At 40.3% G+C, this 45635-nt stretch carries 44 protein-coding genes and 2 rRNA genes (1 of these 46 cut by a window edge); 18 read left to right on the top strand and 28 right to left on the bottom strand.

Annotation, left to right across the window (positions count from 1 at the left end; genetic code table 11):
- The 6 genes from HYG88_RS03970 to secF all read left to right on the top strand — a co-directional run.
- Positions 1 to 914 carry the 3' portion of a hypothetical protein gene (locus HYG88_RS03970; RefSeq protein WP_005162275.1) on the top strand. The gene continues 115 nt to the left of window position 1, outside the view, so only the last 914 of its 1029 coding nucleotides appear in the window; its start codon lies beyond the left edge, outside the window; the stop codon is at positions 912 to 914.
- A gap of 31 nt (positions 915 to 945) precedes the next feature.
- A complete protein-coding gene (locus HYG88_RS03975) occupies positions 946 to 1515 on the top strand; it encodes a LemA family protein (RefSeq protein ID WP_087535648.1) in 570 nt (189 codons plus the stop codon).
- 160 nt (positions 1516 to 1675) lie between these two features.
- On the top strand, positions 1676 to 2806 hold the full coding sequence (gene tgt, locus HYG88_RS03980) for a tRNA guanosine(34) transglycosylase Tgt (protein WP_005162280.1): 1131 nt from the start codon (positions 1676 to 1678) through the stop codon (positions 2804 to 2806).
- A gap of 109 nt (positions 2807 to 2915) precedes the next feature.
- On the top strand, positions 2916 to 3245 hold the full coding sequence (gene yajC / locus HYG88_RS03985) for a preprotein translocase subunit YajC (protein WP_004664873.1): 330 nt from the start codon (positions 2916 to 2918) through the stop codon (positions 3243 to 3245).
- Between the two features lie 51 nt (positions 3246 to 3296).
- Positions 3297 to 5198, top strand: coding sequence for a protein translocase subunit SecD (secD, locus tag HYG88_RS03990; protein ID WP_005162285.1), 1902 nt, complete (start codon positions 3297 to 3299; stop codon positions 5196 to 5198).
- A 10-nt stretch (positions 5199 to 5208) separates the two neighbouring features.
- Entirely contained in the window at positions 5209 to 6177 is a 969-nt protein-coding gene (gene secF / locus HYG88_RS03995; protein WP_004664877.1) for a protein translocase subunit SecF, read from the top strand.
- Between the two features lie 94 nt (positions 6178 to 6271).
- Here the strand turns inward: secF and HYG88_RS04000 are convergent, their stop codons facing one another.
- The 17 genes from HYG88_RS04000 to HYG88_RS04080 all read right to left on the bottom strand — a co-directional run bounded on the left by HYG88_RS04000 (position 6272) and on the right by HYG88_RS04080 (position 22469).
- Positions 6272 to 6925: a 4'-phosphopantetheinyl transferase superfamily protein gene (locus tag HYG88_RS04000; RefSeq protein WP_087544622.1), complete on the bottom strand. Its 654-nt coding sequence runs from the start codon at positions 6923 to 6925 to the stop codon at positions 6272 to 6274.
- A 195-nt stretch (positions 6926 to 7120) separates the two neighbouring features.
- Positions 7121 to 8530 (bottom strand): ribosome biogenesis GTPase Der, encoded by a 1410-nt coding sequence (gene der, locus HYG88_RS04005; RefSeq protein ID WP_005162290.1) that lies wholly within the window; start codon positions 8528 to 8530, stop codon positions 7121 to 7123.
- A 176-nt stretch (positions 8531 to 8706) separates the two neighbouring features.
- Positions 8707 to 9849, bottom strand: a complete 1143-nt coding sequence (gene bamB, locus HYG88_RS04010) for an outer membrane protein assembly factor BamB (protein ID WP_178882632.1) — start codon at positions 9847 to 9849, stop codon at positions 8707 to 8709.
- On the bottom strand, positions 9849 to 10547 hold the full coding sequence (locus HYG88_RS04015; RefSeq protein ID WP_178882633.1) for a tetratricopeptide repeat protein: 699 nt from the start codon (positions 10545 to 10547) through the stop codon (positions 9849 to 9851). Before HYG88_RS04015 ends, bamB begins: the two co-directional genes overlap by 1 nt.
- Positions 10548 to 10578: 31 nt before the next feature.
- Positions 10579 to 11871, bottom strand: a complete 1293-nt coding sequence (gene hisS, locus HYG88_RS04020) for a histidine--tRNA ligase (protein WP_004664886.1) — start codon at positions 11869 to 11871, stop codon at positions 10579 to 10581.
- Positions 11868 to 12983, bottom strand: coding sequence for a flavodoxin-dependent (E)-4-hydroxy-3-methylbut-2-enyl-diphosphate synthase (ispG, locus tag HYG88_RS04025; protein ID WP_004664888.1), 1116 nt, complete (start codon positions 12981 to 12983; stop codon positions 11868 to 11870). Before ispG ends, hisS begins: the two co-directional genes overlap by 4 nt.
- A 22-nt stretch (positions 12984 to 13005) precedes the next feature.
- A complete protein-coding gene (locus HYG88_RS04030) occupies positions 13006 to 13806 on the bottom strand; it encodes a RodZ domain-containing protein (RefSeq protein WP_178882634.1) in 801 nt (266 codons plus the stop codon).
- Positions 13797 to 14600: a type IV pilus biogenesis/stability protein PilW gene (pilW, locus tag HYG88_RS04035; RefSeq protein WP_034602770.1), complete on the bottom strand. Its 804-nt coding sequence runs from the start codon at positions 14598 to 14600 to the stop codon at positions 13797 to 13799. Before pilW ends, HYG88_RS04030 begins: the two co-directional genes overlap by 10 nt.
- A gap of 17 nt (positions 14601 to 14617) precedes the next feature.
- Positions 14618 to 15853 carry a 23S rRNA (adenine(2503)-C(2))-methyltransferase RlmN gene (gene rlmN, locus HYG88_RS04040; RefSeq protein ID WP_087544629.1) on the bottom strand — a complete coding sequence of 412 codons (1236 nt, stop codon included), beginning with the start codon at positions 15851 to 15853 and terminating at the stop codon, positions 14618 to 14620.
- 121 nt (positions 15854 to 15974) lie between these two features.
- Complete coding sequence (ndk, locus tag HYG88_RS04045; RefSeq protein ID WP_003654870.1) at positions 15975 to 16406, bottom strand: nucleoside-diphosphate kinase; 432 nt, start codon at positions 16404 to 16406, stop codon at positions 15975 to 15977.
- 108 nt (positions 16407 to 16514) lie between these two features.
- Complete coding sequence (iscX, locus tag HYG88_RS04050) at positions 16515 to 16715, bottom strand: Fe-S cluster assembly protein IscX (protein WP_004664895.1); 201 nt, start codon at positions 16713 to 16715, stop codon at positions 16515 to 16517.
- A gap of 94 nt (positions 16716 to 16809) precedes the next feature.
- Positions 16810 to 17361 (bottom strand): phosphatase PAP2 family protein, encoded by a 552-nt coding sequence (locus tag HYG88_RS04055; RefSeq protein WP_178882635.1) that lies wholly within the window; start codon positions 17359 to 17361, stop codon positions 16810 to 16812.
- Between the two features lie 24 nt (positions 17362 to 17385).
- Positions 17386 to 18702, bottom strand: a complete 1317-nt coding sequence (locus HYG88_RS04060; RefSeq protein ID WP_178882636.1) for a glycosyltransferase family 1 protein — start codon at positions 18700 to 18702, stop codon at positions 17386 to 17388.
- Between the two features lie 127 nt (positions 18703 to 18829).
- Positions 18830 to 19669, bottom strand: coding sequence for a symmetrical bis(5'-nucleosyl)-tetraphosphatase (locus HYG88_RS04065; protein WP_005162315.1), 840 nt, complete (start codon positions 19667 to 19669; stop codon positions 18830 to 18832).
- The gene (gene rsmA / locus HYG88_RS04070) at positions 19669 to 20481 is read right to left on the bottom strand and encodes a 16S rRNA (adenine(1518)-N(6)/adenine(1519)-N(6))-dimethyltransferase RsmA (RefSeq protein WP_005162316.1); all 813 of its coding nucleotides are present in this window, start codon (positions 20479 to 20481) and stop codon (positions 19669 to 19671) included. The genes HYG88_RS04065 and rsmA overlap by 1 nt, the downstream gene beginning before the upstream one ends.
- Positions 20482 to 20513: 32 nt before the next feature.
- Positions 20514 to 21482 (bottom strand): 4-hydroxythreonine-4-phosphate dehydrogenase PdxA, encoded by a 969-nt coding sequence (gene pdxA / locus HYG88_RS04075; protein ID WP_178882637.1) that lies wholly within the window; start codon positions 21480 to 21482, stop codon positions 20514 to 20516.
- Positions 21483 to 21839: 357 nt separating this feature from the next.
- On the bottom strand, positions 21840 to 22469 hold the full coding sequence (locus tag HYG88_RS04080; RefSeq protein WP_005162328.1) for a hypothetical protein: 630 nt from the start codon (positions 22467 to 22469) through the stop codon (positions 21840 to 21842).
- Between the two features lie 263 nt (positions 22470 to 22732).
- Between HYG88_RS04080 and rplM the strand changes: the two genes are divergently transcribed.
- From rplM to HYG88_RS04125, 9 genes are all read left to right on the top strand, one after another.
- Positions 22733 to 23161: a 50S ribosomal protein L13 gene (rplM, locus tag HYG88_RS04085; RefSeq protein ID WP_004664909.1), complete on the top strand. Its 429-nt coding sequence runs from the start codon at positions 22733 to 22735 to the stop codon at positions 23159 to 23161.
- A 12-nt stretch (positions 23162 to 23173) separates the two neighbouring features.
- Positions 23174 to 23560, top strand: a complete 387-nt coding sequence (gene rpsI, locus HYG88_RS04090) for a 30S ribosomal protein S9 (protein ID WP_004640839.1) — start codon at positions 23174 to 23176, stop codon at positions 23558 to 23560.
- A gap of 132 nt (positions 23561 to 23692) precedes the next feature.
- Positions 23693 to 24352 (top strand): glutathione S-transferase N-terminal domain-containing protein, encoded by a 660-nt coding sequence (locus HYG88_RS04095; RefSeq protein WP_087535633.1) that lies wholly within the window; start codon positions 23693 to 23695, stop codon positions 24350 to 24352.
- Between the two features lie 11 nt (positions 24353 to 24363).
- On the top strand, positions 24364 to 24789 hold the full coding sequence (locus tag HYG88_RS04100) for a ClpXP protease specificity-enhancing factor (protein WP_005162333.1): 426 nt from the start codon (positions 24364 to 24366) through the stop codon (positions 24787 to 24789).
- Between the two features lie 17 nt (positions 24790 to 24806).
- Positions 24807 to 25454 (top strand): hypothetical protein, encoded by a 648-nt coding sequence (locus tag HYG88_RS04105; RefSeq protein WP_005162335.1) that lies wholly within the window; start codon positions 24807 to 24809, stop codon positions 25452 to 25454.
- Between the two features lie 380 nt (positions 25455 to 25834).
- Positions 25835 to 26194, top strand: coding sequence for a hypothetical protein (locus HYG88_RS04110; RefSeq protein ID WP_087544648.1), 360 nt, complete (start codon positions 25835 to 25837; stop codon positions 26192 to 26194).
- 146 nt (positions 26195 to 26340) lie between these two features.
- Entirely contained in the window at positions 26341 to 27300 is a 960-nt protein-coding gene (locus tag HYG88_RS04115) for a hypothetical protein (protein ID WP_178882638.1), read from the top strand.
- 8 nt (positions 27301 to 27308) lie between these two features.
- Positions 27309 to 27851, top strand: coding sequence for an ATP/GTP-binding protein (locus HYG88_RS04120; protein ID WP_178882639.1), 543 nt, complete (start codon positions 27309 to 27311; stop codon positions 27849 to 27851).
- Between the two features lie 22 nt (positions 27852 to 27873).
- The gene (locus HYG88_RS04125) at positions 27874 to 28293 is read left to right on the top strand and encodes a roadblock/LC7 domain-containing protein (protein ID WP_178882640.1); all 420 of its coding nucleotides are present in this window, start codon (positions 27874 to 27876) and stop codon (positions 28291 to 28293) included.
- 108 nt (positions 28294 to 28401) lie between these two features.
- On the opposite strand, the gene HYG88_RS04130 is transcribed toward HYG88_RS04125, so the two are convergent.
- The 7 genes from HYG88_RS04130 to HYG88_RS04160 form a co-directional block, all read right to left on the bottom strand.
- Positions 28402 to 30360 (bottom strand): acetyl/propionyl/methylcrotonyl-CoA carboxylase subunit alpha, encoded by a 1959-nt coding sequence (locus HYG88_RS04130; RefSeq protein ID WP_178882645.1) that lies wholly within the window; start codon positions 30358 to 30360, stop codon positions 28402 to 28404.
- Entirely contained in the window at positions 30360 to 31184 is an 825-nt protein-coding gene (locus HYG88_RS04135) for an enoyl-CoA hydratase/isomerase family protein (protein ID WP_178882641.1), read from the bottom strand. Before HYG88_RS04135 ends, HYG88_RS04130 begins: the two co-directional genes overlap by 1 nt.
- Positions 31185 to 31417: 233 nt before the next feature.
- Positions 31418 to 34270, bottom strand: a complete 2853-nt coding sequence (locus HYG88_RS04140) for an HD domain-containing phosphohydrolase (RefSeq protein ID WP_178882642.1) — start codon at positions 34268 to 34270, stop codon at positions 31418 to 31420.
- Positions 34271 to 34672: 402 nt separating this feature from the next.
- Positions 34673 to 35833 carry an acyl-CoA dehydrogenase family protein gene (locus HYG88_RS04145; protein WP_005162362.1) on the bottom strand — a complete coding sequence of 387 codons (1161 nt, stop codon included), beginning with the start codon at positions 35831 to 35833 and terminating at the stop codon, positions 34673 to 34675.
- A gap of 69 nt (positions 35834 to 35902) precedes the next feature.
- Complete coding sequence (locus HYG88_RS04150; protein WP_005162364.1) at positions 35903 to 37516, bottom strand: acyl-CoA carboxylase subunit beta; 1614 nt, start codon at positions 37514 to 37516, stop codon at positions 35903 to 35905.
- 3 nt (positions 37517 to 37519) lie between these two features.
- Positions 37520 to 38440 carry an SDR family oxidoreductase gene (locus HYG88_RS04155; RefSeq protein ID WP_005162365.1) on the bottom strand — a complete coding sequence of 307 codons (921 nt, stop codon included), beginning with the start codon at positions 38438 to 38440 and terminating at the stop codon, positions 37520 to 37522.
- A gap of 17 nt (positions 38441 to 38457) precedes the next feature.
- A complete protein-coding gene (locus tag HYG88_RS04160; protein WP_005162368.1) occupies positions 38458 to 40263 on the bottom strand; it encodes an acyclic terpene utilization AtuA family protein in 1806 nt (601 codons plus the stop codon).
- Positions 40264 to 40457: 194 nt separating this feature from the next.
- Between HYG88_RS04160 and HYG88_RS04165 the strand changes: the two genes are divergently transcribed.
- From HYG88_RS04165 to HYG88_RS04175, 3 genes are all read left to right on the top strand, one after another.
- Positions 40458 to 41057 carry a TetR/AcrR family transcriptional regulator gene (locus tag HYG88_RS04165; protein WP_005162369.1) on the top strand — a complete coding sequence of 200 codons (600 nt, stop codon included), beginning with the start codon at positions 40458 to 40460 and terminating at the stop codon, positions 41055 to 41057.
- A 106-nt stretch (positions 41058 to 41163) separates the two neighbouring features.
- Positions 41164 to 41781 carry a hypothetical protein gene (locus tag HYG88_RS04170; RefSeq protein WP_005162370.1) on the top strand — a complete coding sequence of 206 codons (618 nt, stop codon included), beginning with the start codon at positions 41164 to 41166 and terminating at the stop codon, positions 41779 to 41781.
- Positions 41782 to 41799: 18 nt separating this feature from the next.
- Positions 41800 to 42537 carry a hypothetical protein gene (locus HYG88_RS04175; RefSeq protein ID WP_005162372.1) on the top strand — a complete coding sequence of 246 codons (738 nt, stop codon included), beginning with the start codon at positions 41800 to 41802 and terminating at the stop codon, positions 42535 to 42537.
- Between the two features lie 53 nt (positions 42538 to 42590).
- On the opposite strand, the gene HYG88_RS04180 is transcribed toward HYG88_RS04175, so the two are convergent.
- The 4 genes from HYG88_RS04180 to HYG88_RS04195 all read right to left on the bottom strand — a co-directional run.
- The gene (locus tag HYG88_RS04180; protein WP_178882643.1) at positions 42591 to 43763 is read right to left on the bottom strand and encodes an acyl-CoA dehydrogenase family protein; all 1173 of its coding nucleotides are present in this window, start codon (positions 43761 to 43763) and stop codon (positions 42591 to 42593) included.
- A 93-nt stretch (positions 43764 to 43856) separates the two neighbouring features.
- Positions 43857 to 45020: an acyl-CoA dehydrogenase family protein gene (locus tag HYG88_RS04185; RefSeq protein ID WP_005162374.1), complete on the bottom strand. Its 1164-nt coding sequence runs from the start codon at positions 45018 to 45020 to the stop codon at positions 43857 to 43859.
- 221 nt (positions 45021 to 45241) lie between these two features.
- Positions 45242 to 45356, bottom strand: a 5S ribosomal RNA gene (gene rrf / locus HYG88_RS04190).
- 195 nt (positions 45357 to 45551) lie between these two features.
- A 23S ribosomal RNA gene (locus HYG88_RS04195) occupies positions 45552 to 45635 on the bottom strand; the annotation flags it as partial.

The raw sequence follows: 45635 nt of genomic DNA on the forward strand, positions 1-45635 counted from the left end.
ATTTGCTGGATGCTTTACATCCGTGGCGTGATGATCATAGCTTATGCTTTTTTAATGTATTGCCTTTTATTTTAGGCATTGTGAGCGTCTGCACATTAGTATTTGGCTATTTTTTTCACCCACATATTCAGTATATCTTTAGCCTTCTCGCTGCCTTTTTGACTGGTTTTTTAGCGTATTTACTGTATGAGCCGAAAGAGCCACTCACACAGGTCATTACATATCTTGAACAACGCATGACCGTCTTACGTTATGGTCTGCAATTTCAACAGCTACCCGCTTATTTACCCATTCAAGCACAGCCATTATTGGTGATCAGTAGATTGAAGCAATTTTTCCCATTATTTAATCGTGGCACTGAATCTAACGAAATCACCCAATATGCTTCAACTACATGGCATGATGGTACGACTGAACATCAGGTTTTATTGTTTCAATATCACTATGTCAGTGAACTCCCCATTTTTCAGGAAGAAAATAGCAATCAGAAAATTGCCAAAGAAATTCACAAAGATCTATGGGGCGCTTTTATTTTTCAAATGCCTGTTTCAGGAATAGCGGTCAGCAATAAACGTTCTCGTTTTTTTGAACCATATACAAGTTCATGGCAAAGCAGCGATATTTTAATTAACCAAGAGCTAAATATTTTTGGGGTCGATCAACATCAATTAGCAAAAGAAATTAGTCCAAGTTTGACCTTAAAGCTACATGATTTTTTTCAACATTTTACTGGTGATTTAATTTATCATCATGAAGAGCAAATTTTGTGTTACCTCGGCGAACAAAACCTTTTCCAAACCGCCAGTAAACGTAGTGAAATCCATGATATTTCAGCATTACGTGGACATTTACGTACCATGACCATGCCGCAATATCAAAAGTTTCAACAGCTCATGCTGAATTTAATTAGCTAATCATTTAGCCATAACAATAAGGGGAATGACGATGACTGGTTTACTGATTTTTTTGGGGATTTTTGTGGTGCTGATCGTATGGGGCGTTTCTATTCGCAACAACATCGTACGGTATTTTAATGCCACCAAACGGGCATGGTCAGAAGTTGCCAACTTTGAGCGTCAAAAAGTAAAGACTTTAGAAGCATTGGAAGCAACATTAGATCGATATACTCAGTTTGAAAAATCAACTTTGGAAAAAGTGACTGAATTACGCCAACAAATTCTGAATCTGAATGTCAATGATACCGATATTTCTCAATTACAACAGATTGAGAAAATGAGTAAGGAACTGATTCGTAGTTTGAATGTGGTAGTGGAAAATTATCCTGAACTGAAAGCTGATGCACTTTATAGCAAGATGATGGATGACATTCAGGAACAAAACGAGAATGTAGGTGCGGCAATCACGATATTCAACCGTAACGTAGAGTTGTTTAATAACCAGATCGAGGTGTTCCCCAACAACCTGATCAATACTCTCACCTTATCCAAGAAAGCCATTCGCCCGTTTAAGGATAATCTTGCAACTGAAAATTTTGACTATAAACCAAATTTTTAAAATTTATTTTTACTTGAATACAAGTCAATCTAAGCTTTATCTTGATTGGCTTTTTTATTTTTTAACTTACGCTACATTTAGTAGTAGAACTACACGCCATAATCAAGGAAAATAGCCGCTTTTGATCAGCGAACTGTTTTTTCGCCTTGATGGATGTGTCATGAAATTTGAAAAATTAGGTCAGTCGGGACGTGCCCGTCGTGGTCGACTTACGTTAGAGCATGGTGTGGTTGAAACACCTGTATTTATGCCCGTGGGTACTTACGGTACAGTGAAAGGCATGTTACCTCGTGACATTGAAGAAATTCAGGCACAGATTATTTTAGGTAACACCTTCCATTTATATTTACGTCCAGGCTTGGAAGTGATTAAAGAGCACGGGGGTCTACATGAGTTTATCCAATGGGATAAACCAATTTTGACCGACTCAGGTGGTTTCCAAGTATTTAGCTTAGGCGCAATGCGCAAAATCAAAGAAGAAGGTGTAACTTTCCGTTCTCCTATTGACGGTTCAAAGGTGTTTTTGTCTCCAGAAATTTCAATGGAGATCCAACATGTACTGAATTCAGATATTGTGATGATCTTTGATGAATGTACTCCTTACCCTGCAACACATGAAGAAGCTCAAAAATCTTTGCAACTGTCTTTGCGTTGGGCTAAACGCTGTAAAACCCACCACCATGATGAGCTTAAGAATAAAAATGCCTTATTCGGTATTATTCAAGGCGGTATGTATGAAGATCTTCGTGATGAATCACTTAAAGGTTTATTAGAAGTTGGCTTTGATGGTTATGCAATTGGTGGTTTATCAGTTGGTGAACCAAAAGAAGAAATGATCAAGGTGCTTGATTATTTACCAAACAAAATGCCACAGGACAAACCACGTTATTTGATGGGTGTTGGTAAACCAGAAGACATCGTTGAAGCCGTTCGCCGTGGTGTCGATATGTTCGACTGCGTCATGCCAACCCGTAATGCACGTAATGGTCATTATTTTGTCACTGATGGTCTGGTAAGAATTCGTAATAGTAAATATCGTCATGATAAAGGACCTTTAGATCCGCATTGTGATTGTTACACTTGTAAAAACTTCACCCGTGCCTATTTATATCATTTAGAGAAATGCGGAGAAATGTTGGCATCTATGCTCGGCACCATTCATAACTTGCGTTATTACCAAAGACTGACACAAGGGATGCGTGATGCATTGGATAACGGCACATTTGACGAATATGTTCAGGACTTTTATGCACGTCGTGGTCTAGAAGTTCCCGCTTGTCCTGAAGACTAATGTGAATGAATTGCATCAAGATTTGCGCCTGACCGCAAGACAAGGTACATTGCAAAATGAATTGGAATTTTATTATTAATTTTTGACTTTTTAATTTTAGGAAATCGAAATGAGCTTTTTAATTTCTACTGCTCACGCTGCTCCAGCGGCTGCACAAGGCCCTAGCCTGATGGCAAACTTGTTGATGATTGCTGTATTTATTGGGATCTTCTACTTCCTGATTTGGAGACCTCAAGCAAAACGTGCTAAAGAGCATCGTTCTTTAATCGAAAGCTTAGGTGTGGGTAGTGAAATCGTATTTGCAGGCGGTTTGATGGGAAAAATCACCAAACTTGATGGTGACTTTGCAGTAGTTGAACTCAGCCGTGGTGTCGATGTAAAAATTCAACGTGCGAGTGTCATTTCAGTATTACCTGAAGGCACACTAAATAACCTTTAATCATAAGATAGTCGTGCCTCAGCACGACTTTTTCATTTAAGAAGAAAGCGAATGCGTTACCCTGCATGGAAATATTTACTGATCCTTGTGGTACTTGTGATCAGTACGTTATATGCACTTCCTAGTTTGTATCCAGATGAACCTGCTGTCCAAATTTCAGGCGCTAAAGCAGGCACAAAAATAGATCAAACCATTGTGCAAAAAGCGGAGCAGATTTTAAAAACTGCCAACATTAGCAGTCACGACAATAGCTTCACCAATAATGCGGCATTATTACGATTAAACTCTTCAGAAGCACAGTTAAAAGCCAAAGAAGTGTTGCGCCGTGATTTAGGTGATGACTATGTGGTTGCACTCAACCTTGCACCAACAACACCAGAATGGTTGCGAAAGATTGGGGCTAAACCGATGAAACTCGGTTTGGACTTACGTGGCGGTGTACATTTCTTGCTTGAAGTCGACATGGATAAAGCGATTGGTCAGCGTATGGAAACATCTGCGACTGATTTGCGTCGTCAATTTCGTGACAACAAAATTAAATTTAATAACCTTGCTTTAAGTAATAACACCATTACGATCCAATTTGCTGACAATACAGATCGTGATGCCGCAGCAGATTTTTTACGTCGTAACAGTAATGAGTTTACTCAACAAGCCATTGCAACGACATCTGGCGCGACTCTAAAACTGAATTATACAGATACTCGTCGTCAAGAAATTCAGTCTTATGCAGTCAACCAAAACTTAACTACATTACGTAATCGTATTAACGAACTTGGTGTAGCAGAAGCATTGGTACAAACACAAGGTAGTAACCGTATCGTGGTTGAGCTACCGGGTGTTCAAGATACTGCTGAAGCAAAACGTGTATTAGGTCGTACCGCGAACTTAGAATTCCGTTTAGTTGCTGACAGTAATGATCAATATATTGATCAATACACTGGCAAATATAATGGTCAACCACTTCCACCGGGTACTGAGGTTTTTGCTTATCAATCTCTGGACAGCGGTCGTCAACTTCTTTTACAACGTAATCGTATTTTGACTGGTGAGCGTGTTCAAAATGCAAGCTCTGGTTTTAGTCAAGATTCTGGCGGCGCTGAAGTAAATATCACCCTAGATACCGCTGGTGGTAAGCTCATGGCAGATGCAACACGTAATGCCGTGGGTAAACGTATGGCAGTATTGTTTATTGAAAATAAACAAAAGATCTCTTATGTTGCTGATCCTAAGACGGGTGCTCAAACTGAAGTACGCACACCATATACAGAATCTGTGGTCATCAATGCGGCAACCATTCAAGCGGTATTGGGCTCACAATTCCGTATCACTGGCTTAGATTCACCTCAAGAGGCGGCAGAACTTGCCTTGATGCTTCGAGCAGGTGCTTTAGCTGCACCAATGTACTTTGTAGAAGAGCGTGTTGTTGGTCCAAGTCTTGGTCAAGAGAATATTGATAAGGGTGTGTTATCGACTCAAATCGGTTTCTTATTGGTTGCAATTTGGATGGTTGTTTTCTTCCGCCTGTTTGGCTTAATTGCAAACTTTGCCTTGGTGTTCAACCTTGCCATGATTTTAACTTTTATGTCATGGATTGGTGCTTCCCTCACCTTACCAGGTATCGCGGGGATCGTCATTGGTATTGGTATGGCGGTTGATGCCAACGTACTGATCTGCGAACGTATACGAGAAGAAATGCTTTGGGGCGCCTCCCCTAAACAAGCCATTATCGCGGGTTATGATCGTGCCTATAACACCATTTTCGACTCGAACTTAACCACTTTCATCGTGGCATTTATCTTGTTCGCAATTGGTACAGGTCCAATCAAAGGCTTTGCGGTCACCTTGATGATCGGTATCGTATGTTCAATGTTTACGGCGATTACTGTGACCCGTGCTGTCGTCCAGCTCATTTATGGCAAACGCCGTAATTTGACTAAGTTGAGTATTTAAGGAGATTCACATGACTGATCTGACTCAACAAGACTCAAAACAATACGGTCGCCCAGATGATCTAAAAATCATTCCTTTCATGAAGATTGCTAAACCTGCTGCAATCTTCTCGATCTTGATTACCCTTGCGAGCGTTTTCTTTATCGTCACCAAGGGGCTGAATCTTGGTTTGGACTTCACTGGAGGTATCTCTGCTGAACTCAACTACAAAGAAGCTGTTCAACCCGCTCAAGTCGCTCAAGCACTCGATAAAGCAGGCTTTAAAGACGCCGTTGTACAAACATTAGGAAGTAATAAAGACCTGATTGTACGTATGCCAGTGCAAGAAGATCTTAAAGTTGAAGATCTAAACGATACCATCACTAAAGCAGTCCAATTGCCAAATAACCAAGCAGAAGTTCATAAAGTTGACTCTGTTGGCGGTCAAGTAGGTAATGAGCTTTATATCCGCTCTGCAGGTGCGCTTGCACTTGCTTTGATCTTAATGCTGATCTACGTCACCATTCGTTTCGAGTTTAAACTTGCAATGGGTGCCGTAATCTCATTATTTCACGATATCGTAATTATCATCGGAACGTTTGCATTGTTCCAATGGCAATTTGATTTAACCGTGCTTGCAGCAATACTTGCGGTAATGGGTTTCTCACTCAACGATAACATCGTTGTATCGGATCGTATCCGTGAGAACTTCCGTAAAATTCGTGGAGCAACACCACGTGAAATTGTAGATATCGCATTAACAGAGACCTTGCGCCGTACGATCCATACCTCAATGACGCTATTACTTGTGGTTCTTGCCATGATGTTCTGGGGAGGTGATGGTTTACATTGGTTCTCAATTGCAATGTGTGTGGGTATTTTTATTGGTACGTACTCATCTATTTATATTGGTACAGCATTTGCTTTATGGCGTGGTTTAAATCGTCAAGATTTTATTGTCCAAGTTAAACCTGAATTTGATGAAGAAGAAATTCCTTAAATCTAAATCATCGTAAAATTCAAATCAAAAAAGCCAGCATAATGCTGGCTTTTTTGATTAAGATTAGAGCACGGGGTTGTACGTTCTTCATTTATCAATATTGAATCATTTGAATCTGCGGAAATTGAAAACCGCGACAAGACTGCTCTGCACCCCATGCGATAGTCAGCACGATCTTCTGATTTAAAACAAAATTTTGATAAGCAAATGTTCCAATCAAAGGATGAGTACACATTCCACCATCATGTGATGGATGAACTTGTGTATTTAGACTATTTAAATCCAGTCTAATTCCAAAACCTGATGCTTTTAGAATTGCTTCCTTAGTCGTCCATACTCTGAGCCAATACTCTGGGTCTTGATCTTGTTGCAACCATGCTTGATATTCTTCAGGATGAAAGGCATGTTGAGCCAAAGCATCAAAACGAACTTTCCGATCCAACTCTTCCACATCAACACCAATCTCTTTCACACGCTCGCTCATCGCCAAAGCATAGTATTTTTGACTATGTGAATGATTAAATTCCAAGGTATGAGAGCTTAAAAATGGCTTACCGTATTCATGTTTTGAAAATTGTAGATCAGTCGTTAAACACTTTAATTTATTTGCCAGAAGGTGATCCCGATAGGCTTTAATCTGTTGTTTTTGATAATCATTAAACGATCTAAAATCTGAGAAATCCGCTTTATCTCGCTCAAGAAGTGAAGCCAAAGCTTGAATATGTATTTCAATTTTACGTATCACCATCAGCTTCACTCAACAAAACATCGTTCAATATAAACCTGATTGTATAAAAACTTAGAAGATTATAATCAAGCTTATTTCGTTTAATCGCCTAACTTAAGAATTCATTCGCAAGTGCATGAGCAACTTATCTCATGAGTCACATTAAAAGCATAAAAAAACCCAAAACAATGTTTGGGTTTTAACGGCAAAATCAGCTTAACGCTTAAATTTTTTCTCAGCCTTTTTAAATTTCTGTATATAACGACGTTTACGTGCTGCAACACGCTCATCAACTTGAGATTTGCGACCTTCAAATGGGTTTTCTGAGGTTTTAAAATCAATACGTACTGGTGTACCTTCCAGCTTGTACACTTTACGGAACACGTTTTCCAAATAACGACGGTAATCAGCAGGTGTTTTATCTACTTTGTTACCATGAATCACGATTGTAGGTGGATTTTGTCCGCCCATATGCGCATAACGCATTTTAATACGCTTACCACTAATCATTGGTGGTTGATGCGCGTCAGTCGCGTCATTCAAAATCTGCGTTAATTTTGCTGGTGACACTTTCAAATGTGATGAATCATAAGCACGATGAATGGTTGGGTATAAATCACCCACACCAGTTCCATGTAATGCCGAGATTAAATGTACTTTCGCCCAAGGAATAAAGTCAAAACGGCGATCAACGTCAAGCTTACATTGCTTACGATCATATTCAGTCATGTTGTCCCATTTATTAATGGCGATCACCATGGCACGACCAGCTTCTAATGCATAACCAATTAAATGTAGATCTTGCTCAACGACCCCTTCACGTGCATCAAGCACAACGACAATCACGTGAGCATCTTTGATCGCTTGTAATGTTTTCACGATTGAGAACTTCTCAATCATTTCATCAACTTTACCTTTACGACGCACGCCCGCAGTATCAATCAACGTATATTGACGACCATCACGCTCATAAGGAATATAAATTGAGTCACGTGTAGTACCGGGCTGGTCAAATGCAACTACACGCTCTTCGCCAAGCAAGCGGTTGACTAAAGTTGACTTACCTACGTTTGGACGACCAATAATCGCCAAACGCAAACCTGTATTTTTGTTATGTTCTTCAGGATTTTCATCTTCTGGTACTTCAGCTAATACTTCCTCAAGCATTTGCTGCACACCACGACCATGGCTGGCCGCAACTTGAATAGGTTCTCCCATACCAAGTTTATAGAATTCAACTAGTGCGGCTTCTGCATGAACACCATCAACCTTATTGGCAACTAAATAAACTTTCTTACCTAGTGTACGCAATTCACGGGCAATCTGTTCATCTGATGCCAACAAACCTGCACGTGCATCCACAACAAAAACAATGATATCTGCTTCATGGATGGCAGTTTTTGACTGCTCCGCCATGTATGAGTCAATACCGCCTTCATTCTCACCAATACCGCCAGTATCAACGACGATGAATGATTTATTTTGATACACCGCATCGCCATATTTGCGGTCACGAGTTAAACCAGCGAAGTCAGCAACCAAAGCATCACGACTTTTAGTGATTTGGTTAAATAGCGTTGATTTTCCGACGTTTGGACGACCAATAAGCGCAATAACGGGTTTCATAAATTAACCTTAATTCAGACGAGCCATCATTGATGACATCGTATCAGAAACAGTATGGAAGATTTTGGTGATCAAATAATCACAATAAAAATTCGGGGTTTTGTTCAAACAAATACCCCGATCATTCTTTTATTAGCAATTGCTAATTAAATATTTTACCACAAGCTAAGGCAAAATTAACGATTCTGCCAAATGCTTAATGCACCTTTTCGAGTTGCAACGTAAAGCTGATTATCAATCACACGCAATGAACGGACTTCACCACTGGTTTTCGCACGACCAATCAACTTCCCTGTGTTTGGATCAATCAAATGAATAATTCCATCTAAATCGCCAACCACAAGGTTCTGTCCAAGCATCACAGGATTACTTAATTGACGGTTAAGTAATTCCTCATTCTGCCAAAGAAGTTCGCCTGTCGCTAAATTATAAGCTTTCAATTTTCCATCTGCAGTCGAGACAAAAACTTTATCACCTGAAACTTCAGCGCTATTCGTACTACTTGCATCTTCACTCCACACCACACGCTGTGTCGTAAGATCAGTAGTTGTAACTTGCCCTTGGAAACTGGTTGTTACCAGATATTGACCTGCAACAACTGGGTCACCGACAACATCAATCAAACGTTGAATATCCGAACGACCATCACTTACTGCAACTCGACGTTGGAAACGCGGCACGCCACTGAGTACATCCAATGCATAAACATAAGCATTCGCGGATGCAACAACGACTGTACGTTCATCTAAACGAACGGGTGCAGGTTGTCCACGTAAGCTAAACTGAACGTTTGGTAATTTATATGCCCACACTTGCTGTCCAGTAACAGCATCATGCGCAAATACAGTCCCGTCATTTGCAATCGTAATAACTCGTCCCGATTGAATGAGTGAAGGAGACAAAATCGCACCAGATAATTTGGCAGACCATTTTTGGCTACCAGTAGCCTGATCTAAGGCAAATAACTCACCTTTACGATTACCAATAATGACAATACCCTCACCTGCTTCTACACCAGCAGTAAGTTCTTGCTTAGTAACCTTACTTTTCCAAAGACGCTGCTTAGCTTTATAAGCAGAAACCTGACCATCTGGATCAATCGCAAAAATTACACCGTTATCTGTATCTAACTGCAAGCGTAAAGCTTCTGCTGCATTTGTCGACGAAACACTTTGAGAAAAGACCAGATTTAAGCCTTGCTGTTGCGTAATTTTTGGCAACGGATTCGGTTTCACTTCTTTTACTTTATTGGTTGAACATCCAATTAATAAAGCTGAAGCAATTGCAATTGCCAAAGGTAATTTTAGTTTGTTCTGCATTAAGACTCATCCACTTTGGTATCTAAGATCGGGCGCTCAATTTCAGGATCATCTACTAAAATACCAACGCTTTCGAGTTTAATTTGTAAAAGCTGACGCTCTTGTTTACGTTCAATGAGGCTATCCCAAGCACTTTGATATGCTTTTTGCGCCGATGCAGTATCTTTCTTTGCAACAAAAATATCACCACGTAACTCTTCTGCAGTTGCTTTAAACGCTGGTTCAGTCACGTTTGATAAGGTTTTCAGCGCCTCATCATATTTCTTTTGTGCTAATTGTGAATCCGCTAAACGTATTTTTACAATTTGCAGCAAACCTGCATCTTTAACTTTTGAGTTCTCAACTTTCTTTAATGCTTTTTCAGCTGCAGCATAGTCTTGTTTATCATAAGCAAGCTTCGCCAAGATAAATTGGGTTTGAATCGCCTGAACCGAGTCAGCATCATCTTTCACAATTTTATCTGCTGCTTCAGATACTGTAGCGAAAGCATTTGGTTGACCTGATGCAGCCTTAGCTTCGTCCATCAATTTTTGTACTTTCGCCGTTTGACTCTGTGCCTCAGCTAAATTTTTCTTTTGCCAATATTCCCATCCGAAAAAGGCAATCAAGGCAATCAGAATCCCGCTAATCATGGCAGAACCATATTTTTTGCCAAAAGACTTTAATTGGTCGAGTTGTTCTTCATCACTTAAACTCATGTGATTGTCCTTTCCCTAAATATTGTGCAATTTATTGTTTAAATTTTTCGATAAAAAAAGATGTCAGCTCAGTTAAAGCGACCTGCGCCTGCTCACCCGTCGCTAGCTCTTTGACCAAAAGCTGTTGTGATTCCCACTCGCGCTCACCCAAAATCACTGCATAGATTGCACCAGATTGATCAGCCTTTTTCATTTGGCTTTTCATACTGCCTTGTGAACCTGTTTTCAGACGAATTGAGCTGTTTGCTGCTTCTAACTGGTCACGGATTTGCTCTGCTAATACTAAAGCTTTAGCTTGAAATGCAGGCTCAGCCAATAAGAAAACTTCACAATCACGTACTTCTTGGGCTTGTTCAACCTGCTCAAGCAACAACAGTAAACGCTCCATACCCATTGCAAAACCAACCGCAGGTACAGATTGATCTGCTTTACCTTTCAGTTGTCCCACCAAGCCATCGTAACGACCGCCAGCACAAACTGTTCCTTGTGAACCCAACATCGTTGTCGTCCATTCAAATACAGTTTTGTTGTAGTAGTCCAAGCCACGTACTAACTTCTGGTTAATTACAAACTCAACGCCTGCATCAGTGAGGTACTGTTGTAACTGTTGGAAATGATTAATCGAATCTTCTTTTAAGAAATCATGCAACTTGGGTGCATTTTCTAAAATCTTTTGCGTCGATTCAATTTTAGAGTCTAAAATACGTAATGGATTAGTACTTAAACGGCGTTGTGAGTCTTCATCTAATGCATCTTTGTGCTGATTTAAAAACTCAACCAAAGCAGCACGATATTCCGCACGCTCATCCGTCTCACCTAAAGTATTGAGTTCTAGACGAACATTCGCTGCTACACCCATACGTTTCCATAGGCGAGCCGTCATTAAAATGATTTCTGCATCAATATCTGGCGTTGCTACACCAAAAGTTTCAACACCAAATTGATGGAACTGGCGATAGCGACCTTTTTGTGGCTTTTCATAGCGGAACATTGGACCCACATACCAAACACGCGGTGTTGCGCCACGCAATAAGTTATGTTCCAACATCGCACGCACACACCCAGCCGTACCTTCTGGACGCAAAGTCAGCGATTCAGGTGGTGTACCTTTATCAAAAAAGGTATACATTTCCTTTTCAACGATATCGGTTGCATCACCAATTGCACGCTTAAACAAACCAGTTTGTTCAACGATCGGTAAACGGATTTGTTGATAGCCATAGGCATCCATTAAAGATGCTAATTGTTGTTCCAGACTTCTCCAAGCAGCAGTTTGTGTTGGAAGGGTGTCATTAAAACCTTTGATCGCGACAATTGAACTCATGATGAACTACGAATAATTTCTTTAGATTTAGCTTCTTCAAGCTCTTGAACACGTTGACGAACCATTGTTTCAATTTCATCAACCAACTGATTTGTGTCAATTAAATGACTTTTTTCACCATTACGATAGACTAGTGAACGCGGTGATGCGCCAACGATACCGATATCCGCCTCTTTAGCTTCACCAGGACCATTCACTTTACATCCAATCACAGATAAATCCATCGGTGTACGGATATCTTCTAGGCGCTCTTCCAAAGCCTGCATCACCTGAATCACATTAAATTCCTGACGTGAGCAGCTTGGGCAAGCAATAAAGTTAATCCCATTTGAGCGTAAGCCCAACGATTTTAAAATATCAAAACCGATTTTAATTTCATCTTCAGGTTCAGCCGCGAGCGAAATACGCATGGTATCGCCAATGCCTTCCATCAACAGTCCGCCCAAGGCAATTGCTGATTTGACTGTTCCAGTACGGTAAATACCTGCTTCAGTCACACCAAGATGCAGTGGATTATCTATCTGTTGAGACAGCAAACGATAAGCATCCATCGTTAAAAATACATTCGATGCCTTAACGCTGACCTTGAACTCATGGAAATCTAAACGGTCGAGAATATCGATATGACGCATCGCTGACTCAAGTAAGGCCTGCCCTGTCGGCTCACCATATTTCACTTGTAAGTCTTTTTCCAGAGAACCTGCATTCACACCGATACGAATCGAAATACCATGATGTTTTGCTGCAGCAACGACTTCACGTACTTTCTGATCTGAACCAATATTTCCTGGATTGATCCGTAGACAGTCTGCGCCATAGTCCGCAACCGCTAAAGCAATACGATGATCAAAATGAATATCTGCAACCAATGGTACTGAAACACGTTTACGAATTGCACCGAATGCTTCTGCCGCTTCCATTGAAGGAACAGAAACACGCATGATATCCGCACCGGCATCTGCACAGCGCTGGATTTGCGCTACAGTTGCATCCACATCACAGGTTTCAGTATTGGTCATACTTTGAACACTAATCGGGGCATCACCACCGACATACACTGAACCAACACGAATTTTACGTGTTGGACGGCGTTTAATTGGATTCACAATCATCGTATAGCTCTACTCTTTGGCATTAACGAGACAAACGGAATTCTGCTTTTCCATTAACCGTATATGGAGACAAAGATATTTGCTCCTGATTCAAGGTCAAGGATACAGCTGTTGCATCATCTAAACGAATTTGGAATGGTGATTCACCACTCAAAGTTAATGTAGATGCTTGACGACCTGTTGCCAATACTTTACCTGTTGCATCAACAATATGCACAGATGTTGGTCGACTAAAGTTCAAAACTAACTGATCGCCAGAAGTTGCGTTCGTTGTGGTTCCCATCGGTATAATTTCGACATCAGAACTTTTTGCTTTCGGCGCTTCAACTTCAGCATCATCTTTGTGGCTAGATGTCCAATTTTGTACAGCCATCAATGCCAACCAAGCTAAGACTAAAACAGCAGCTAAAATAGCAATACGCTTCAACCATTTACGGTTACGTACACTTTTCGATCCAGCAAGCTTGCCCATAGTCTTGATTGGGGAGTTGCTCAGGGCATGATTGGCCTTGAGACCTGTGTCATTGGCATAGATTTCATCAAAACGCTGGATAATGGCACTGGCATCTGCATTGAGCAGTTTTGCATAGGCACGGTAATAGCCTTTGATGAATGTGGCTTCAGGCAAGGATTTATAGTCATCTTGCTCTAATGCCGTTAATGTTTTAACGGGCATATTCAATACGCTTGCAATTTCTTCAAGTTCTTTCTTTTGTGCAATACGAATTTGACGCAAATACTCACCAGGACGTTGAATATTTCCTAACGTTGACGATGGCGAGGTTGAGCCAGTTGGCTGATGTGAATTTGGATTTATTTCCATACGGCCTCAGTACTGTACTGTAATTGCAAATAACGTTGATATTCTGGACTCTCAGGAAATAATGCTCGTAATTGATTCACTAACACTTGCATTCCTAATTGATCCGCACTCGCTCGAGCAATGCGTATACCAATCCAAAGTGCACGTGCACCTTGGTTTTTTTGCCCCACATTACGAACATACTGTTCGTATAGTTGCGATGCATCTCTATTATTTTGTTGCAAATAGAAAATTTCTGCCAACTCTAACATTGAAATAGTTGCATTACGATTTGCTTGTAGCGCTTGTTTGAATGCTTTTTCAGCATTCGCAACATCGCCTAACTTTAAATAGATTCGCCCCAAGTTTTCCAACGATTGAAATCGCTGTTCATAACCTAAGGTTGCACCTGCACGGGTAAATTGCTCAATCGCTTCATTATAACGTTGCATTTGATACAAATATGTACCGTAATTATTACGAGCTTGTGCATTATCTGGTTCTGAAGAAATCGCACGCTTAAAATAAGCATCTGCTTTTTCCATATTAGGTTTACTGCCTTCTTGTTGCAGTAGAATCCCCATCATCATATTGGCGTTTGCATCACGCGAATCAATATTTAAAGCTTGATCAAGAGAACGTTTAGCGGAATCCAAATCACCTGTACGAATATATTCAGCAGCCAGTTGAGAACGAACTTGAACAGCTTTTTCTGGGTCTTTCTTCAACCCTGTCGAAGATTGACAAGCAGTTAAACCCATTACAGTAAACACAACAGCAGTCGTTATAATCGTTTTTAGTCGAGTTGTATTCAACGCTATATCCCCAAGTTTTATCCTTGTGTGCGCAAAATTTCTTGTCGTTGCGCCACTTTCTTCTTCCACTGTTCCGCACGACGCGTACGGTCAGCAACCTGTCCTACCAATTGACCACATGCAGCATCGATATCATCGCCACGTGTCTGACGAATCGTACACACAAATCCGGCGTCAGACAAAGTTTTTTGAAAAGCAATGATGCGATTACGACTCGAACGTCCGTAAGGTGCATGTGGAAATGGATTAAATGGGATTAGATTGATTTTACTTGGCAAGTTTTTCAATAATTTTAATAATTGCTGTGCATGCTCAGGCTGATCATTGACACCCTCCAACATCACATATTCGATAGTGACATGGCGACGTGAGCTTTCATTGCCATCTTTAGCTAAATAACGTTGGCACGCAGCAATAAGTTGCTGTAATGGATATTTTTTATTAATAGGAACCAATTCATTACGTAGTTCATCATTTGGTGCATGTAATGAAATCGCAAGTGCAACATCGATGTCTTGCGCTAATTGATCAATTTTTGGAACAACACCTGATGTTGATAAAGTTACACGGCGTTTAGACATTCCGTAGGCAAAATCATCTAACATTAACTGCATTGAGCTGAGTACTGCATCGTAATTAAGTAAAGGTTCACCCATACCCATCATGACCACATTGGTTACGGTACGTTCACGCTCAGCAACAGGCACATCTTCCATATAAGAATAATTTGCCATCCACAACTGACCGATGATTTCTGCTGGTGTTAGATCACGTTGGAAACCTTGCTTACCCGTCGAACAGAATGAACAATCCAGTGCACAACCCACTTGTGATGAAATACACAAGGTTTTACGTGCACCTGTTTTATCTTCGGCAGGAATCAGCACGGTTTCAACCAGAGAACCTTCACCATCACCTACACGAAACACCCATTTACGGGTACCATCTTTAGAATAGTTACGGTGCACCACTTCAGGTGCTTTGATTTCGCAGATTTTTTCTAATTTTTCACGTAATTTTCCTGAAATATTACTCATTTCAGCAAAATCAGTGACGAAAAACTGGTGTATCCATTTCATGACTTGACCGGCACGAAACTTTTTTTCGCCTAAGTCTTCAAAGAATTTTTCTAATTCGGCTCTGGACATGCCAAGTAAATTTACTTTCTTATCGGCAGCTTGAACGACAGACGTAGTTAAAGACTGTTGTTTTTCATCGACATTCTCAGATGAAACGACCACTACAGAACTCATGTATATTTACCTAAACGATATCAGCGCTAGAAAATGCTGTGTGTTTTTCACACAACTCAATCTATAAAAAATAAAAAACCAGATAAGTAGTATACCACTTATCTGGCTTGAATACTTTGGATTAACGAGTGCGTGGGCAGATCTCGTTATCAGCAAAGAAGTAAGCGATTTCACGCTCAGCAGAAGCAACTGAGTCAGAACCGTGAGCAGCGTTTTCGTCGATGCTTACAGCGAAATCAGCGCGGATTGTACCTGGAGCTGCTTCTTTAGGGTTTGTAGCACCTAAGATTTCACGGTGAGCAAGAACTGCATTTTCGCCTTCAAGAACAGAAACAACAACTGGGCCAGAAGTCATGAATGCAACTAAATCACCAAAGAAACCACGTTCTTTGTGCTCAGCATAGAAACCTTCAGCATCAGCTTGAGAAAGGTGTTTCATTTTAGTTGCAACAATTTTTAAACCCGCTTTTTCAAAACGAGCAAAAATGTCACCAATGTGGTTTTTAGAAACTGCATCTGGTTTTACGATAGATAAAGTACGTTCAATCGCCATGATTGACTCCTATTTATGGTGTAAACTAAAAAATTTGCCGCATTATACCGATGTCATCGCCAATAATCAGCTTGAATCTGTAAAAGTTCAGTGATTTCTGATGTTTTTTTAACGAACCTCATCCAACCAAGCCATTTGAATCGCTTCAAGCAAACCTTCCGTCGACTTATTTGGGTCATCATTAAAGTCTGGTAATGCACAAACCCAAGCATGTAAATCAGTAAAACGAATCCATTGAGGATCTACATCTGGGTGTGCTTCAGTAAGTTCGATTGCGATATCAATCGTATCTGTCCAACGTAAGCCCATTTGATAACCTAATTAACAGTTAGTGATTGAGCGTACTTTAACAAATCCCAAGATTTAAAAAATAGTCTTCTATCATTAAAACTCGTTAAATTATTCAAAGAATGATATTGAAGCTTGGTGCCAACAAAATAATACCGCTAGCGACGGATGCACCAATCACCGCCCCGACGATCACATCACTTGGGTAATGTAATCCTAAAATCATGCGGGACAATGCAACCAGAATCGTAAATGGCAACATCAAGATTAATAACAACGGTTGGATATAGCCTAATGTAATAGTAACCATGACCGCATGCAAAGTATGACCTGATGGAAAACTAAAATGATCCAATGGTCGCTCGCCCAGTACAATCACTTGGTGAACTTGATAAGGGCGTGGTCGAGTCGTTTTATGCTTTAAAAACTTATAAATCCCCGTACCAACAGAACCTGCAACGAGCAAATATAGAATTTGCAGACCGTATGCCAAACCTTGTGCGATCCATACTGATAACAACATGACATACCAAAATGGTCCATCACCCAAACGACTAATCGTTTTAAAAAATAAGGCAATGCGTTGTGACTGTGAGAGATGATTAAGGTATACACACCCTTTTAGATCTAGATCGAGTATTTTTATTTTTGCATTTTGAAATTTCATACTTTTCTCCTTTCTGAGGATACTTTAGGTAGAGTTCATAAGAGGTTCCTGCGCTACCTGATAAAGTGCTTGTTCTAATTGTTGTACAGGAAACTGCCAACTGGTTTCCTGTACAGTTTCACTTGCTAATAAACCCATTTTTCTCAGTTCTGGGAGAGTTGGCAAATGACAAATGGATTGTGTTAAATCTGCGGCCTGTCCGAGAGGACTCAACCAACCTGTAACACCATGTTTGACATGCTGATGCGCACATACGTAGTCATAAGCAATCACTGGTAATCCGCTAGCAATTGCTTCTAGCACTACATTTCCAAACGTATCAGCTTGACTAGCAAAGGCGAAAACATCTGCACTTGCATAAGCGGCTGAAAGATTCTTACCACTTAAGCTACCAGTAAAAATAATATCTTCTGATATCGCTAATTTACTCAAACGAATACGATCAGGCCCATCTCCAACAATTACAAATTTTGTATTTGCACCTTGCTGTCTCTGCCAAGCATGGAAAGCTTCAATTAAGACATCAATTTCTTTTTCTGGTGATAAGCGTCCAACATACAGCATTACACGGGTATCAGCACCTACACCCCATTGTTGGCGTAATTGCTGTGAACGATGTTTTGGGGAAAACTTCGCAGTATCAACACCTCGTCCAACAACAACTAAAGGACAAGTCACACCAAAACCACGTAGTGCTTGTTCCGTGTATTGACTGGGTACACACGTGACATCTGTACTATTATGGAACCATGTTAAGTAACGTTGAATCGGTTTGACTAAAAAAGCCAAGTCAAAGAAACGGCTAAAATCTTGGAAAGCTGAATGGAATCCACTCGATACGGCGATTTTTTTTGACTTTGCGGCTTGTAGTGCTATTAAACCTAATGGACCTTCAGTCACGATATGCACTACGTCAGGTGCGAACTGCTCAAATGCTTTAGAGACTTTAAGATATTGTGGCCAACCAAATTGAACACTTGGGTATTTTGGAATAGGCTGAGACATCACCAAGCATTCTTGTTCAGGTAAAAATTCTGTACAAATCGTTTTTTGTATAGGCCTGACCAATAGAATTTTATGTCCAAGCCGTTGTAGCCCCTGACATAATTGCATCATAGATAATGCTACACCATTAATTTCTGGTGGCCATGTTTCAGTGACAATTGCGATTCTCAAACGAGGGCGAACTAAATCCCGAAGTTCAGACAATTCATCTTGTTTATTTTTGAGTTGTTTCCTTTTAAAGTAAAATTTAAAACTTTCAGGAAACTGTTCTTGCTTTAGTAGAGATGTCGCGTATGTACTTTGCATATCGCCATCCATTTGTGTCGTTATTTTCATGCTTTTAGCTTATAAATATTTTTTGACACTTTAATGATCAGTGTATGACAGTTTTTTGACAGTCTTAAAAATAGAAAATGCCCGATTTCAACATGAAAATGGACATTTAAAAGAGATCACAGGCTGATCAAGCCAAAGGATTATCCACTGCGAAAAGTTGTTGATCTTCTAAACGATAAGCCACCAGTTGTTGCCCCCAAACACATCCACCATCGACATTTTGAATTTGGCGACTAATGGTTTTACCCTGCAAGGCCGCCCAATGTCCAAAAATAATTTGATGAGTTTGTGCAGCCTGACTATCAAACTCAAACCACGGCTGAAAGCCTGTTGGCATCGGCGCATCAAGTGCATCTTTAAAGTCAAACTCTAAACGCCCTTCGGCATCAGTCAAACGCATTCGGGTCAGATAATTAGTAATACAGCGCAAACGTGCCATACCTGTCAGCTCATCTAACCATAAATCAGGTTGTGAACCATACATCTCTGCAAGAAAACTATCTAAAATCGAAAGATCGTCATTACCCACTACCTGCTGGACTTCTTGTGCAAATGCCACAGTTTGTTCGGCATTCCAGATACACGGCACACCTGCATGGGTAATCAGAGTTTGATCATTCGGAGATAAACTCAATGGCTGTTTACGCAACCAATCAATCAACTCATCACCATCAATCGCATCAATCACGTCCTGAGTACGATCTTTATCTTTAACTTTTTTAAAACCACGAGCACAAGCAATAAGGGTCAGATCATGATTACCTAGTACAGTTGCTGCAGCACCACGATCAGCCAGTTTTTTAATAAAGCGTAATGCGCCCACCGAGTTTTCGCCACGTGCAACTAAATCACCCGCAAACCATAAAAAGTCTTGATCTGGATCAAAGCGAATTTCTTTCAGTAACGCTTTCAGCGCTTCAAAACAACCTTGCACATCACCAATGACATAGTTATATCGTTTAGACATTAAGATACCATCTGATCAGAAAGTGCGACAAAATCAGCCAAGCTTAAGGTTTCTGGGCGCGCCATCGGATCAACACCTGCTTTTTCAAAGCCATCTTCTACCAACATCCCTTTTAAGCTATTACGTAAGGTCTTGCGACGTTGGGTAAACACATGGCTGACTAAACGTGACAAAGCTTTTTCATTTTTTGCAATAATTGGCTTAGTTTCATAAGGTACCAAACGGAATACCGCAGAAGTCACTTTCGGTGGTGGATTGAATGAACCTGGCGGCACTTCAAACAAGAAAGTCGGTTTACAGTAATACTGGATCATCACCGATAAACGACCATATTCTTTGGTGTTTGGTGTTGCCGTAATACGATCAACCACTTCCTTTTGCAACATGAAATGCATGTCTTTGACCTTGTCACCAAACTCTAACAGGTGGAACAAAAGTGGGGTTGAAATGTTATAGGGTAAATTCCCCACCACACGTAGTGGACGACCATCTTGGAACAATTGCTTGAAATCATATTTTAAAGCATCAGCTTCAATAATGGTCAAACGTTCAGGATATGGCACACGTCCCGGTAAACCGGCAGCCAAATCACGATCCAGCTCAACCACGGTTAACGCATCACACTCGCCAATTAAAGGTGAGGTCAATGCAGCTAAACCCGGTCCAATTTCGACAATATTTTCACCCGCACGCGGATTCACTGAACGTACAATTTTGGCAATCACACGTTGATCATGTAAGAAGTTTTGACCAAAACGTTTTCGAGCCTGATGCCCTTCATCTTTAGGGTTTAGGGCATTAATTTGATACATAATAATTCCAACGTGAATAATTTACTCGCCCATTACTGACGGGCTAAATCAAGTGCTAAATCCACTGCAACCTGCAAACTTGATGCTTTTGCCTGTCCAGTGCCTGCAAGAGAAAGTGCTGTACCATGATCGACCGAAGTTCGAATAAATGGTAAGCCTAATGTAATGTTTACTGCTTCACCAAAGCCTTGTGATTTTAACACAGGTAAACCTTGATCGTGATACATTGCTAAAACAGCATCTGCATCTTTTAGATTTTCTGGGGTAAATAAGGTATCTGCAGGCAAACAGAGACTCATCCCTATACCTTGCGCACGATAGCTTTCTAGCACTGGATTAATCACGTCGATTTCTTCTCGACCTAAATAACCATCTTCACCTGCATGTGGATTTAAGCCACAGACCAGAATGCGTGGTTGTGCGATTTTAAATTTGCTTTTTAAGTCTTGAATCAGAATATCAATCACTTGATGCAAACGCTCTTTAGTAATCGCATCAGGTACATCCCGCAACGGTAAATGTGTGGTTGCCAATGCGACACGCAATGTTTTAGTCGCCAACATCATCACCACACGATCCACACTTGCAAACTCTTGGTAAAACTCAGTATGTCCGCTAAATAGAATGCCTGCATCATTAATAATCGACTTTTGCACTGGCGCTGTAGCAACCCCTACACTCCGCCTCGACATCGCATAGTCAGCTGAACGACGTAATTGCTCTAACACATAAGCAGCATTGGCTGAATCTAACTGACCTAAAATAACAGGTTTTGCTAAAGGCACATGCTCAACGAAAAGCTGCCCTGCTAAACTCGACCGTTTTTCGCCCTGAAATGGAATAAGTTCAACATCAATATTTAACTGTTTGGCGCGCTGCTGCAACATCTGGACATCAGCCAAAATAACGATCGGTCGCTCATCAACACGGTTTGCTAGACTTAGACAAATATCTGGTCCAATTCCGGCTGGTTCGCCAGAAGTGACATACAAAGGCAACATGACTCACCAATTCTAATTTTAAGCATTACGTTATAGTTTACCGAAAAAAACAATCCACTCCCCATATAAGCAAAAGTTTTTGAAAAAATATGAAGTGAAAATTTACAAGCTGATAAACAATAAATACAATAAATTTATTTTTACCAATAAATACAAGAATATAAACTATAAAAATAGAATTTAAATGCCACTAAAGAAAATCAATCGGAATAACATTAGAGCGATTAGATGCCACAACACAACGCTGATGAAACACTTAAAATGATTATCCATCAAATTCTATTCCCTCTCAGCGCCCCCTAAATAAGAAGCAATCAAGAAAGAGAATAAAACTAAATAGTGAACAATTTGAAATTTTTAAGGCTTTTTCGCTTTAGGCAGATTTTCAGGCACTAGATTAGAAGGTACAAATTCAACTTGACGAGTCCACGGGTTAATTTTTGGTTGTACCTTTTTCTCAGGTTGAACAACCGCTGTCTCTTCTTTCTTTTCTACCGCAACAACCGCAGCACTACTCGGCTTCTCTATAAATGGATTTGCAATCGGCTCCTTTTTCTCTACAGGTTGAGGCTGCTGCACGAGTTGTGGTTCTTTCTTTTCTGGCAATGGAGGCGTATTTACTGGGTGAGAAGTATAAGGAGATGCTATAGCACCTTGTTTTACAATGGTCTGCGATGATTGTTGATGCAGGGGAGCATTTGCTTGCACTGAAGAACTTGAGGGTTGTGCTAAGGGGTTCGTTTGATCATCTGGTATTTCAAGTGGTTTCATTTCAGCAGTGACCATCATTGCTGGATCAACATGCTCACCACGACTCTCCAAGACTTCAACTTTACGACTTGTACCTTCTTTGGGCTGAAATTCAGAATAATTGGTTACACTGCCCTCATCGACCCATTTGTAGAGGCGTCGTGCATTCGCTTGTGTGGAACAAGCTATTACGCAAATAGCGACTACAATAATGTTTGTAGAAAACGACAATTTCATCAAATTCCCCAAAAGAAGAGGTAAATACTTCTACTTATTTCAAATAATTAATTGAAAAATGATAAGTCAAATACCACCGCCTCTCAAGCCAAAAAATGTAGCTCAAAATTAACGGCGATATAGTTACAAAATCAGTCAGATTGCAGCAAAATATGACATTAACAATGAATTGTTCTTGTGTGATTTTAGAAATTCATATAGAATTCGGTCTCCTTTTGTTTGGGCGATTCCTTGCTCAAACCAACTATAATAGGTAGTGGTTAATGAAAACTCTCAGCGCTAAGCCTGCTGAAGTTCAACACGACTGGTATGTTGTTGATGCTTCTGGCAAAACTTTAGGTCGCCTTGCGACTGAAATCGCTCGTCGTTTACGCGGTAAGCACAAAACTTCTTATACTCCTCACGTTGACACTGGTGACTACATCGTTGTGATCAATGCTGAACACGTTCAAGTGACTGGTAATAAATCACTTGATAAGAAATACTATCGCCATACTGGTTTCCCTGGTGGTATCCGTGAGACTAACTTTGAAAAGTTAATCGCTCACAAACCTGAAGCAGTTTTAGAAAAAGCTGTTAAAGGTATGTTACCAAAAGGTCCTCTTGGTTATGCAATGATCAAAAAAATGAAAGTGTACGCTGGTAGCGAGCATCCTCATACTGCTCAACAGCCACAAGTTTTGGACATCTAAGGGATACAGCACATGGCTACTAATTATGGTACAGGTCGCCGTAAGACCGCAACTGCACGTGTTTTCTTATCAGCTGGTACAGGCAAACTCGTAATCAACAATCGTACTTTAGAGCAATATTTCGGTCGTGAAACTGCTCGTATGGTTGTACGTCAGCCTTTAGAGCTTTTAGAAGTTACTGAAAAATTTGACCTTTACATCACTGTTAAAGGTGGTGGTATTGGTGGTCAAGCTGGCGCTATCCGTCACGGTATTACTCGTGCATTGATCGCTGCTGACGAAACTTTAAAACCTGCTCTTCGTCAAGCTGGTTTCGTTACTCGTGATGCTCGTGAAGTTGAACGTAAGAAACTTGGTTTACGTAAAGCTCGTAAACGTCCTCAATTCTCTAAACGTTAATCGTTTTACGAATTGGACAAAAACCTCGGATTTATCCGAGGTTTTTTTATTTATATAGTTCTACATATTTCTAAGATGCTTTTCTTATATTTTTTTAGTATGCTAAACCGTTTACTTGATTAGCTTTGTGATATGTCATCTGTTGAAACGACCCCAGTTCAGGGCATTACGCTTTATAGTCATGCAGATGATTTCCGTTCACACTGGATTCGTTTTTTACTCGCTGAAAAGCAGATTAAATATCATCTGATTATCACCGATCATGAAGATGAAGATTTGGCTGATCTCAACCCCTACAATCAACTTCCTATGTTGATTGAACAAAATCTAAAACTTTTTTCACCAAATATCATTAGTGAATATCTGGATGATCGCTATCGTCAAAATAAGCTTTATGCGGATGCTCCAATGGCTAGAGCGGAGCAACGTCAATATATTTGGCGTTTTGAACAAGATTGGTTCAAGCTTGCAGATCAAATGCTTAGACATACCGATACACTGAACCCGCAAGAAAAACAAAAAGCCCAGAAAGAACTTAGAGATACGCTTATTTCACTCACTCCATTATTCCAACATTTTCCTTTTTTTATGTCTGAGACGTTTTCAATCTTAGATTGTATGCTCGCACCAATTTTTCTTAGATTAAAAAGTATGGGAATTGAACTTCCACCGCAACATTGCCGACCTATTTTTTTATATTGTCATCGTGTTTTCAGTCGCCCATCTTTCATTAAATCAATGACAGCTCAAGAAAAAAACAGCTACAATGATTTAATTCCTATGATTAAATAAGCTTGTAAATTATGTCAGATCAATTAAATGTTACACCCACACGCCCTTATCTTGCACGTGCCATTTATGAATGGATTTGTGATAACCAATTGACGCCTTATTTACTCGTTGATGCAACACAACAACACACAGATGTTCCTCAACAATTTGTAAAAGATGGACAAATCGTTTTAAATCTGGCACCCCATGCAATCCATCAATTTCATATGGATAATGATGCTATTTCATTTTCAGCCCGTTTCGGCGGGGTCGCAAAAGATATTTATGTACCTATTCGCGCTGTTTTAGGGCTCTATGCTAGAGAAAATGGACAAGGTTTATTTTTTGATCCAAGCGAATATGCCGATATTCAAGAGACTATCGAAACTCCAATAGAAGATAAAAAGCAAGAAGCCGAACCGAATAAGAAAAAACCTTCTCTTAGGATTTTAGATTAAAAGCGAGGAAATGCACGATGGCATTTGACTTAGTTCAATACTTTTCTGAACAAATTAAACTTCAAAAACCACAGCTCTTTGATCAATACTCATCAAAAGAAAGACTTTATTTTATTGATGAAGTAAATATGCTTGCTCTTGGACAGCTGGTCAGTCTTTGGAAAAAAGATAATCAAAAACTTTATCAGGAAATAAAAACATCTGATCCCCTTTATATCCAAGGAATAGCTAGACATCTTACAACCTCTGCATATAATCAATCCGCTTTAAGCGCTTCTGAGTTAGAGTCAAGTATTTCAGAAATACTCACTTTACAATTCGCAGAATTAAATCAATTAGACCAAACAGGTAGCTTTGGTCAAACAGGTTTAAGTGAGCTTCTCTTAGGTCAAATAGAACATCTATCTGGACAAGCAGAAGATTGGGTTTGGTCAACCAACCAACTCACTGAACTTTTAGGTTCAAAACCAGTCATACAGCAAGAAGTTTCTCTAGAAACAACGATACAGGAATTTAATCAAATGGTACATCAAGCACAACATACTGAAGAAATTTCAACTCCTGAACCAACTACACCGACATGGTCTTTTATTATTGCACCTGTAACAGCACTTATTATTTTATTATTTTTATATTGCAGCTACATTCAGCTGACGACTATTTAAGCATATTAAAAATGATAAAGAAAGTATATTACTTTCTTTATCAAACATTTACAGATATTTAAATCATACTAAAATAAGAAAACTATATAATTATAAAGATTTACATTTATTTACAATAAAAAAAATACTTAAAATCACCCTGTATTTGTGATAAAAATCACAATATTTTTTTTAAAATACACTTTTATATACGATTTTGATTTATTTTTTTGACAAAAACTGTCATTTATTACCAATTGTATTATTTTAAGTGTGTTTAAGTATTATTGATTTAATAAAAGAGTTTCCTATAATGAGATCAACTGCTTTTGAAAAATAATCTAAAACAAAAGCAGGGAATATAAATTCATAAACAAAGATGCATAAGTAGAGATAATATCATGGCTAAAATTTCACTAGAAAGCTTGACAAATATTGATGGTTTTGTGGCAGCGGCATTAGTAGACACTGAAAGTGGCTTAGCGCTTGCAACTCAAGGTGGGGGCGCAATTGACTTAGAATTAGCAGCAGCAGGTAACACTGAAGTGGTTCGCGCAAAACGTCGTGTTGCAAACTCACTCAAACTTAATGATGATATTGAAGATATTCTAATTACACTTGGTAAAGCATATCACCTAATTCGACCATTAGAGAGTAACGGAAATTTATTTCTTTACCTTGTATTAGATCGTAGCAAATCAAACTTAGCAATGGCACGCCACGAATTAAAAACGTTCGAAAAAGAATTAGACTTTGCTTAATTAAAATCTTAAGTTTTTTTTAAATTAGACTTCTTATATTTATTTTAATTATAAAAATTAGAATTATATAAGAGGTCTTTTATTATTCTTAAGTAAAAGTATAATTTCGTTCAATGCAATATTTTATAAAACATTAAAGTGATACTATGAATGGACATTGCATTAATATCGCAATTTCAGGTATAAGTTTAAAAGTTTCAGATGAACTAAAAATAGAACTTAGAAAAACAATACCTAATGAGTTTGGCATCAACTGGATCAATATTTCAGACCCAAATCTCGATTTATTATTAATAAATGAAAACTTTTTTGATACTGAAGGTATCCAACGTATTATTCAACAAAAACAATTACCATGTTTAAAAATTTCTAAGGGGCAAGGTTCTTGCCAAATCGACGAGGACAACACACTCTACCTTCCCTTTCAACAAACGGATGCCTTAAAGAATTGGATACAGCTTAGATTGCTAAGTTATATTTCTAATCAACAACCTAAAAATGATTTTCTACCTAATCACAACCCTGTAAGTGAAAAGTTTTTAAAGGATATGCTAAACCCTGAAAATGCTCGTCTTCATCTTTTTGATGATCATGGGACTTTAGCGATCATTGATACGCGTAGTCAGATTGCATGGTTAGAACCAACTCGCATACACACGCAAACCAATCATAGCTTTAAATATGAATTTGCGACCACTTTTGATTGCACAAAAGTTTCTCGTAAAGTTGAATATGACTTACAGGATTGGTTATGGAATTTATTTTGGCATTCTTTAGATTTTCAAAGACTTGCGCCGAATGAAAATGAATATTTTAAAATTGAACATTGGCCTCAACCTAGTCAAAGTACGGATCGAAAAATTATACTTTTGCTTTCAGCATGTTTTATACAAGGCGCTCAACTTTCCCAAGTTGCCACACAATTAAAACTTCCAATTCAAACGGTTCAACAATTTATTGCTGCCTGCATCATTTCAAATAATGGAGACATTATTCCAGCAACAGAAAGTCATTATTTGAAATCAGAAGCAGCCGAACAGCCTGTTGAAGAACACAACTTTTTTAATAAATTTTTCGGCAAAATTAGACGCCGATTTGGGCTTTAAGGAATTATATGATTTTACAACAATATAAGATTGTATTTGCTGGAAGTATGGGTGCTGGAAAAACTGAAGCGATAAGATCACTTTCTGAAATTCCTGTCCTTGCCACCGAAGCATTCAATACAGACTCTCAGGCCCATAATAAAATGCAAACGACAGTTGGTATTGATTATGGTGAAATCACATTAGATGATGGAGTAAAGATTGGTTTATATGGAACGCCTGGGCAATCGCGTTTTGACTTTATCTGGCCTGTTATCTGTCAGGGTGCTTTAGGTGTTATTCTATTAGTCGACCACAACAGCAAGGTTCCCCTTGAAGAGCTTGAGGCCTACCTTGACACATTTAAAGACTATACAAAAAATATATCAATTGGTATTACTCATATTGATGAGAACAAAGGTCAGCCAACTTCCATTTATCGGGAGTGGCTAATCCAGAATGAGTATCAATATCCCCTGTTTTTTATTGATGCGCGTAAACAGGAGCATGTTCTGCTCATGATTGAATCACTCATCGCGGCATTAGAAGTCAATTTAAGAGCAACAAATTAATCACTTCATAAAGAGAAGAATTATGTTCAGTATTCCGAGCCAACAACGCACTGCGCCAAAAGAACTCATTCAATTAGCAAAAACACAGGCGAATGACATCTTAACGAATATCCGTGGTATTGATTACATTATGCTTTGTTCTACGGATGGATTTGAACTGGCTTCCGTTTATAAGAAGAATCCTTATAACAGTACCAAGCTTGCTGCTGTAAGTAGTTCAATTTTAGCAATGGTTAGTGCATTTTTAAATGAAATTCATTTAACTGGATGTCAGAGTATCACGCTTGATGCTGAAAATGGTAAAGCAATCCTAACTTCGATTCCTGCACCACACCATCCGATGGTGATGGTGACATTAAGTAATAAAGACGTTCTTTTAGGACAATTACTTTATAGCTTAAAACAGGCTAGTGCAGCGATTGTAGCCGCTGATCAAACATAATCCTTAACTCATTGATTAATCCGAAAGGCAATTCTACACACTCACTGATCACGGTTGAAAAGCTATTAAAAAGCGAGGCGTGGAACCTAGCTTTTTAATTTACACATTTTATGCAATTGCGACATTTAATAATAATTGTCGTTTTTTCACTTGTTGTCCAATTTGACCAATCAGCTCATCTACCACACCATCAACATCCGACTTAATTTGTTGTTGAATTTTCATGGCCTCCAGAATCAATAAGGTTTGTCCCTTAACAACTATGTCTCCAGCATTAACCAATAGATTCACAATCGCCCCATCCATCGGCGCACGGATTTTACCATCCCCTACCACTTCAGCAGCTTCAGGTGCGGCATAGGTGATATTTTCAATCATTAAATTACCATTTGCTGTATCTAAATAGAGTTGATTTTGATCAAGTACATAACTCAACTTTCGACGCACGCCATCAACCTTATAGATGATCTGAGTATCACTTATCTCAACCACATCCACCGTACTTTGCTGATCACATAATCGCACGGTAACTTGCTGTTGATCCATTTCGACTTGTAGTAACAATTGTTGATCTGCACATTTCAACTTTAATGGTAGCGGTGTTGCAATACCTGTTTGCCATGCTGTTTTTGAAGCTTTGTGTTGCGCAAATAGTGTTGCTGCAATCGCTAAACTTTCAAGGGTTGGAACCTGTTGATGCAGGCTGACATCATCCTGAAAATGCTGCTGGATAAATGCAGTATTGGTATCACCCGCCACAATAATCGGATGACGCAATAAATTCACCAAAAATTGTTTATTGCTATTTACACCAAGCAATACACAATCATCAACAGCACGTGCTAATAGACGAATCGCATCCTGACGAGTTTTGCCATAAGCAATCACCTTCGCCACCATCGGATCATAGAATGGGCTAATTTCACCCGCCTCTAACATGCCATGATCAATACGGACATTCGGCAGCATTGTATCAAAGCCCGCAGGCTGCCAACGTAATACTTTTCCCGTTTGTGGCAAGAAGTCCTGACGTGGGTCTTCGGCATATAAGCGTACTTCGATCGCATGTCCACTTAAACTAAGTTCATGCTGCTGCAAGGGTAAAGTTTCACCATTGGCGATACGCAGTTGCCACTCGACCAAATCTAGTCCCGTAATCATTTCTGTAACAGCATGCTCAACTTGTAAACGAGTATTCATTTCAAGGAAATAAAACTCGCCAGACTGATCCAGTAAAAATTCAACCGTACCTGCGCCGATATAATCACAGGATTTTGCTGCCGCCACCGCAGCTTCTCCCATTTTTTGGCGTAACTCAGATGTCATGACTGGGCATGGTGCTTCTTCCACCACTTTTTGATGACGGCGTTGAATTGAGCAATCTCTTTCAAACAAATAAACATAATTGCCATGTGTGTCACCAAACACTTGGATCTCTACATGACGAGGTGCGATCACCGCTTTTTCAATAATTAATTCACCTGAACCAAAGGCATTTTCGGCCTCTGAACGTGCGGTTTTTAAGGCTTCCAACAAATCAGCCGACTGGTGTACCAAACGCATACCACGTCCACCACCACCAGCAGATGCTTTGACCATCAATGGAAAACCAATTTTTTCCGCTTGCTCAGCCAAGTATTCAATCTCTTGCTGATCACCCTCATAACCAGGTACACACGGTACACCCGTTTCAATCATGGCAATTTTAGATAAACGCTTACTGCCCATTAAATGAATCGCAGCGGCGTTTGGCCCAATAAAGGTGATACCATTGTCGCTACAAGCTTGGGCAAAATCGGTATTTTCAGACAAGAAACCATAACCAGGATGGACCGCATCTGCGCCTGTCTTTTTGCAGGCTTCAATAATATTGGTGATCGACAAATAAGATTCTGAAACTTTAGATGGCCCGATATAAACCGCCTCATCGGCAACTTGAACATGGCGTGCATTTTCATCTGCATCTGAATACACAGCAACAGTTTGATAACCCATTGCTTTGGCCGTTTGCATCACCCGAACTGCGATTTCACCACGATTTGCGACTAAAACTTTTGAAAATTTCATCATTGCTCAGTCCAATTTGGCAAACGTTTTTGAATAAAGGCCATCGTGCCTTCCTGCCCCTCTGCCCCACCAATGGCTTGAGCAAACTGCTGTGCAGCAGCATCCAGTAAAAAATCTAGAGGCTCATTTAAAGTTCGATGTAGCAATGCTTTGGTGTTTCGAGATGCCAACGGCGCAGCACGTTTGATCTGTTGAATGGTATCAGCAAGCAATTGCTCAAGCTCAATATCATCACGTACAACTTCATGTATCACACCTAACTTCTGCGCAGTCTCACCATTAAAACGTGAACCTAACAATGCCAAACGACGCGCTTGGGTCAACCCAATCCGTTTCACTACGAACGGTGCAATTTGTGCAGGTAATACCCCAAGCCCTGTTTCAGGTAAGCCAAACTGAGCATTATCACGACTAATCGCTATATCAGAGACACATGCTAAACCAAAGCCACCGCCGAGCACTGCCCCTTCTAAAATTGCAACAACCGTTTGAGGAGCTTGATCAACTTGTTCAATCATGGCACCAAAACGGCGGTTAAAATCAATATAAGGCTGTAAACTGCCTACATTGGCAGCTTCAACACGCAAAGCTGCCATATCTTTAATATCACCACCTGCACAGAAATGCCCGCCTTTTCCACGCAGGATTACGGCACGAATCGAGCTATCTTCTGCAATATGAACAAAGACCTGTTGAATAGCATTAACCATGTTGAGACTCATGGCATTACGGCTTTCAGGTCGGTTCAGCCATAGCGTTAAAATACTGCCTTGTCGTTCAAGCTGGATGCTGTCATCCACTTGTAAAGTATCCAGATTACTCATTTTATTCCTAATTTTTCATTCTTAATCACAGGTTAGCTATACAGGATCAACATCATACGCAACCACATGATCACAGGGGCAGCATTACCTGAATCAAAGATCCTTGCGCAACATATGACATTGTTATAACCCAGATGACCATGACCTCAGCCCCTCACACGACCCAGCCATGCTTCACACTATATCCCCACTTTACAAACCAAGCAAGTGCTTGGTTTGTAAAATAAGCATTATCATGCGTGATTAGCTTTGGCGGTACGCACCACAGCGTCTATATCTACCTCATCAATTTGATGAGGTGGAATAAACTGTTGGGCATACTCCAGCCATAAACGACTTTGGACAAAATAGATAAACAGTGTACGGTCAAGATGATTTTCCTGACACATTTTTGCCATGATCATCAGCGACTCAGAAATGGTTTTAGCAGATTTGTAAGGACGATCCGCGGCAGTGAGCGCCTCAAAAACATCGGCCAATGCCAGAACACGCTCCTCAACAGACATTTGTGCCGCTTGTAAGCGTCTTGGATAACCCTGTCCATCCATACGTTCATGATGGTTAGTGGCAAGGTCGGGAATACGCTGCAAATGCTTGGGCCAAGGTAATTTGGTTAGCATAATCAGGGTCTGGACGATATGATTGTTAATCGCAAAACGATCTTCGCTGGTCAGTGTCCCTCGGCGAATACTAAGATTATAAATTTCCCCAGTATTTCTTTGGTAATGTGGAAGTTGCATGTCAAAACCATGCATGTTTAATGGATCATCCCGCTCTACGTGGGGTTTATAATTTTCATCCCATGCAACGATATGCTCAGGTTTATCTGCCAATAGTCGCTCCTGTACGGGGAGTGATGGCGCAGGATGATGATAAAGTGACTGTTCCAGTAGCGATAGCCCAAGACGGTTATCAAAATGACGTAACCATGTTCGCTGCCCGATCTGTTCTAAACGTAAAATCGTCTCATCACTTAAAAACTCCCCTCCAATATTGCATTTTGCAATAAAGGCAAAATCATCCTGTAGTTGCGCATACTGTGCATCACGCTGGGCTTCCGCACATGCCTGTTCTGTTCCTGTCAGTTGTGCCTTTAGACACGCTATCTCGGCATCCCGATATAACACTTCAAAACGGGTACGGATTTCATGGATACGGTTGTACAAGGTTTCCAGTTTGGTGGCTTTGTCAATAATATGTTCAGGCGTGGTAATCTTACCACAGTCATGTAGCCATGCTGCCAGACGGAAAGCCTCACGATCATCCGCATTGCAATGGAAATCGGCATATTGCCCTTGTGTTTCTGCTGACAAGTGATCAACAATCATCATTGCCAGTTTGGGCACACGACGACAATGGCCTCCTGTATGGGCACTCTTAGTATCAATCGCATCGGCAAGAACCAGAATGAAAGCCTCCAGAAGCGCTTTCTGTGATTCAATCAATTGCCTTGTTTCAATTGGAATTGCCAACATTCCAGTTAACCGTTCACTAAAAATCAGGAAGTTTTGTGACGTATGCTCATGATCACCTTTATGCTCTAAAATCACATAACCCAAAATGTGTCCATCACGCCCGCGTATGGCAAAGGCCTGACACAGGGCATGGCGGTTAGGCTGCTGATTCTCAATGTTACCCAATTGTGCCGCAACGGCATCCACCTGATCTTGTCGTCCATAGGCGGCTTTTTTTTGCCAACTGTTATCTTTTGACTGGTAAAGATACACTGCGCCACTATCACAACGAACGGCCTCTACAAACAACCGAAGTACTTTATTCAGCATGGTATCAATCTGCGGTTCAGCTTGCAGTACCTGACTGATTTTTAACAATGCTTCCATGGTACGGCTCACATCATCCGTAACATCCGTCAGTTGATAGGCTTCATACAACAAACTAAACTCAGGGCTAGGACGACTAAAATCAAAATGTGACATCTGCCGAACACGACGAATATGCTGTTCAATAATCTGGCCAATACGATGACCAAGCCATGCCCCCAAAGCAAGAAGCAGCATCCCCAAAACAATCGCAATCCCAATCATCTGGCGGCGATAAACAGGCAAATCCTTGAGTAGCTCTTGACTTGGAATGGCAACCAATAGCTGTAGCCCCAGTTCACGATATTGGGCAAGTTCAATCTTTCGCCCAAACCATTGTTGATCATCAGCCTGATAGGTCATCACCTGAGTTTGTGATGGTAACTGCCACAACTGTAATAAAGCTGTGTTTTCCAAATGTTGCAGTGCAGGGGCTTGTGTGTTGGATGTGGCTTGATCAATAGCTGAACCCATATTGACCCCAATCACTCCACCCTGACTATCCACCAATGCAATTTGACTATGGGGGGTAATACTCAATTGTTGCAGTGCATCCTTAATTCCATTTAAGGGTAAATCCATCGCAACAATCGCATGTGGATTACTACTGCGCATGGAAAGTGTTACACCCATCAAAGGTGTATCTGCATAAATATAGGGTTTTGAAATGGCAACATCTGTGGTGGCAAGCGCATTGTTATACCAGGGACGTTGCCGAGGATCATACACATAGTCTGGATCTATACGTTGCTCAATCAGGTTGAGCTGCTGATCATAGAATAAAAGTTGGTGTGTACGCTTTTCTCCTACCTGTCTCAACAATGTGCGAACCACGTATTTTGCTTGTTCTGGTGCGCGATAGCTCTGACGTAATGTCGCCTTGGTTAATGGACTCACCAGAAAATAATCACCATTATCATAGCCAATATACACAGCCGTTAATAATGGATTGGCATACAAATTGGTAGTAAAGGCCTCTAGGCGTTGCAACCGCTGGGGCAATGTGCTGGCTTCAACCACAGGATCAAAGGCCAGAACGCGCAGCAGTGCTTCAGCAGGATCAATAATTTGTTGTACTTTTTGTTCCGTGATTTGACTGGTCATTTCCGCCTTGCTAGTTGCGGCATCCAGAAGCAAAGTCTTTGCCTCAAACCAGTTAACTGTTGTAAAAGTGACGGATGTCAATGTGATGGCAATGATCATCATTATGGTCATCACCATGCGAATACGCCATTTATGTTGGAGCGGGTGCATTATGCTTTGCATATCTTTGTTCCATGTGTTGTATGTTGCACACGACAAAAGGCCAATATTTTTTTAAATATTCTGGGTATTTGTATAACATTCTATTTTGGTAGGTCATCACAAACATCATAAGTCAATACCCTGAACATGACAATCCAGAGGGAAAAAATTGCGATGAATTGAAAAAATTAAATAATTGATATCAAATAAATATTGATGTTTTTATAAAGATTTTACAACTATTGTTATAGGTAAAATATTTCGTTTTATTATCGGGATAATGCAAAGCCACACTTTAGCCACTTGAGGTATACCAATCTTTCAGCATTTTTAATTTTACCTTTCTAAATCCTCCTTACCACGATGCTTAAGCCGCATCTCAGGGAGGATTTAGACATAGCTAAAATATAAATTAACTTTAGATCACCCTTTCTGCTTCTTCGGCAAGATATCCATCAATTTACAGATAATTCCGAGCATGATTTCATCTGCACCACCACCAATGGAACCTAAACGTCCATCACGATACAACTGTGATGCAGGGTTCTCCCACATAAAGCCATTTCCACCCCAATATTGTAGGCAGCTATCCGCCACTTCTCGAGTTAAGCGCCCTGCTTTGAGCTTTGCCATCGAAGCCATCATGGTGACATTTTCACCAGCAATGTGTTGTTCACAAGCTTGATAAGTAAGTGCTTTTAGCGCTTCAACTTCAGTCATCAATTCAGCAAAACGGAAATGCACATATTGATTATTGATGAGTGGCTGACCAAATGTCGTCCGTTCTTTCGTATAATCAATGGTTTGTTGAATCACATTTTCCAAACCACCGACAGCATTTGCACATGCCCACATACGTTCTTCCTGAAACTGCATCATCTGCATCATGAAGCCCATACCCTCAGCACCCACCAGATTGCGCTGTGGTACACGAACGTTATCGAAATAAACTTGAGCCGTTGTGGTGGAGCGCATTCCTAGCTTATTCAGTGGTTCTGAGAAACTAATGCCTGCAGTCTTCGCAGGAACAATAATCATTGATTTATTGACGTGTGGTTTGTCGTCAGAGGTATTGGCAAGTAAGCAGAAGAAGTCTGCTTGCAGTGAATTAGTAATCCACATTTTGCTGCCATTAATCACATAATCATCACCATCTTTTTTTGCGGTGGTTTTAACCGCTGCAACATCTGAACCTGCATGCACTTCTGAAACTGCAATCGAAGCCACATATTCACCACGAATCGCAGGATTCAGAAACTCTTCTCTCAGTTCTTTACTACCAAAACGAGCAAGTGCAGGTGTTGCCATATCGGTTTGTACACCAATCGCTAGAGGCACACCACCACATGCTGCACGTCCTAATTCTTCTGCCACCACGAGGTTATACGAATAATCTAAACCCAAGCCGCCGTTTTCTTCGGGCTTACAAATACCAAGCAAGCCTAAATCTGCCATTTTCTTAAAGACGTCATGGATCGGAAAACGTCCCGCTGCTTCCCATTCTGGAATAAACGGATTAAGTTCGTTTTCTACAAACTGACGTGCGGTACGGCGTAATGCTTCATGCTCTGCGGTAAATTTCATTATTTTTTTCCTTAAAAATTGTTTTTCCCCTCTCCCTCAGGGAGAAGGCTAGGATGAAGGTATTAAAAATTAAAATCTAGACACACCAAAACGCGTTGGATTTAACTCGCGTTGCTGTGCTTCATAAATGGTCTGTAGCAAGAAGATCAATACTTTACGTGTATCTCTAGGATCGATAATGCCGTCATCATGTAACATCGCTGTATTAAATAAAGCGGTCGATTGCTGTTCCAATTTCATCGATGTACTTTGTTCTAGAAAATCCAACATTTGTGGATTCGGCTCCATACCTGAAGCTTTTTGCTTCCCTTCAGCCACGATACGCAACACTTTTCCAGCTTGAGCTGAACCCATCACCGCCACATGTGAATTTGGCCAAGCAAAAATAAAGTTTGGCGATAAACTACGTCCACACATGGCATAGTTACCTGCTCCATAAGAACCAGCAACAATGATCGAAATTTTGGGTACAGTCGCGTTGGCAACTGCTTGGATCAGCTTAGAACCATGTTTAATAATGCCGTTTTGTTCAGCATCCGTTCCGACCATAAAACCCGTGGTGTTATGCAAGAATAAAAGTGGTCGTTGGGTTTGTTCACAAAGATGAATAAACTGTGCGGCTTTGACCGCTCCTTGTGGTGTGATGGGGCCATTATTGGTGATAATTCCAATATGTACCCCACCCATTTTTGCCCAACCGCAAACAGTAAGCGCATCATATTCTTGTTTAAATTCTAAAAAGTCTGAATCATCAATAATCCGCGCCACGATTTCTTTCATATCCAAAGGTTGCTTCGGATCTTGCGGAATAATGCCTAACAATTCCTCGGCTGAGTAACGAGGTTCTTTATAATCCTGATCGAGACTTTTGGTTTGTTCTTTCCAGTTCAAATGTTCAAAAATTTCACGAGCAATACGAATGCCATCAGCATCATTTTCAGCTAAATATTCAGCTACACCAGAAACCTGAGTATGCATTTCAGCACCACCGAGTTCCTCAGCCTTTGCCACTTCACCTGTTGCTGCTAACAATAATGGGGGACCAGCCAATAACATTTCTGTTTGCTTACGCACGGCAATCACATAGTCAGATAGACCTGGTTGATACGCACCACCTGCGGTGGCATTGCCATGTACCACCGATATTTGTGGAATCCCTGCCGCAGACATTCGTGCCTGATTGGCAAAAGTCATACCGCCATAAGTAAATACTTCGGCTGCATAATTTAAATTTGCGCCGCCACTTTCGGTCAATGTCACAATCGGTAATTTTTGTTCAAGCGCAATCTTTTGCAAACGTAAGGTTTTTTGTACACCCATCGGTGACATGGTGCCGCCTTTGATTGCGCTATTACTGGCAGTGACCAAAGCACGAACGCCACTGACAAAACCAATTCCCGCGATAATACCCCCACCCGCTTCAGAGCCATCTTTATCATCATGCATGTTGTAGCCAACCAAACCACATAGCTCGACAAAAGGTGAATCAGCATCGAGAAGTAAACGTACACGTTCGTGTGGAAGAATTTTACCTTTCTTATCAAACTTCGGTTTTGCTGCATAAGACTTATCAATGCCCTTTTGCTGTACGGCACGCACTTCTGCAATTTGGCTTAATAAAGCATCTCTATTTTGTTGATATTGTTCACTACCAACTGCAATTTCAGATTGAAGAATCGTCATGGTTTAATCCTTGTTTGCATCTTGCGCTTGGGCAGATTGTTGTTCTGCTTTTTCAATCTGATCTTTGAGTACATCAGGAATAAATGCACGATGGAAGCCATTAAAAGACTGGCTATTGGTTGCATCTGCTAACGGATACATCCGTGTTCCTTGTGAAGCTGCACCATCAACTCTTAAGGTCACACCTGAAACAAATGCAGCAGCATCAGAGAGTAAATAACAAATCGCTGAAGAAATTTCCGACTCAGTACCCATTCGTTTTAAGGGCACATTAGCTGCCAAACTTGGAATAATAAATTTGGCAAAGTCACCACTGTAGTTATCCATACCAGAAGAAATAATCCAACCCGGCGCGACACAATTAACCCGAACGCCTGAACGTCCCCACTCGACTGAAGCGGTTTTGGTTAGGTTATCCACACCTGAACGTGCTGCACCAGAATGTCCCATTCCTGGCATACCGCCCCACATATCGGCAGCCATATTGACAATGCTACCGCCGTGTTTTGCCATCCATTGGTTATAGGCTTCACGCATCAGGTAAAAAGTTGAATGCAAGTTATTACGCACTACCGCATCAAAGCCATTGGCAGAAATACTTTCAAGTGCAGATGGAAATTGCCCACCTGCGTTATTGACTAAGCCATCCAGTTTGCTGAATTTTTCAATCACTTCCGCAATCATGTTTTTGACTTGTTCTTCATCACGGTTATCACAGACGATGAAATGGACTTTGCCACCATCTTCTAAAATTTCTTGGCTGACTTTTTCTAACTTTTCAATTTTGCGCCCTGTGATCACCACCTGAGCGCCCAAAGAAGCCAATTCGTGTGCGGTACAACGACCAATACCAGAACCTCCGCCTGTCACGACAATCACTTTGTCAGCAAATGCATCTGCCCTGAAAATTGATTGATAACTCATTTGATTTACATCCTTACTTATTTTTCTAACAGTTGTGCTGGTACTTTGACTGGCATATCTAACAATTGCTGTGCAAATGCCTTACCTTGCGGATCAATACGTAGACTGGCAATCCCACCACCACCCAATGCATTTTCCAACATAAAATTCAGTGCATTCATGGCTGGCAATTCATAACGAATCACTTTTGATTTTTCAGGATCAAGTACATGCTGCATATAGTCTGCAACATTGGCTTCTGTCAGTGCTGCCCGAATCCAAGGTAGATATTCTGCTTTACGGGCAATCACCCCAATATTGCTATGATTACCCTTGTCGCCACTGCGCGCATGTGCCACTTCAATTAACGGCACTTCAATTTCATCGCCTTGATAGCTCGCCACTTCACCCACTGAATGCAGGTTAATATCTTGTGGAGCTAAACCTGTTGGAATCTGAACTGGATGACGTTGCCCTGCAAAATCCACCTCAACCTTGATTTGATCTTTATCAATTAAGAAAGAGAAAAGCTTCACCACTGCCGAAGCTTTAGGACGACCACCAACAATCCCCGCTAATGCAGGTGCCATACCTGTAGATGCCTGTGCAATTTCCGAAGCAAAGAACATACAGGCTTCTTTAAACATGTGTTTCACAGCAATCTTAACCACCACTTCACGGCTATCTTTCACTCTAGTATGCGAACCATAGGTGCTTTCGATACCCAGAATCTCCACCGATTTTTCACTAAATGGCGGAACTGAACGTAAAGCCAATACACGTTCGCATTTATTTAGAATCGCATCGGCAATGGTTTGCGCTTTTTCAGGTGCTTCACGACCTGCAATTAAGAAGCTCACTAAAACACGATAACCATCCGCATAGGTAGCACTGACTTTATATTGCTGCGTTGGTGCACGACCAGTCGCACCTGTAACTTTTACTCGATCTTCACCGATTTGCTCTAAATGAACTTGGCTAAAATCAGCCGTCACATCAGGAAGCAAATAAGCTTGAGGATTACCAATCTCATAAACAATTTGTTCTGCGACTGTTGCTGTTGAAACCAAACCACCTGTGCCTTGTGGTTTAGTCACAATAAAGGAAGCATCGGCACTGACTTCTACAATTGGAAAGCCCATATTGTCAAAGCCCTGCACCAAACGCCAATCGGTAAAATTACCACCTGTACATTGAGCACCACATTCAATCACATGCCCTGCCAATGAACCCTGTGCCAACTTGTCATAATCATCCAGTGACCATTTGTATTCATGCAGTAGGGGTGCAAGCACAACCGCCGAATCGACCACCCGCCCCGTAATCACAATATCCGCACCTAAATCCAAGGCATCACGGATCGCAATCGCCCCTAAATAGGCATTACTGCTGGCTACATGATGTGGTAAAGCATCACCATTAAACATTTCCTGAACATTTTGTTTCAGTAACTCAGCATGTTTGGGTAATACATCATCCCCAAGTACCACAGCAACTTTTAAATCCAAGTCTTTTTCATCAATTATTTTTTGTAAGGCATCACGACACGCTAAAGGATTAACACCGCCAGCATTACTGATCACTTTAATTTTTTTCTCAGCAATTTTATTAATCAGTGGTGCCATCACACGGCTAACAAAATCCAATGCATAACCATGATTTGGATCAGTCATCATTGTCTTTGCCATGATCGACATGGTAATTTCTGACAAATAATCAAACACTAAATAATCAATATCACTTAGATGTACCAACTGAAAAGCGGCTGTGTTGGTATCCCCCCAAAAGCCTGATGCACACCCAATTTTGATTACCTTCTGATCATCCTGCTTGATGCTTGTCATGCGCTTTCTCATTGTTATTTCTAAATTGGCATAACATTACCAAGCAAGTGCTTGGTTTGTAAAGGACATAATGATATGCTGTATTGGCAAAAATAGACAAATCCAAGCAAATGCTTGTTATAAAAAGATAAGACAATTCATGAAATGAATTTTGTTACAATGCTCACTAGATTTAATAGGATAGACGGACTGGCATGATCGCAACTTCAATTGAGCAAATACCTAAAATTGTATGTTTTGACGATAGCCCACGTGGGCGTTTGCTGCTTGGTGCTGCTTATTTATTTTATAAACAAGGTTATGACAAAACCACGGTTCGCCAATTAGGTGAATTTATTGGTATCCAGTCAGGTAGCTTATTCCATCATTTCAAAAGTAAAGATGAAATTTTAGCGACTGTCATGGAACAAACCATTATTTATAACTTTGTACGGCTTAAAGAAGCGGCTGAACGTTCAAATGAGCCAGAACAACAATTACGTGATTTAATCAAAGCTGAACTGATTTCGATTACTGGGGATACAGGTGCAGCAATGGCCGTACTCGTTCATGAATGGTTTGCCCTCTCCAAAGAGAAACAAGACTATCTTCTAAAGATGCGTAATGAATATGAGCAAGTTTGGCTGAATGTGATTGAAAAATTACGTGATCAAGGCAAAGTTAAACATGATGCATTTATTTGGCGTCGATTGATTGGTGGTTCTATTTCTTGGTCGGTGACTTGGTACAGACCTGAAGGTAAAGTCAAAGTGGATGAGCTGACTGAAATGGTTTGGGAAATGGCTTTAAAATAAGTAAGATATGAGACGACATAACTTAACGTTCCACCCAATCATGGTATTTCTATTGTAAAAATTCTTTGTTAATCTGCAAGCAATATAACAGCAGAATAATAATGCCATGAATCCAGTCCAACATGCCAATATTTCAGTAAAACGTCGTGGGGGCGAGCTTGAAGATTATATTGATATTCATGCTTTGATTGACAGCACCAAAATGCTTTGTACCGATAACCGCCATCGTATCCTGCATACCTTTTGGGGGGTTCAGGAAGTGATTATTCCAATCTTTGGACATCACTTTGAAAATAGTGCGGGTAAAAGTATCGAGGTCAAAGACCTGTGCGAAAAAGATCATTTACTGGTGGATTTCCACCACCGCTTTATTCCAACCATTGGAGACTTCGTTGCAGCCATGCAGGATATTCCGACTGATGGACTGGCAAAACGTTTAGAAAAATTCCACTCAGATGTGATTGATGACCCAAAGCTATCAGCAACACTACTCTCGCCATTATCAGTGACAGGACAACTAAAATCTTTACTGATCACTCACAATAGTTGGTTTATCAATACCATTCTTCCCATGATGGGAAAAGGCGAAGCCAAATTTATTGATTTCGATATTAGTCCAGACTTCTTTTTCAATCCAATGCGTTTTGAACTCTGGATGGACAATGGGATGGCTGTCCCACCAAGTGCAGCCAAACTGCAAGACTTAAAAATGAAAATCGCTTAATTTTAAGGGGAAATAAAAATGAGTAATATCCAATACGTGATTCGTCAAAATGACTTTGCCTATAATGATGAATGGCATCTGACCAATTGTGTTTCAACTGGGGCGATCAAGCAGATTTATAAAGATAAAGCTGAAGCTGAAAAGGCATACAAATCACTAGTCGTCGAAGGCTTATACTATGATGAACTATGTAACTATGACATTGGCAATGGTGAAGTAGATGATGAAATCTACGAAAAACTTGAAGCTTTAATTTTAGAAAAAACAGGAAAAACTTTTAATATAGATGATGGTGAAATTCCTAAATTGAATGAAGATGATGCTTTTGAATTTGCTAAAATCTCAGGTATTGTCTGGTACCAATTATTAGAAGTTGATGCATCACAGCCCTGTTATGTACTTTGGATCAACTCTGAAGAAGACTATTTTAGTGGCTATGAAACTGGCAGCATCATTTCAAGTCAAGATGAAAACTTTAGTGATGTGTCGTGGGAAGCCAATATTTATGCAATCGACTATGCGTTTGAAGCTTTAATGGACAAACCTCTTGCAGAATTAAGCGATAGTCCACTGTTATTCAAACAATTTATCGAACAAACTCCAGATATTCGTTACGATGCTGAAAAAGACAGTATCGAAGGTATTGCCTTAGATAATATAAAATTTATCGATATAAAAACTTTGAACTCATTTTTGAAACAACCTATATTTGAAATCCGCCAAATCTCTTTAGAAGAATTAGCTGAACTAGAATAAATTTGAAAATAAAAAGTGCGGAAATTAACCGCACTTTTTATTCATCATAGGTATTAATAGCCTAGCTGCTTACTAATCAAATCTTTCATGATTTCTTCAGCACCACCACCAATCATATTCACTTTGACTTCACGATAAATTCGTTCGGATTTCGTTCCACGCATAAAACCCATTCCACCCAAAGTTTGCACAGCCGCATCCGCACAAAATTGCATGGTACGAGTCGCTACATTTTTTGACATCGAAATTTGTGCAATGAGGTCTGCCCCTTGTAACTGTTTTTGTCCCATTCGATAAGCTGTATCTTCTAATAATGCTCGTGTTGTAGTCAATTGAGTTGTCATATCTACAAGTTTGTGGCGAACCACCTGATGATCCACCAAGCGCTTTCCAAAAGTTTGACGCTGTTTTGCCCAATCTAAGGCTTCCTCATAACAGACCAAGGCATAACCATATGCCATCGCTGCTAGCCAAAAACGCTCCATATTAAAGTTATTCATAATGACTTTAAAACCAGCATTTTCCTCACCCAACAAATGACTAACTGGGACTTGGACATTGTCAAAATGCAAATGCGCTGTGTCTGATGCCCACCAACCCATTTTCTGTAAAGGTGATTTGGTTATTCCCTTGCTATTTGCATCGACCAGTAACATAGAAGTACCTTTGGCGCCTTGTGCTTGCTGATCCGTCTTTACAGCAACCGTATAATAATCAGCACGAATCCCTGAGGTAATAAAGGTCTTTTCACCATTTAAAATATAATGGTCTCCTTCTCGAACTGCTTTGGTTTTAATTGAAGCGACATCAGAACCGCCACTAGGCTCTGTAATTGCCAAGGCTGATATTTTTTCACCTGCAATAATCTGTGGCATAACTTCATTACGAATCTCAGGTTGAGCAAAATGATGAATGGGTGGTGTTCCAATGCTATGGATCATAAGCGAAATATGCACACCACCAGATCCAGCTTTTGCCATCTCAATTGCTGCCAACATGACATAAAAGGCATCTGCATCGGGAATGCCACCATGTTCAGCATCATAGCCGAGACCCATTAAACCAACACTTGCAGCCTTTTGATAAAGTTCTCGTGGAAATATTCCTGCCTCATCCCATTCATTCACATAAGGTGAAATTTCTTTTTCTACAAAACGTTTGACACTGTCTGCAAAAGCTCGATGTTCTGCTGTGTAATAAATCGGGTTAAGTGATAAGCCATCCATGCTATTCTTCCTAAATTATTATTTAACGAGTTGTTCTTTTATAAATACGGCTTTAGACCAATCTCATCATGGTTTAAAGTCTTAAAATTTCGCTTAATAACCGAGTTGGCGGCTGGCAAGGTCTTTCATAATTTCCTCTGCACCACCACCAATCATATTCACTTTCACTTCACGATAGATACGTTCAGATTTTGTGCCACGCATAAAACCCATCCCTCCTAAAGTCTGAACGGCAGCATCAGCACAAAATTGCATGGTTTGTGTTGCTACATTTTTAAGCATGCAAATTTGTGCAATCAGTTCATTACCCTGCAATTCTGGTTTTCCTAAACGATAGGCTGTATCTTCCAATAACGCACGAGTTGAAGTTAAACGTGTCGCCATATCTACTAGCTTATGACGAACAACTTGATGATCAATTAAGCGTTTACCAAAAGTTTGTCGCTGTTTAGCCCAATCTAAAGCTTCTTCATAGCAAACCAACGCATAACCATAGCTACTGGCTGCAAGAAAAAATCGCTCCATGTTAAAGTTGTTCATAATGACAAAGAAGCCCATATTTTCAGCACCAAGTAAGTTTTTGGCTGGTACTCGCACACTATCAAAGTGCAAATGCGCGGTATCCGATGCCCACCAGCCCATCTTATCCAACTTGGATTTGCTAATGCCCTCACTATGTGCATCTATCAACAGCATAGAAATGCCATTTGCCCATTTGGCATTGGGATCAGTTCTCACTGCAACAGTATAATAATCCGCACGAATACCCGATGTAATAAAGGTCTTTTCACCACTGACAATATAATCATCACCATCTCGAACCGCTTTGGTTTTTAAAGCCGCAACATCCGAACCACCGCTAGGTTCAGTAATTGCCAATGCAGAGATTTTTTCTCCTGACAAAATTTGTGGTAAAACTTCAGCCTTGACCTCTTCTTGAGCAAAATGCTGAATTGGTGGTGTTCCAATCGTATGTGAAAGCAATGATGCAGCCAAACCACCTGATGCGCACTTCGCCAACTCCACTGAGGCAAGCAGAGTATAAAATGCATCCGTTCCTGCAATACCACCATAATTTTCATCAAAGCCCACACCAAGCAAGCCAATATCAGCAGCCTTTTTGTAAAGTTCTCTCGGAAAGGTTTCTGCTTCATCCCATTCAGTGATAAAAGGACTAATTTCCTTTTCAGTAAAGCACCTAACACTCTCAGCAAAGGCTAAATGTTGCTCGGTGTAATATAAAGGGTTGAGTAGCATGCTTGCTTCCTAATAATTATTGATCATTGTTTTCGAGTATTTAGTAAGCACTAAGGTATCAAAACTATAAAAACCAAGCAAGCGCTTGGCAAAATTTAAAATTAAAAAAATATTCAATTGGTTCGATTACTTTAACTTCCTACAGAAAATCATTCATAATATAAAACTCTTTGCCAAATAAAACACCCCTAACCGTTAGGTTAGGGGTGTTTAGATTTAAAAGCTGGCGATGACTTACTCTCACATGGCAAAGGCCACACTACCATCAGCGCTAAGAGGTTTCACTTCTGAGTTCGGGAAGGGATCAGGTGGTTCACTCTTGCTATTGTCGCCAGCAAACTGTTGTGGTGTTTTGGGGTCTTACTGATCATGTTGTGTTTTCACTTCATGTCTGCCTTACTTACGAACCAAAGAGTTATTAACGGATTAGATATTGAGTCTAACTTTGTGTTCAGCATTTTAACTAGTTTTCACACTAAATCAAGTTATGTATTGAATTTATCTTGAATACAACAACTGTTTGGGTGTTGTATAGTCAAGCCTCACGAGCAATTAGTATTGGTCAGCTTCACACGTCACCGTGCTTCCACACCCAACCTATCAACGTCCTAGTCT

It is taken from the genome of Acinetobacter sp. SwsAc4 (genome assembly GCF_013391535.1).
Classification (GTDB): domain Bacteria; phylum Pseudomonadota; class Gammaproteobacteria; order Pseudomonadales; family Moraxellaceae; genus Acinetobacter.

Bases quoted from the DNA above. Each gene is read 5' to 3' on its own strand.
- HYG88_RS03975 (WP_087535648.1), top strand. From the start codon at position 946: ATGACTGGTTTACTGATTTTTTTGGGGATTTTTGTGGTGCTGATCGTA.
- tgt (WP_005162280.1), top strand. From the start codon at position 1,676: ATGAAATTTGAAAAATTAGGTCAGTCGGGACGTGCCCGTCGTGGTCGA.
- yajC (WP_004664873.1), top strand. From the start codon at position 2,916: ATGAGCTTTTTAATTTCTACTGCTCACGCTGCTCCAGCGGCTGCACAA.
- secD (WP_005162285.1), top strand. From the start codon at position 3,297: ATGCGTTACCCTGCATGGAAATATTTACTGATCCTTGTGGTACTTGTG.
- secF (WP_004664877.1), top strand. From the start codon at position 5,209: ATGACTGATCTGACTCAACAAGACTCAAAACAATACGGTCGCCCAGAT.
- HYG88_RS04000 (WP_087544622.1), bottom strand. From the start codon at position 6,925: ATGGTGATACGTAAAATTGAAATACATATTCAAGCTTTGGCTTCACTT.
- der (WP_005162290.1), bottom strand. From the start codon at position 8,530: ATGAAACCCGTTATTGCGCTTATTGGTCGTCCAAACGTCGGAAAATCA.
- bamB (WP_178882632.1), bottom strand. From the start codon at position 9,849: ATGCAGAACAAACTAAAATTACCTTTGGCAATTGCAATTGCTTCAGCT.
- HYG88_RS04015 (WP_178882633.1), bottom strand. From the start codon at position 10,547: ATGAGTTTAAGTGATGAAGAACAACTCGACCAATTAAAGTCTTTTGGC.
- hisS (WP_004664886.1), bottom strand. From the start codon at position 11,871: ATGAGTTCAATTGTCGCGATCAAAGGTTTTAATGACACCCTTCCAACA.
- ispG (WP_004664888.1), bottom strand. From the start codon at position 12,983: ATGATTGTGAATCCAATTAAACGCCGTCCAACACGTAAAATTCGTGTT.
- HYG88_RS04030 (WP_178882634.1), bottom strand. From the start codon at position 13,806: ATGGAAATAAATCCAAATTCACATCAGCCAACTGGCTCAACCTCGCCA.
- rlmN (WP_087544629.1), bottom strand. From the start codon at position 15,853: ATGAGTTCTGTAGTGGTCGTTTCATCTGAGAATGTCGATGAAAAACAA.
- ndk (WP_003654870.1), bottom strand. From the start codon at position 16,406: ATGGCGATTGAACGTACTTTATCTATCGTAAAACCAGATGCAGTTTCT.
- iscX (WP_004664895.1), bottom strand. From the start codon at position 16,715: ATGGGCTTACGTTGGACAGATACGATTGATATCGCAATCGAACTTACT.
- HYG88_RS04055 (WP_178882635.1), bottom strand. From the start codon at position 17,361: ATGAAATTTCAAAATGCAAAAATAAAAATACTCGATCTAGATCTAAAA.
- HYG88_RS04060 (WP_178882636.1), bottom strand. From the start codon at position 18,702: ATGAAAATAACGACACAAATGGATGGCGATATGCAAAGTACATACGCG.
- HYG88_RS04065 (WP_005162315.1), bottom strand. From the start codon at position 19,669: ATGTCTAAACGATATAACTATGTCATTGGTGATGTGCAAGGTTGTTTT.
- rsmA (WP_005162316.1), bottom strand. From the start codon at position 20,481: ATGTATCAAATTAATGCCCTAAACCCTAAAGATGAAGGGCATCAGGCT.
- pdxA (WP_178882637.1), bottom strand. From the start codon at position 21,482: ATGTTGCCTTTGTATGTCACTTCTGGCGAACCAGCCGGAATTGGACCA.
- HYG88_RS04080 (WP_005162328.1), bottom strand. From the start codon at position 22,469: ATGAAATTGTCGTTTTCTACAAACATTATTGTAGTCGCTATTTGCGTA.
- rplM (WP_004664909.1), top strand. From the start codon at position 22,733: ATGAAAACTCTCAGCGCTAAGCCTGCTGAAGTTCAACACGACTGGTAT.
- rpsI (WP_004640839.1), top strand. From the start codon at position 23,174: ATGGCTACTAATTATGGTACAGGTCGCCGTAAGACCGCAACTGCACGT.
- HYG88_RS04095 (WP_087535633.1), top strand. From the start codon at position 23,693: ATGTCATCTGTTGAAACGACCCCAGTTCAGGGCATTACGCTTTATAGT.
- HYG88_RS04100 (WP_005162333.1), top strand. From the start codon at position 24,364: ATGTCAGATCAATTAAATGTTACACCCACACGCCCTTATCTTGCACGT.
- HYG88_RS04105 (WP_005162335.1), top strand. From the start codon at position 24,807: ATGGCATTTGACTTAGTTCAATACTTTTCTGAACAAATTAAACTTCAA.
- HYG88_RS04110 (WP_087544648.1), top strand. From the start codon at position 25,835: ATGGCTAAAATTTCACTAGAAAGCTTGACAAATATTGATGGTTTTGTG.
- HYG88_RS04115 (WP_178882638.1), top strand. From the start codon at position 26,341: ATGAATGGACATTGCATTAATATCGCAATTTCAGGTATAAGTTTAAAA.
- HYG88_RS04120 (WP_178882639.1), top strand. From the start codon at position 27,309: ATGATTTTACAACAATATAAGATTGTATTTGCTGGAAGTATGGGTGCT.
- HYG88_RS04125 (WP_178882640.1), top strand. From the start codon at position 27,874: ATGTTCAGTATTCCGAGCCAACAACGCACTGCGCCAAAAGAACTCATT.
- HYG88_RS04130 (WP_178882645.1), bottom strand. From the start codon at position 30,360: ATGAAATTTTCAAAAGTTTTAGTCGCAAATCGTGGTGAAATCGCAGTT.
- HYG88_RS04135 (WP_178882641.1), bottom strand. From the start codon at position 31,184: ATGAGTAATCTGGATACTTTACAAGTGGATGACAGCATCCAGCTTGAA.
- HYG88_RS04140 (WP_178882642.1), bottom strand. From the start codon at position 34,270: ATGCAAAGCATAATGCACCCGCTCCAACATAAATGGCGTATTCGCATG.
- HYG88_RS04145 (WP_005162362.1), bottom strand. From the start codon at position 35,833: ATGAAATTTACCGCAGAGCATGAAGCATTACGCCGTACCGCACGTCAG.
- HYG88_RS04150 (WP_005162364.1), bottom strand. From the start codon at position 37,516: ATGACGATTCTTCAATCTGAAATTGCAGTTGGTAGTGAACAATATCAA.
- HYG88_RS04155 (WP_005162365.1), bottom strand. From the start codon at position 38,440: ATGAGTTATCAATCAATTTTCAGGGCAGATGCATTTGCTGACAAAGTG.
- HYG88_RS04160 (WP_005162368.1), bottom strand. From the start codon at position 40,263: ATGACAAGCATCAAGCAGGATGATCAGAAGGTAATCAAAATTGGGTGT.
- HYG88_RS04165 (WP_005162369.1), top strand. From the start codon at position 40,458: ATGATCGCAACTTCAATTGAGCAAATACCTAAAATTGTATGTTTTGAC.
- HYG88_RS04170 (WP_005162370.1), top strand. From the start codon at position 41,164: ATGAATCCAGTCCAACATGCCAATATTTCAGTAAAACGTCGTGGGGGC.
- HYG88_RS04175 (WP_005162372.1), top strand. From the start codon at position 41,800: ATGAGTAATATCCAATACGTGATTCGTCAAAATGACTTTGCCTATAAT.
- HYG88_RS04180 (WP_178882643.1), bottom strand. From the start codon at position 43,763: ATGGATGGCTTATCACTTAACCCGATTTATTACACAGCAGAACATCGA.
- HYG88_RS04185 (WP_005162374.1), bottom strand. From the start codon at position 45,020: ATGCTACTCAACCCTTTATATTACACCGAGCAACATTTAGCCTTTGCT.